Annotated in this window: 50 protein-coding genes and 1 pseudogene (2 of these 51 running past the window's edge); 33 read left to right on the top strand and 18 right to left on the bottom strand. The window is 68.7% G+C overall.

The features are described from left to right. Positions 1-1,179 carry the 5' portion of a DUF349 domain-containing protein gene (locus GH2_RS11840; protein ID WP_066167820.1) on the bottom strand. It extends 177 nt beyond the left edge of the window, so 1,179 of the gene's 1,356 nt are visible here — the first part of the coding sequence; the start codon lies at positions 1,177-1,179; its stop codon lies beyond the left edge, outside the window. Between the two features lie 150 nt (positions 1,180-1,329). Here GH2_RS11840 and GH2_RS11835 point away from each other — a divergent pair, with 150 nt between their 5' ends. From GH2_RS11835 to hflX, 4 genes are read left to right on the top strand one after another with little or no spacing between them, the layout of a single operon-like run. Next, a complete protein-coding gene (locus GH2_RS11835; protein WP_084247457.1) occupies positions 1,330-2,070 on the top strand; it encodes a class III extradiol ring-cleavage dioxygenase family protein in 741 nt (246 codons plus the stop codon). Continuing rightward, positions 2,067-2,972 (top strand): tRNA (adenosine(37)-N6)-dimethylallyltransferase MiaA, encoded by a 906-nt coding sequence (gene miaA, locus GH2_RS11830; protein WP_066168423.1) that lies wholly within the window; start codon positions 2,067-2,069, stop codon positions 2,970-2,972. The genes GH2_RS11835 and miaA overlap by 4 nt, the downstream gene beginning before the upstream one ends. A 26-nt stretch (positions 2,973-2,998) precedes the next feature. After that, positions 2,999-3,898 (top strand): diaminopimelate epimerase, encoded by a 900-nt coding sequence (gene dapF, locus GH2_RS11825; RefSeq protein WP_066167814.1) that lies wholly within the window; start codon positions 2,999-3,001, stop codon positions 3,896-3,898. A 45-nt stretch (positions 3,899-3,943) separates the two neighbouring features. Further along, on the top strand, positions 3,944-5,362 hold the full coding sequence (gene hflX, locus GH2_RS11820) for a GTPase HflX (protein ID WP_066167811.1): 1,419 nt from the start codon (positions 3,944-3,946) through the stop codon (positions 5,360-5,362). A gap of 12 nt (positions 5,363-5,374) precedes the next feature. Here hflX and GH2_RS11815 read toward each other — a convergent pair whose 3' ends face one another. From GH2_RS11815 to GH2_RS11800, 4 genes are read right to left on the bottom strand one after another with little or no spacing between them, the layout of a single operon-like run. Beyond that, a complete protein-coding gene (locus GH2_RS11815; RefSeq protein WP_066167808.1) occupies positions 5,375-5,635 on the bottom strand; it encodes an HPr family phosphocarrier protein in 261 nt (86 codons plus the stop codon). 60 nt (positions 5,636-5,695) lie between these two features. After that, entirely contained in the window at positions 5,696-7,762 is a 2,067-nt protein-coding gene (locus GH2_RS11810; RefSeq protein ID WP_066167804.1) for a PTS fructose transporter subunit IIABC, read from the bottom strand. A 32-nt stretch (positions 7,763-7,794) separates the two neighbouring features. Further along, positions 7,795-8,739, bottom strand: a complete 945-nt coding sequence (locus tag GH2_RS11805) for a 1-phosphofructokinase family hexose kinase (protein ID WP_066167801.1) — start codon at positions 8,737-8,739, stop codon at positions 7,795-7,797. Beyond that, the gene (locus tag GH2_RS11800) at positions 8,736-9,506 is read right to left on the bottom strand and encodes a DeoR/GlpR family DNA-binding transcription regulator (RefSeq protein WP_066167799.1); all 771 of its coding nucleotides are present in this window, start codon (positions 9,504-9,506) and stop codon (positions 8,736-8,738) included. Before GH2_RS11800 ends, GH2_RS11805 begins: the two co-directional genes overlap by 4 nt. A 134-nt stretch (positions 9,507-9,640) precedes the next feature. Between GH2_RS11800 and GH2_RS11795 the strand changes: the two genes are divergently transcribed. Then, on the top strand, positions 9,641-11,353 hold the full coding sequence (locus GH2_RS11795; RefSeq protein ID WP_066167796.1) for a phosphoenolpyruvate--protein phosphotransferase: 1,713 nt from the start codon (positions 9,641-9,643) through the stop codon (positions 11,351-11,353). Positions 11,354-11,368: 15 nt separating this feature from the next. Here the strand turns inward: GH2_RS11795 and lexA are convergent, their stop codons facing one another. Beyond that, entirely contained in the window at positions 11,369-12,028 is a 660-nt protein-coding gene (lexA, locus tag GH2_RS11790; protein ID WP_239588845.1) for a transcriptional repressor LexA, read from the bottom strand. A gap of 183 nt (positions 12,029-12,211) precedes the next feature. Between lexA and GH2_RS21995 the strand changes: the two genes are divergently transcribed. Both GH2_RS21995 and nrdR read left to right on the top strand, forming a co-directional pair. Then, positions 12,212-12,844 carry a LysM peptidoglycan-binding domain-containing protein gene (locus tag GH2_RS21995; RefSeq protein WP_239588805.1) on the top strand — a complete coding sequence of 211 codons (633 nt, stop codon included), beginning with the start codon at positions 12,212-12,214 and terminating at the stop codon, positions 12,842-12,844. Between the two features lie 59 nt (positions 12,845-12,903). Further along, positions 12,904-13,353, top strand: coding sequence for a transcriptional regulator NrdR (gene nrdR, locus GH2_RS11780; RefSeq protein WP_066167790.1), 450 nt, complete (start codon positions 12,904-12,906; stop codon positions 13,351-13,353). A gap of 24 nt (positions 13,354-13,377) precedes the next feature. Here nrdR and hrpA read toward each other — a convergent pair whose 3' ends face one another. Continuing rightward, on the bottom strand, positions 13,378-17,115 hold the full coding sequence (gene hrpA / locus GH2_RS11775) for an ATP-dependent RNA helicase HrpA (protein WP_084247470.1): 3,738 nt from the start codon (positions 17,113-17,115) through the stop codon (positions 13,378-13,380). 87 nt (positions 17,116-17,202) lie between these two features. On the opposite strand from hrpA, the gene GH2_RS11770 reads away from it, so the two are divergent. Next, a complete protein-coding gene (locus GH2_RS11770) occupies positions 17,203-17,625 on the top strand; it encodes an SRPBCC family protein (protein WP_066168414.1) in 423 nt (140 codons plus the stop codon). A 285-nt stretch (positions 17,626-17,910) separates the two neighbouring features. Beyond that, positions 17,911-18,885 carry a hydrogen peroxide-inducible genes activator gene (locus GH2_RS11765; protein ID WP_239588806.1) on the top strand — a complete coding sequence of 325 codons (975 nt, stop codon included), beginning with the start codon at positions 17,911-17,913 and terminating at the stop codon, positions 18,883-18,885. A gap of 1 nt (position 18,886) precedes the next feature. On the opposite strand, the gene GH2_RS11760 is transcribed toward GH2_RS11765, so the two are convergent. Then, on the bottom strand, positions 18,887-21,031 hold the full coding sequence (locus GH2_RS11760; RefSeq protein ID WP_066167781.1) for a DEAD/DEAH box helicase: 2,145 nt from the start codon (positions 21,029-21,031) through the stop codon (positions 18,887-18,889). Beyond that, the gene (locus tag GH2_RS11755; RefSeq protein ID WP_066167778.1) at positions 21,028-22,026 is read right to left on the bottom strand and encodes a proteasome assembly chaperone family protein; all 999 of its coding nucleotides are present in this window, start codon (positions 22,024-22,026) and stop codon (positions 21,028-21,030) included. The genes GH2_RS11760 and GH2_RS11755 overlap by 4 nt, the downstream gene beginning before the upstream one ends. Positions 22,027-22,167: 141 nt before the next feature. Between GH2_RS11755 and GH2_RS11750 the strand changes: the two genes are divergently transcribed. Together GH2_RS11750 and GH2_RS11745 are read left to right on the top strand one after the other, a co-directional pair. After that, positions 22,168-22,791 carry a hypothetical protein gene (locus tag GH2_RS11750; protein ID WP_244885372.1) on the top strand — a complete coding sequence of 208 codons (624 nt, stop codon included), beginning with the start codon at positions 22,168-22,170 and terminating at the stop codon, positions 22,789-22,791. Positions 22,792-22,904: 113 nt separating this feature from the next. Then, positions 22,905-24,017, top strand: a complete 1,113-nt coding sequence (locus tag GH2_RS11745) for a DUF4192 domain-containing protein (protein WP_066167775.1) — start codon at positions 22,905-22,907, stop codon at positions 24,015-24,017. A gap of 8 nt (positions 24,018-24,025) precedes the next feature. On the opposite strand, the gene GH2_RS11740 is transcribed toward GH2_RS11745, so the two are convergent. After that, on the bottom strand, positions 24,026-24,706 hold the full coding sequence (locus GH2_RS11740) for an iron-dependent transcriptional repressor DtxR (protein ID WP_066167771.1): 681 nt from the start codon (positions 24,704-24,706) through the stop codon (positions 24,026-24,028). A gap of 128 nt (positions 24,707-24,834) precedes the next feature. Between GH2_RS11740 and GH2_RS11735 the strand changes: the two genes are divergently transcribed. Together GH2_RS11735 and GH2_RS11730 are read left to right on the top strand one after the other, a co-directional pair. Beyond that, positions 24,835-26,079 carry an acetoin utilization protein AcuC gene (locus tag GH2_RS11735; protein ID WP_066167766.1) on the top strand — a complete coding sequence of 415 codons (1,245 nt, stop codon included), beginning with the start codon at positions 24,835-24,837 and terminating at the stop codon, positions 26,077-26,079. Beyond that, positions 26,072-28,876, top strand: coding sequence for a bifunctional acetate--CoA ligase family protein/GNAT family N-acetyltransferase (locus tag GH2_RS11730; protein ID WP_066167763.1), 2,805 nt, complete (start codon positions 26,072-26,074; stop codon positions 28,874-28,876). The genes GH2_RS11735 and GH2_RS11730 overlap by 8 nt, the downstream gene beginning before the upstream one ends. A gap of 45 nt (positions 28,877-28,921) precedes the next feature. Here the strand turns inward: GH2_RS11730 and GH2_RS11725 are convergent, their stop codons facing one another. Continuing rightward, a complete protein-coding gene (locus GH2_RS11725) occupies positions 28,922-29,920 on the bottom strand; it encodes a sigma-70 family RNA polymerase sigma factor (protein ID WP_066167759.1) in 999 nt (332 codons plus the stop codon). 195 nt (positions 29,921-30,115) lie between these two features. On the opposite strand from GH2_RS11725, the gene GH2_RS11720 reads away from it, so the two are divergent. Genes GH2_RS11720 through GH2_RS11705 form a run of 4 tightly spaced genes read left to right on the top strand, consistent with a single transcriptional unit; the run spans position 30,116 to position 33,955 of the window. Beyond that, a complete protein-coding gene (locus GH2_RS11720; protein ID WP_066167754.1) occupies positions 30,116-31,042 on the top strand; it encodes an ABC transporter substrate-binding protein in 927 nt (308 codons plus the stop codon). A gap of 30 nt (positions 31,043-31,072) precedes the next feature. Beyond that, positions 31,073-32,089 (top strand): iron chelate uptake ABC transporter family permease subunit, encoded by a 1,017-nt coding sequence (locus GH2_RS11715; protein ID WP_244885370.1) that lies wholly within the window; start codon positions 31,073-31,075, stop codon positions 32,087-32,089. Then, on the top strand, positions 32,086-33,147 hold the full coding sequence (locus GH2_RS11710) for a FecCD family ABC transporter permease (RefSeq protein ID WP_066167750.1): 1,062 nt from the start codon (positions 32,086-32,088) through the stop codon (positions 33,145-33,147). The genes GH2_RS11715 and GH2_RS11710 overlap by 4 nt, the downstream gene beginning before the upstream one ends. Positions 33,148-33,157: 10 nt before the next feature. Further along, entirely contained in the window at positions 33,158-33,955 is a 798-nt protein-coding gene (locus GH2_RS11705; protein ID WP_066168405.1) for an ABC transporter ATP-binding protein, read from the top strand. Here GH2_RS11705 and map read toward each other — a convergent pair. Both map and GH2_RS11695 read right to left on the bottom strand, forming a co-directional pair. Beyond that, on the bottom strand, positions 33,949-34,752 hold the full coding sequence (gene map / locus GH2_RS11700; protein ID WP_066167747.1) for a type I methionyl aminopeptidase: 804 nt from the start codon (positions 34,750-34,752) through the stop codon (positions 33,949-33,951). The genes GH2_RS11705 and map overlap by 7 nt on opposite strands. 46 nt (positions 34,753-34,798) lie before the next feature. Next, complete coding sequence (locus tag GH2_RS11695) at positions 34,799-35,278, bottom strand: DUF3099 domain-containing protein (RefSeq protein WP_066167744.1); 480 nt, start codon at positions 35,276-35,278, stop codon at positions 34,799-34,801. A gap of 51 nt (positions 35,279-35,329) precedes the next feature. Here GH2_RS11695 and GH2_RS11690 point away from each other — a divergent pair, with 51 nt between their 5' ends. Beyond that, positions 35,330-35,560 carry a DUF3039 domain-containing protein gene (locus GH2_RS11690; RefSeq protein ID WP_066167741.1) on the top strand — a complete coding sequence of 77 codons (231 nt, stop codon included), beginning with the start codon at positions 35,330-35,332 and terminating at the stop codon, positions 35,558-35,560. A 32-nt stretch (positions 35,561-35,592) separates the two neighbouring features. On the opposite strand, the gene GH2_RS11685 is transcribed toward GH2_RS11690, so the two are convergent. Further along, a complete protein-coding gene (locus tag GH2_RS11685; RefSeq protein ID WP_084247456.1) occupies positions 35,593-36,660 on the bottom strand; it encodes a YihY/virulence factor BrkB family protein in 1,068 nt (355 codons plus the stop codon). 164 nt (positions 36,661-36,824) lie between these two features. Between GH2_RS11685 and GH2_RS11680 the strand changes: the two genes are divergently transcribed. Beyond that, complete coding sequence (locus GH2_RS11680) at positions 36,825-38,567, top strand: DEAD/DEAH box helicase (RefSeq protein WP_066168400.1); 1,743 nt, start codon at positions 36,825-36,827, stop codon at positions 38,565-38,567. Positions 38,568-38,631: 64 nt separating this feature from the next. Here GH2_RS11680 and GH2_RS11675 read toward each other — a convergent pair whose 3' ends face one another. Both GH2_RS11675 and GH2_RS11670 read right to left on the bottom strand, forming a co-directional pair. Further along, positions 38,632-38,817: a DUF7455 domain-containing protein gene (locus GH2_RS11675; protein WP_062392643.1), complete on the bottom strand. Its 186-nt coding sequence runs from the start codon at positions 38,815-38,817 to the stop codon at positions 38,632-38,634. A 116-nt stretch (positions 38,818-38,933) separates the two neighbouring features. Continuing rightward, positions 38,934-39,560 carry a TetR/AcrR family transcriptional regulator gene (locus GH2_RS11670; RefSeq protein WP_066167738.1) on the bottom strand — a complete coding sequence of 209 codons (627 nt, stop codon included), beginning with the start codon at positions 39,558-39,560 and terminating at the stop codon, positions 38,934-38,936. 120 nt (positions 39,561-39,680) lie between these two features. On the opposite strand from GH2_RS11670, the gene GH2_RS11665 reads away from it, so the two are divergent. The 11 genes from GH2_RS11665 (at position 39,681) to GH2_RS11615 (ending at position 53,173) form a co-directional block, all read left to right on the top strand. Beyond that, a complete protein-coding gene (locus GH2_RS11665; protein WP_066167736.1) occupies positions 39,681-40,448 on the top strand; it encodes an SDR family oxidoreductase in 768 nt (255 codons plus the stop codon). Next, positions 40,448-41,248 carry an SDR family oxidoreductase gene (locus tag GH2_RS11660; RefSeq protein WP_066167733.1) on the top strand — a complete coding sequence of 267 codons (801 nt, stop codon included), beginning with the start codon at positions 40,448-40,450 and terminating at the stop codon, positions 41,246-41,248. The genes GH2_RS11665 and GH2_RS11660 overlap by 1 nt, the downstream gene beginning before the upstream one ends. Before the next feature lie 112 nt (positions 41,249-41,360). Next, positions 41,361-42,116, top strand: a complete 756-nt coding sequence (locus GH2_RS11655; protein ID WP_066167732.1) for an SDR family oxidoreductase — start codon at positions 41,361-41,363, stop codon at positions 42,114-42,116. A gap of 63 nt (positions 42,117-42,179) precedes the next feature. Continuing rightward, the gene (locus GH2_RS11650) at positions 42,180-42,632 is read left to right on the top strand and encodes a MaoC family dehydratase (protein WP_066168398.1); all 453 of its coding nucleotides are present in this window, start codon (positions 42,180-42,182) and stop codon (positions 42,630-42,632) included. Further along, entirely contained in the window at positions 42,632-43,657 is a 1,026-nt protein-coding gene (locus GH2_RS11645; protein ID WP_066167730.1) for a phosphotransferase family protein, read from the top strand. Before GH2_RS11650 ends, GH2_RS11645 begins: the two co-directional genes overlap by 1 nt. A 1-nt stretch (position 43,658) precedes the next feature. Further along, positions 43,659-44,879: an acyl-CoA dehydrogenase family protein gene (locus GH2_RS11640; RefSeq protein WP_066167728.1), complete on the top strand. Its 1,221-nt coding sequence runs from the start codon at positions 43,659-43,661 to the stop codon at positions 44,877-44,879. Beyond that, a complete protein-coding gene (locus GH2_RS11635) occupies positions 44,876-46,060 on the top strand; it encodes an acyl-CoA dehydrogenase family protein (protein WP_066167725.1) in 1,185 nt (394 codons plus the stop codon). Before GH2_RS11640 ends, GH2_RS11635 begins: the two co-directional genes overlap by 4 nt. Next, complete coding sequence (locus GH2_RS11630; RefSeq protein WP_066167722.1) at positions 46,057-47,163, top strand: acyl-CoA dehydrogenase family protein; 1,107 nt, start codon at positions 46,057-46,059, stop codon at positions 47,161-47,163. The genes GH2_RS11635 and GH2_RS11630 overlap by 4 nt, the downstream gene beginning before the upstream one ends. A 486-nt stretch (positions 47,164-47,649) precedes the next feature. Continuing rightward, on the top strand, positions 47,650-48,258 hold the full coding sequence (locus GH2_RS11625) for a TetR/AcrR family transcriptional regulator (RefSeq protein ID WP_066167719.1): 609 nt from the start codon (positions 47,650-47,652) through the stop codon (positions 48,256-48,258). Positions 48,259-48,341: 83 nt separating this feature from the next. Next, on the top strand, positions 48,342-50,006 hold the full coding sequence (locus GH2_RS11620) for an AMP-binding protein (protein WP_066167716.1): 1,665 nt from the start codon (positions 48,342-48,344) through the stop codon (positions 50,004-50,006). After that, positions 50,003-53,173: an acetyl-CoA carboxylase family protein gene (locus GH2_RS11615; RefSeq protein WP_066167714.1), complete on the top strand. Its 3,171-nt coding sequence runs from the start codon at positions 50,003-50,005 to the stop codon at positions 53,171-53,173. Before GH2_RS11620 ends, GH2_RS11615 begins: the two co-directional genes overlap by 4 nt. 178 nt (positions 53,174-53,351) lie before the next feature. Here GH2_RS11615 and GH2_RS11610 read toward each other — a convergent pair whose 3' ends face one another. Beyond that, positions 53,352-53,879 (bottom strand): TetR/AcrR family transcriptional regulator, encoded by a 528-nt coding sequence (locus tag GH2_RS11610; protein WP_066167711.1) that lies wholly within the window; start codon positions 53,877-53,879, stop codon positions 53,352-53,354. A gap of 53 nt (positions 53,880-53,932) precedes the next feature. Between GH2_RS11610 and GH2_RS11605 the strand changes: the two genes are divergently transcribed. Both GH2_RS11605 and GH2_RS21295 read left to right on the top strand, forming a co-directional pair. After that, positions 53,933-54,760 carry an SDR family NAD(P)-dependent oxidoreductase gene (locus GH2_RS11605; protein ID WP_066167708.1) on the top strand — a complete coding sequence of 276 codons (828 nt, stop codon included), beginning with the start codon at positions 53,933-53,935 and terminating at the stop codon, positions 54,758-54,760. 97 nt (positions 54,761-54,857) lie between these two features. Beyond that, positions 54,858-55,759: pseudogene (locus GH2_RS21295) on the top strand (IS481 family transposase); the annotation flags it as partial. Between the two features lie 24 nt (positions 55,760-55,783). On the opposite strand, the gene GH2_RS11600 reads toward GH2_RS21295, so the two are convergent. Beyond that, on the bottom strand, positions 55,784-57,445 hold the full coding sequence (locus GH2_RS11600) for a hypothetical protein (RefSeq protein WP_066167705.1): 1,662 nt from the start codon (positions 57,443-57,445) through the stop codon (positions 55,784-55,786). A gap of 54 nt (positions 57,446-57,499) precedes the next feature. Here GH2_RS11600 and GH2_RS11595 point away from each other — a divergent pair, with 54 nt between their 5' ends. After that, positions 57,500-57,671, top strand: the 5' portion of a protein-coding gene (locus GH2_RS11595; protein ID WP_066167702.1) for a hypothetical protein. The gene runs 1,028 nt beyond the window's last position; only the first 172 of its 1,200 coding nucleotides appear in the window; it begins with the start codon at positions 57,500-57,502; its stop codon lies off the right edge, out of view.

Here is a 57,671-nt window from a genome sequence, read left to right as displayed (position 1 = left end):
GGTGCGCGCCCAGTCGGCGTCCTCCTCTTCCCGCAGCCTCTTCTCGAGCGCGCGGACGCGGCCCTCCAGCTTGCTCATCTGCTCGCGCGGAACCTTGCCGATCTCGTCCCACTGTTCGCGGAACGTCCGGAACTCGCGGCGGGCGGCATCGAGATCGTTCGCCGGGTCGATGCTGCGCTCGGCGGCGTCGAGCAGCGCGATCTTGGCCTTCGCATTCTCGGCGAACTCGGCGTCGCGTTCGGAGTGCACGGCGTTGCGCGCCTGAAAGAATACGTCCTGGGCGGCCTTGAACCGCACCCACAGCGCTTCGTCGGAATCCCGCGGCGCGCGGCCTGCGGCCTTCCACTCCGCGAGCAGATCGCGGAACTTTCCCGCGGTGACACCCCAGTCGGTGGAGTCCGACAACGCTTCGGCCTCGGCGATCAACTCCTCCTTGCGCGCCTTGGCCCCTGCCCGTTCGCGGTCCAATTCGGCGAAGTGAGCGCCCCGCCGACGGTTGAAGGCGTCGCGCGCCTTGGAGTATCGGCGCCACAGAGCGTCGTCGGTCTTGCGGTCGATGCCCTTGACTGTCTTCCACTCCTCGAGGATGGCCCGCAGCCGGTCACCGCCCGACTTCCACGAGGTGCTCTCCGAACCGATCTTTTCGGCCTCGGCCGCCAACTCCTCTTTCCGGCCGATCGCCGAGGTGCGGGCGGATTCGCGTTCCTCGCGGACTTCTTGCGCGACGTCGTCGGCGCCCGCGACGATTGCCGTCAGCCGCGCGGAGAGGCTGTCGACGTCGCCGAGTACCTGCGCATCGGGCAGCAGCGCCAGCAGGTGGGCCGCAGACGTCTGCGTCTTCTTCGGATCGCCGGACCGAGCCGTCAGCCGTTCTTCGAGGATCTCCACCTCGGTCGCGAGATCGGCGAACTTGCGGGAGAAGTGGGCAAGGCCCTCCTCGACCGTGCCCGCCTGCCAGGACCCGATCTGCCGTTCGCCGTCTGCGGTCTTGAGCCAGACTGCGCCGTCGGCATCGATGCGGCCGAACGCGTGCGGGTCGCCGATGGGGACGGGGTGAACGGGAACGGCCGGAGTGGGGCCCCCTGCCGCCGGATGGGGGCCGGGTCGCGGGCCCGGTCGCGGGCCGGGCTTGGGTCCGGGCTTGGGAGCGGAAGCGTTCTTCTCGGTCGGATTGGTCATGCCTGTTCCTCTGATCTGTCTTCGCCGCGCGGCACGGCTGCCCATCACTACGTGCTTCATTCAAGCAGGGACGGTGACCGTCATGGGCCGGGCATGCGACATTCACCCCGGGAGATCGGGTTTCGCTCGCCTGCCGGTACCGTCGATGCCGTGCTTGCCGTGGTTGTGATAGTTCCGAGTGCGCCCCTCCTGGTCCCCGAACTGGCTGGTCCCGATGCTGCAGACACCGATGCGGTCCGTGCGGCGGTTCACGCCGCCACCGAGCGGTCCGGTCGCCGCGCGCGCCGGTGGCTGGCGATCGGCGCCGCCGACGTCGGCGGACAGGCCATCGATCCCGGGGGCTACCGCCGCACCGGTGATTTCGGCGCGTACGGCGTTCCAGTGCCGGTCTCGCTCGGCGCGGGCGATGCGGGCCGGACGCCGCTGCCGCTCTCGATGCTGATCGCCGGCTGGGTCAACGGACTCACCGAGCCGCTCAGCGACGTCACGCCGATCGTCGTCGATCCGACGGCGACGCCCGAGCAGTGCCGGGCCGTCGGCGAGACGCTCGCCGCGGACATCGCCGACACCGCGGAACCGGTCGGCGTGCTGGTGGTGGCCGACGGCGCGAACGCGCTGACCGCGTCCGCGCCGGGCGGCGGCGAGCGGGTGACGGCGGTGGCGCTGCAGGAGCGGATCGACGCCGCGCTCGCGCACGCCGACGTGCCGGCGTTGAGGGCGCTGACTGCTGAGGAGTGCACCGCTGACGGCGCCGGGGGCCGCCCGGCGTGGCAGGTGCTGGCCGGCCTGTGCGACGGGACCGACCTGACCTCGACCGTCGACTACGCGGGGGCGCCGTTCGGGGTCGGGTACACGGTCGCGGTGTGGACGCCGACCGGGGCCGGCGCATGACGACGCCGGTCGCGGTCATCGGACCGACGGCGAGCGGCAAATCCGATCTCGCGCTGGACCTCGCCGAACGACTGGGTGGCGAGATCGTCAACGTCGACGCCATGCAGCAGTACCGCGGGATGGACATCGGCACGGCCAAGCTGCCCGTCGCCGAGCGGCGCGGCATCCCGCACCACCGACTCGACGTCCTCGACGTCACCGAGACCGCGACCGTCGCCGGATACCAGGTCGCCGCGACGCGCGACATCGAGGCGCTGCTCGCGGCGGGGCGGACACCGGTGATCGTCGGTGGATCGATGATGTACATCCAGGGCCTGCTCGACGACTGGGAGTTCCCGGCCACCGATCCCGCGGTCCGCGCCCGATACGAGGCGATGCTCGCTGAGATCGGCCCCCTGGCTCTGCATGCGAGGCTGGCGGAGGTCGACGCGGCTGCCGCGGCCACGATCCTGGACTCGGACGGCCGACGGATCGTCCGCGCGCTGGAAGTCGTGGAGATCACCGGACGACCGTTCGCCGCGTCGGCGCCGAGGATCGGGGAGCCGCGCTGGGGCACCCGCATCCTGACGCTGGACCGCGACCGCGAAGAACTCGACGAGCGGATTCGGGTGCGCACCGCCGCCATGTTCGCCTCGGGGCTCGTGGACGAGGTCGTCGCACTGTGTGATCGCGGACTGCGCGACGGACGGACGGCGTCCCGGGCCATCGGTTACGCGCAGGTGCTCGCGTTCCTCGACGGCGAATACGACGTGGCGCAGGCGCAGGAGCGGACCTTCTTCGGAACCCGCCGCTACGTCCGCAGACAGCGATCGTGGTTCCGCCGCGACCCGCGGGCGATCTGGCTCGACGCCGCCGCCGACCGCCTGCTGGACCGTGCGCTCGAGGCGCTCGACGAGAGCTGACCGCACCGCACGCGTAACCTGGCCGGGTGACTACACTTCCGGCGCTGACCTACGTGAAGGGCCACGGCACGCAGAACGACTTCGTCATCCTGCCCGACCCGTACGCCCAGATCGAATTGACCGCCGACCTCACCGCCGCCCTGTGCGACCGCCAGCGCGGCCTCGGCGCCGACGGTGTCCTTCGGGTCGCCACCGCGGGTGCCCTCGTCGCCGAAGGGGTGCTGGAGCGCCTGCCCGACGGCGTCTCCGGCGTGGACTGGTTCATGGACTATCGCAATGCCGACGGCTCGATCGCCGAGATGTGCGGAAACGGCGTCCGCGTGTTCGCCCACTTCTGTCGGAGCGCCGACCTGGTCGACACCGACCGGTTCACCGTCGGTTCACGGGCGGGCGGCCGGCCCGTGACGATCCATCACGCCGACGGTGTGGACGCCGACGTGAGCGTCGACATGGGACAGGTCCGGCGCGGCGGCGAGTCGTCGGTGGACATCGCCGGGACGCGACTGACGGGCGAGGTGATCGACGTCGGCAACCCGCACCTGGCCTGCGTGGTGGACGGACTGACGGCTGCGGGCCTCGCCGAGCTCGACCTCACCGCGACGCCGGAGCTGGACGCCGCCGTGTTTCCGCACGGCGCGAACATCGAGATCGTCACGCCGGTGGTTCCGACCGCCGTCGACGGCGTCGACTTTCACGCCGCGATGCGCGTCTACGAACGCGGCGTCGGCGAGACTCGATCGTGCGGCACCGGACTGGTGGCCGCCGCGGCTGCGGGCCTGTCCCGGGCGGGTCGCAGCGAGGGCGTCGTGGCCCTCTCAGTGCCGGGCGGCGACGTCGTCGTCGGCGTCTCCGACGGCGAGGCGATCCTGCGGGGACCGTCGCGACTGGTGGCGCGCGGCGAGCTCCTCCCGGGGTGGGCGCGGTAATCGGAGTGCGCTTCCGGTGCCGATCGGGGCACAATGGTCAGGCATATGACTGAATTGACCAACGAACCAGTATCCGTATCGTCGATCCCGACCACGGGCGAACTCCAGCTCGACGAGCGAGCATCGCTGCGCCGCGTCGTCGGACTGTCGACCGAACTCCAAGACATCACCGAGGTCGAGAATCGACAGCTCCGCCTGGAACAGGTGGTTCTCGTCGGCGTCTGGACCTCCGGAAGCGCGGCCGCCGCCGACGCCAGCATGGCCGAATTGGCGGCACTCGCCGAGACCGCGGGATCCCAGGTGCTCGACGCGCTGATCCAACGTCGCAGCAAACCCGACCCCGCTACGTACATCGGCTCGGGCAAGGCCGATGAACTGCGGGAGGCGGTGATCGCCAGCGGCGCCGACACGGTGATCTGCGACGGTGAACTGACCCCGGCGCAGCTGACGGCTCTGGAGAAGGTCGTCAAGGTGAAGGTCATCGACCGCACGGCCCTGATCCTCGACATCTTCGCCCAGCACGCCACGTCGCGCGAGGGCAAGGCCCAGGTGGCGCTGGCGCAGATGGAGTACATGCTGCCCCGCCTGCGCGGTTGGGGCGAGTCGATGTCGCGCCAGGCGGGCGGTCGTGCGGGCAGCAACGGCGGCGTAGGTCTGCGCGGACCCGGTGAGACGAAGATCGAGACCGACCGCAGGCGGATCCGCGAGCGGATGGCCAAGATCCGCAAGGAGATCCGCGGCATGAAGACCGCCCGCACGGTGAAACGTGCGGCACGGCGCCGGGGAAGCGTCCCGGGACTGACCGTGGTGGGCTACACCAACGCGGGCAAGTCCAGCCTGGTGAACGCGATGACCGGCGCCGGCGTCCTGGTGCAGGACGCGCTCTTCGCGACACTGGATCCGACGACCCGCCGCGCCGAGCTCGCCGACGGCCACGAAGTGGTCTTCACCGACACCGTCGGCTTCGTGCGGCATCTGCCGACGCAGCTGGTCGAGGCGTTCCGATCCACGCTGGAAGAAGCGGTCGAAGCAGACCTGCTGGTCCACGTGGTGGACGGGTCGGATCCGTTTCCCGGAAACCAGATCTCTGCGGTGCGGCAGGTCCTGGGCGACGTCCTCGCCGAGGAGAAGCTGCCTGCGCCGCCGGAGATGCTGGTCATCAACAAGATCGACGCTGTCGACGGCATCACCATGGCGGCGCTGCGTGCCGAGTACCCGGATGCGCAGTTCGTGTCGGCACGTACGGGGGAGGGCCTCGACGGGCTCTTCGACGCCATCACCGCGTTCTTGGCGCGCGACGACGTGGACGCGGTGCTGCAGGTGCCGTTCGCGCGCGGCGACGTGATCGCCCGACTGCACGAGCAGGCTCACGTGCTGGACACCGAACACAACGCCGAAGGCACCCGCCTTCGAGTGCGGATGCCTTCGGGGTTGGCCGCCCAGCTGGGCGACTTGGCGGTCTGACGCCGGACGGGACTACTCGGCGTCGAGGTCCTTGGCGACCAATGCTGCGATCTGATCCACCGCGGCCTGGTCGTCGCTCTCGACGGTGACCGAGGCGCCCTTCTCGGCGCCCAGCGTCATGATCATCAGCGCGCTGCCGGCGTCGACCGGCTCGCCGCCGTCGACGGCGAGGGTGACCGGGACGCCGAGCGCGGTCGCGGCCTCGGAGATGACGGTGGCCGGGCGGGCGTGCAGTCCGACGGCGGATCCGACGGTGACGATGGTGCTGGGCATGGTGCGCCTTTCGTACAGGGTGCTGGTGTGCTGGTTGATCAGGTTACGTGGTGCCTGTGGTTACGCGGTGCTGGGTTCGAGCTCCCTTGTGCTGGGCTTGAACTGCTTCGCGGTCAGAACGGCGATCGCGGAGACGACCGTACCCGCCACGATAGCGATCAAGAACTTCCACCAGGTGCCGTTCATCGCGAACAGGACGAAGATGCCGCCGTGCGGGGCGCGGAGCTGGACGCTCATCGCCATCGACAGGGCGCCGGTCACGGCGCCGCCCAGCATCATCGACGGGATCACGCGCAGCGGGTCGGCGGCGGCGAACGGGATGGCGCCCTCGGAGATGAAGGATGCGCCGAGGAGCCAGGCGGCCTTGCCGTTCTCGCGTTCCGGTTCGGTGAACGACGACGGGCGCAGCGCGGTGGCGAGCGCCAGGGCCAGCGGCGGCACCATGCCTGCGGCCATGACGGCCGCCATGATCTCCCACTGCGGGACGCCTGCGCCGGCCAGGCCGAGTCCGGCGACACCGAAGGCGTAGGCGGCCTTGTTGACCGGACCGCCCAGGTCGAAGCACATCATCAGGCCGATCACGATGCCGAGGATGATCTTCGAACTGCCGGACATCGAGTTCAGCTGATTCTCGAGTTCGGTGTTGACCCACGACAGCGGGCGGGCCAGGAGAGCGAACATCACGAAGCCGGTGATCAGCGTGGCGACGAGCGGGATGATCACCACCGGTTGCAGTCCGCGCGCCCACTGCGGGAGGGGGAGCCGTGACAACCACAGGGCGACGACGCCCGCGAGCAGACCGCCGACCAGTCCGCCGATGAATCCGGAGCCGACGGCGACGGCGATCAGACCCGCGGTGAAGCCGGGCGCGAGACCGGGGCGGTCCGCGATCGCGTACGCGATGTACCCGGCCAGGACGGCGACCATGAGACCGATCGCCAGGTTGCCGACGGCGAAGCTCAGTGCTCCGAGATACTGCAACAGTCCGCCGGGCGGCAGTTCCCAGAGGCTGTTGTGCAGGGCGTAGTACGTCGCATCGGACGTGCCCTCCTCGACGGTGCTGTTGGCGATCTCGTAGCCGCCGAGCAGGAATCCGAGGGCCATCAGCAGACCGCCCGCAGCCACGAACGGGATCATGTAGCTGACGCCGGTCAGCAGCGCCTGTTTCAGCTGTCCGCCGATGCCGACGCTCGACGCCGCCGACGCGTCGGCCGCAGCGTTGGCGTCGCCGGTGACGGTGGCGGCGTGCGGATCACGGCCGGCCGCCACGGCTTCGGCGATCATCGCGTCGGGCTCGTTGATCGCGCGTTTGACACCCGACGCGACCACTGCCTTGCCGACGAAGCGATCCCGGTTCTTGACACCGACGTCGGTGGCGAAGATGACGGCGTCGGCCTCCGCGATGGTCGTCGGCGAGAACGGGGTGGAGCCGGTGGAGCCCTGGGTCTCCACCTCGAAGTCGACGTCGGCACGCTCGGCCGCGAGCTTCAAGGCGTCGGCGGCCATGTACGTGTGCGCGATGCCGGTCGGACAGGCCGTGATCGCGATGATCTTCGGCTTCGCCGCGGTACCGGCATCAGTCGGGGCGTCGGCGGCGGTGCCTGCCTCGGCTGCCGGTGCCGGTGCCGGTGCCGGGGACGGTGCGGCCGCCGGGGTCGCAGCGGGCGCCTTCTTGTCGGCGGTCACGTCGAGGACCAGGTCGACGATCGACTGGGCGTTCGGCGCGTCGCGCAGGGCCTGCACGAACTCCGGCCGCACCAGTGCGCGCGCCAGCGAGCTCAGCACCTTCATGTGCTCGCTCGCGGCTCCCGCGGGCGCGGCGATCAGGAAGACGATGTCGGCGGGCCCGTCGGGGCCACCGAAGTCCGCCTTACGGGCCAGACGAGCCATCGCGAGCGAGGCGGTGGTCACCGACTCCGCCCGCGCGTGCGGGATGGCGATGCCGCCGGGCAGCCCGGTCGGGGACTTCTTCTCGCGTTCGAGTGCTGCCGCAGCCAACTCGGACGCGTCGGTCGTACGACCGGCCGCCGAGACCAACTCGGCGAGGGTCCCGATGACGGAGTCGGCGTCGGGGCCGGCGTCGCCGTCGAGCAGGACCAGCTCGGGGGTGATGATCGGTTGGGACATGGTGGTGCCTTCGGGTCGGGGCGGGTGGGCGATCAGGAGATGCGGGTGACGGTGACGCCGGCCTCATCGAGGAGGTCGGGGGTCGGCGGTGTCGTTCCGGGCAGCGAGGCCGCCGCGGAACCGTGCGCGACAGCGCTGCGCAGCAGGCTCTCGGCGGATGCGTTGCGAACATGGGCGATCAGGTAGCCGGCCAGCGAGGAATCACCCGCGCCGACGGTGCTGCGGACGGTGACGGCGGGCGCCGTCGCGAACCAGGTGCCGTCGGCCGTGGTCAGCAGCGCACCGGCGCCGCCGAGGGTGGTGAGGACGGAGCCGCCGGTCTCGGTGGCGAGAGTGCGTGCGGCCGCGGCCGTCGCGCCTGGATCGCCCGCGGCGGCGGCGGACTCCATGGCGTCCGCGTCGCCGCCGACGATCTCGGCGAGTTCGTGCGCGTTCGGCTTCAGCAGAGCTGCGGGGGTCTGAGCGACGGCCAGGAGCGGGGCGCCCGAGGTGTCGACGGCGATACGACACCGGCCACCGAGTTCCCGGACCAGGTCGGCGTACCAGTCGTCGGGCAGGCCCGGCGGCAGCGACCCGCACAGGGCCAGCCAGTCGGCGGTCTCGGCGCGCGCCACGATGAGGCTCCGCAGCTGCGCTGCGGCCGCCTCGTTGAGCGCGGCGCCGGACTCGTTGATCTTCGTCGTGGTCCCGTCGGCCTCGGTGATGGTGATATTGGTACGGACCAGGTCGTCGACGGAGACCGCCTGGTTCGGCAACGCGACGGCGTGCAGGGTCTCGAGGAACGGATCATCGCGCCGAGCGGGCAGCAGCGCGACGGTCTGCTCGCCTGCCGCGTGGACGACGCGGGCGACGTTGACGCCTTTGCCGCCAGGCTGGTCGACGACCCGCGACGCACGGTGAACGGCGCCGCGGTCGAGCGTCCCGGGCAGCTCGATGGTCCGGTCGGTGCTGGGATTGGCGGTGACAGTTGCGATCATGCGATCACCACCTCGATCTGGTGGTCGCGCAGTTCGTCGGCGAAGGCGGCGTCGATGCCGTCGTCGGTGACGAGGACGTCGATGTCTGCCAGGGTTCCGAAGCTCACGAGTTCCTCTCGATTGATCTTGAACGAGTCGGCGAGCACCACGGTGGTGGTGCAGGCGGCGATCATGGCGCGTTTGGTGGCGGCTTCGTCCGAGTCGGGCGTCGACAGGCCGTGTGCGATGGACAGCGCGTTGGTGCCGAGGAAGCCGACCGAGGCGCGGACCCGCGACAGCATGGCGATGGCCTCGGCGCCGACCGCGGCACCGGTCTTGGGGCGGAGCCGGCCGCCGGTGAGGAGCACCGTCGACCCGGGGAGATCGGCGACGATGCCACCGATCTGGACGCTGTTGGTGATGTAGGTCAGGCGCGTGTCGCCGTGAATGGCGAGCGCGAGTTGAAGCGTGGTGGTGCCCGCGTCGATGAGGACGGAGCCGCCGTCGGCGGGCAGGAGCGCGGCGCCGGCCGCCCCGATGGCCGCCTTCTCTGCGCGGCGCGTCTCTTCGCGGACGATCAGGTCGGGCTCGTCGATCACCGCTGCCACGTCCTGCCGGACGGCCCCGCCGTGGACGCGCACCAGGTGGCCGTTGCGCTGCAGGATCACCAGGTCGCGGCGGACCGTCTCGCCGGTCACCGCGAAGCGGGCCGCGAGGTCGGTCACCGAGACGCGGCCACGGGTCCGGACCTCGTTCGCGATGGCGGACTGGCGTTCCTCCGCGTACATCGGGCCTCCTCGTGGGCGAGAGTGTTCATCCGACCGAAACCCGGATGTTGTTTTAGTTGGAATTGATTTGATCTCTATCTGTGTTTACATGGGTCCGTGTTGACGAGTCAAGAGGTTCTTGTAATCTGTCTCACATGATCCAGGTGACTTCCGACTTGCAGCCCGACAATCCGTTCGCAGCGCAGACCCTCGTCTCTGGCACCCCCGTCGTCGGGGGACTCGCCTACGGACCGGTGATCCGTCCCGGGAGGCGTCCGAGCTTCGATGGCATCGATGCCACGCCGATCGCGGAGGACCTTCGCGAAGCGGAGATGGAACGTTTCACGGCCGCGGCCGCGACGGTTGGCGATCGACTGGCGGACCGGGCGTCGCACAGCACCGGCGTCGCCGCCGAAGTCCTCACGGCCACAGCCGGACTCGCGCGCGACCGCGGGTGGGCGTCGGCCGCAGGCAAGTCGATCAAGGACGGGGTTCCGGCACCGCTGGCCGCCATCGCCGCGACGGACCAGTTCGTCGAGATGTTCACCAAACTCGGCGGTCTGATGGCCGAGCGCGTGACGGACCTCAAGGACGTTCGCGACCGCGTGGTGGCCGAGCTTCTCGGTCTGCCGGAACCGGGCATCCCGAACCCCGACGTGCCGTCGATTCTGTTGGCCGACGACCTGGCGCCCGCCGACACGGCCGGACTCGATCCGGCGCGGGTCATCGGTCTGGGCATGCGCCTGGGCGGCCCCAGCAGCCACACGGCGATCATCGCTCGTCAGCTGGCGATCCCGTGCGTCGTCGCGGCCGCCGATCTCGATGCGATCCCCGACGGTTCACTCGGCTACGTCGACGGTGACCGGGGCATTGTCGGCTCGGAGCCGGATGCGGACGCGATCGCCGCCGCGGTGGACGAGGCTCGGGCGAAGGCGGCTGAGATCGCCGCCTGGCAGGGGCCGGGGCGGACGAGCGACGGACACGAGGTCTTGATTCTGGCGAATGTCGCGGACGGCGTCTCGGCGCGGGAGGGCGCCAAGGCTCCGGTGCAGGGAGTCGGTCTGTTCCGTACTGAACTCGCGTTCCTCGATCGGGCCACCGAGCCGACGATCGACGAGCAGGTGTCACTGTACCGCGAGGTGATCGATGCGTTCCCCGGGCAGAAGGTCGTGATCCGCACCCTGGACGCGGGCTCGGACAAGCCGCTGAAGTTCGTCACCCATCCCGACGAGGCGAACCCGGCGATGGGCGTGCGGGGCAATCGGATCGCGCAGACCTTCCCGGACGTCCGGAACCATCAGCTCGACGCGCTCGCGGAGGCTGCGCAGGGCGAGAACCGGGCGACGCCGTGGGTGATGGCGCCGATGATCGCCACCGTGGACGAGGCCCGCGAGTTCGCCGGCGAGATTCGCCGCCGCGGACTGATTCCGGGCGTCATGGTCGAGGTTCCGTCGGCGGCGATCATGGCGGACGCGATCCTCGCGGAGGTCGACTTCGTCTCTATCGGAACCAACGACCTCACGCAGTACACGATGGCCGCGGACCGCATGTCGCCCGAACTCGCGACCTTGACCGATCCGTGGCAACCCGCGGTGCTCGCGCTCATCGAACGCGTGGGCCAGGCGGGGCAGCGACAGGGCAAGCAAGTCGGCGTGTGCGGCGAGGCCGCCGCCGATCCGCTGCTCGCCTGCGTGCTCGTCGGTCTCGGCGTCACATCGCTCTCGTCGGCGCCCGCCGCCTCGGCGGCGGTCGGTCTGCGCCTGAGCGGGGTGACTCTCGACCAGTGTCGTGCCGCGGGCGCCGCAGCGGTCGCCGCGTCCGATCCGGCGGCCGCGCGGGAGGCCGCCCGCGCGGCACTGGAGGGGTAGCGCCTCCGGGCGAACTCAGATTCGCCGCATCACGGTGACGACCTTGCCCAGTATGGCGGCGTCGTCACCGGGGATGGGGTCGAAGTGCTCGTTGTGCGGCATGAGCCACACGTGGCCGTCCGTCCGCTTGAACGTCTTCACAGTGGCTTCGCCGTCGATCATGGCCGCGACGATGTCGCCGTTGTCGGCAACGTTCTGCTGCCGTACCACCACCCAGTCTCCGTCGCAGATCGCGGCGTCGACCATCGACTCGCCGACCACGCGCAGCATGAACAGCGATCCTTCGCCCACCAATTCGCGTGGCATGGGGAAGACTTCCTCGACCGCCTGTTCGGCGAGAATCGGTCCGCCGGCGGCGATCCGGCCGAGGACCGGCACGAACGTCGGGGTCGGCAGGGCGTCTCCGTCGACGCCGGTACCGCCTGCAGGCGGCGTGCGCTGCTCGTCGCGCACATTCACCGCGCGCGGCCGATGCGGATCGCGCTTCAGGAGCCCGCGTCGTTCCAGCGTCCGCAACTGATGTGCGACGGACGAGGTTGAGGTGAGTCCGACCGCCTCGCCGATCTCGCGGATGCTCGGCGGGTAGCCGCGCTCGCGGACCGACTTGCGGATGACGTCGAGCACGTCGCGCTGGCGCTGGGTGAGCGACGCCTCGAGCGTGGCAGTCGAGAGCATCGGATCGGGCGTGTCAGTCACCGGTGTGGCCTTTCGTCAACTGTGTTCGATCGATGACTCGAGGCTAGTTGAGTAGATCACAAAACTCAAACAATTGTTCGATGCGTGTCGGCGTTTGTCGGACCCGTGGTGTTAACTGTCGAACAAGAGTTCTTCGAACATCCGATCGAACGGAGACGAGCGATGAGTATCACCGCCACCGCACCAGGAATCACCGATGCCGGGCGGGTCCGCCGCAGCGCGGATGCCCGCCCGAGTGTGCCCGGGTATCCGTCCAGAATGGCCATGACCTGCGACCTTCCGGTCGTCGACCGCGATCGTGTCGAGCGGTCAGACGGCCGGCCGGTTCGGGATGTGTGCCGACCGACCGGACGCTCGGAGAGCGGGCGTGGTGCGCGGCGCGTGGCCGACCGGCCGGACCGCCGCCGTTCGACCGTCATCCGTTCGGACGACCAGAACATCCGGGAGCGGTCGGTCCGGCCGCAGTCCGTCCAGCATCGGACCGTCCCGGATCAGTTCCCCCGATCGTTCGAACATCGGTGGGTGGGCGCACTGGTCGTCGGTGGCCTGCTGGCCGCCATGGTGTGGGTGGTGATGATCGTGGGCGTCGGCGAGCGGGAGACCGCGTCAGCGCAGACTCCGGCGGCGACGTCGGTGGTCTACGTCCGCGCGGGGGAGTCGCTCACCGCGCTCGCTCACCGGATCGCGCCGGAGTTGCCGGCAGCCGGTGTCATCGCTCAGGTCAGGAAGTTGAACGGTCTGGAAACCTCGGGTCTGACCATCGGCCAGGCGTTGATCGTGCCGGACTATCGGTAGCACCGGCTTCACGACTCCTCACGTCAGGAGGGTGAGTGCGCGCCAGGTATTCTCGTTCCATGCGCTGCCCGTTCTGCAAGAACGACGACACCCGAGTGGTCGATTCCCGAGTCACCGACGACGGCCAGGCGATTCGTCGCCGGCGGTCCTGCAATGAGTGCGGTCGGCGATTCAGCACGGTGGAGTCCGCGGTGCTGTCCGTGGTCAAGCGCACCGGGATCACCGAGCCGTTCAGCCGCGAGAAGGTGATGAAAGGCGTGCGTCGGGCGTGCCAGGGCAGGCACGTCGACGAAGACGCCTTGGCGATGCTCGCCTCGAAGGTCGAAGACACCGTCCGCTCCTCGGGATCCGCGGAGATCCCGAGCAACGAAGTGGCGTTGGCGATCCTGGGCCCGTTGCGCGACCTCGACGAGGTCGCGTACCTGCGTTTCGCCTCGGTGTATCGCTCCTTCGAGTCGGCGGACGACTTTCAGCGCGAGATCGACGAGCTCCGCCGCGATCGCCGCTGACCGCGGCGCCCTCGGCGACGCTCGTCAGAACTTGTCGATGGCCTTGACGATGCGCTGCTCGGACACCGATCCGCTGGTGCCCAACTGTTGGGCGAACAGACTCACGCGCAGTTCCTCCAGCCGCCACTGCACCATCTCCGCGAGCGCGGCGTGCCGTGCTTCCGGCAGCTGTGCTTCCCGGCGGTTCCAGGCCGCGACCACCCGATCGATCGATGCCAACGCCTCGTTGTCGCGTCGGCCCGCCGAGGCCAACCCCTCCAACCGCATGCGGGCCGCCGTCAGATAGCGCGGCAACGACTGCAGGTGCTGCAGCGGGGTCATGCCGATGAATCCGTCGAAGATCAGATTGGACGTCTGATCGGCGACGTCATCGGCGGCAAGGGTTCCGCTGTGCGCGTCGATCGCCCGTCGGACCGGTGCATACTCTGCGAGCGCGGCGACCGCGGCGTCGAAGTACTCCGGGGCTCGGGAACGGACGACGGGGGCGACGCGCGCAGACAGGTCGGCGAAATCGGTCGGCGACCGCAACTGCGCCACGGTCTTCTCCGCGGCCAGCACGTCGGTGATGGCGCGTGCCGTGCAGTCCGCCAACAGAGCGTCGACGTCTCGGTACGGATTCTGGCTCAGCGACAGCTTGGCCGCCGGCGGCAACGAGGTCGCGAGCCGTCGACTCGGGGGCGCAATGGACTGGCGCAGGAGTGCTGCGGCAGCCGATCGGATCCCCGCGTCGCGTTCGGCCGTCGACGCGGCGACGGCGACCCGGACACCCTTTCCCGGCACCACGGCCAGTGTCGGATACCGGGTGATCTGCTGCTGCGCGACCGTTGCCGTCTCCGCGTCGGCGAGGGTGCCGATTCCGTCGGCGGACCAGGTGTGGTGGACGGGGGTCGAGTCGGCGGGAGAGCCATCACCCTCGAGGTCCGTTCGAATCGCCGACAGATGGTCGCCGCGGGCGATGATCGCACCCTTCGCATCGGTGACGGCGAAGTGCATGCGCAGGTGTGTCGCCACCGTGTCGGGACGGAAGTCACGCGCGGTGAGCGTGACGCCCGAGATCGCCGACAGCTCCCGCGCCAGACCGGTCAGCAGCGGCTCAGCGCGCGCTGTCAAGCGGGTCAGCGCCAGGTCGGCGTACCGCGATGCGGGTGACATGGACTTGCGCAGTCCCTTCGGCAGCGACTTGATCAATGCGGTCGCCAACTCCTCGCGCATGCCGGGGACCAGCCAGTCGAAGCCGCTGTCTCGAATGTGTTTGAGCAGTGGCCGCGGCACGATGACGGTGACACCGTCGTCCGGGGCGCCGGGCTCGAAATGGTAGCGCAGTTCCAGTCGGGTCTCGCCCTGCTGCCAGGCGGCCGGGAAGTCGGCGGCCGACGGGGTGTCGTCGGCGAGAAACTCGTCGGGCCGGAGGTTCAACAGGGTGGGGTCGGTGCGCCCGGCCTTCTTCCACCACGAGTCGAAGTGCCGAGTGGAGACGACGTTCGCGGGCACGCGGGCCGCATAGAACTCGAACAGGTCGTCGTCGGAGATCCGCAGATTGCGTCGCCGCGCGCGCTGCTCGGTCTCTTCGGCTTCCCGGATCAGGTCGGCGTTGTGCTTGGTGAACGCGTGTCGGTTGCGCCAGCGTCCGGCGACGAGTGCCTCCTGAATGAAGATCTCCCGCGCCGTCTTGGGATCGATCGGTCCATAGTTGACGCGGCGCTGCGCCACCAGCGGCACCCCGTACAGGCTGACCTTCTCGTGGGCCATGACCGCGCCGCGTCGGGTGGACCAGTGCGGCTCCGAGTACGTCCGAGTGACCAGATCTCCGGCGATCTCCTCGACCCACAGCGGATCGACCGACGCGACCGTGTGGGCGAACAGGCGGGAGGTCTCCACGAGTTCGGAGGTGACGACGAACGCCGGGGGTTTGTTGGCGAGGAACGAGCCCGGGAAGATCGAGAACTTGGTGCCGCGGGTGCCGAGGAACTCCCGGGTGTCGCCGATCTTCGCACCGACATTGGTGAGCAGGCCGGTCAGGACGCTGCGATGCACGGCGGCCGCGTCGACCTCGGTGGACGGCGTCTGCCAGCGCAGGTCCCGCACGGTGCGCGTCAGTTGCCGGTGCAGATCCGTCCACTCGCGAATACGCAGATAGTGCAGGAACTCCCGCTCGCACAGTCGGCGGAACTGATTGCCGGACAGCTCGTCTCGCTTCTCGGCGAGGTACTGCCACAGCTTCACCTGGCCGAGGAACTCCGATCCGGGAACCGCGTGCCTGCGGTGCGCCGCGGTCGCGGCCTCCCGCTTGTCGGTCGGGAACTCCCGGACGTCGGGGAGCGCCAGCGCGGCGGCGATCACCAGCATGTGGTCCAGGCAGCCGTTGTCGTGGCCTGCCACGAGCATGCGGCCCAGGCGCGGGTCCACCGGGAGCCGTGCCAATTCTCTGCCGACCTTGGTGAGGCGCGCGGTCGCGGAATCGGTGTCGGTGACGGCGCCCAACTCCGACAGCAGGGTCATCCCGTCGCGGATGGCGCGTTGGTCCGGCGGCTGCACGAACGGGAAGTCGGTCACGTCGCCCAGGCGGAGCGACAGCATCGACAGAATCACCGCGGCGAGGTTGCTCCGAAGGATCTCGGGGTCGGTGTACTCCGGCCGGGCGTCGAAGTCGTCCTCGGAGTACAGCCGAATGCAGATGCCGGGCGCCACACGACCGCAGCGGCCGGCCCGCTGGCGTGCGCTGGCCTGCGACACGCGTTCGATCGGCAGCCGGGTCACCTTGGTGCGGGTGGAGTAGCGCGAGATGCGGGCGGTCCCCGAGTCGATCACGTAACGGATGCCCGGCACCGTCAACGAGGTCTCCGCGACGTTGGTGGCCAGGACGATCCGGCGTCCGTTCGATGGTGCGAAGACACGCTGCTGTTCGGCCACTGACAGGCGTGCGAACAGGGGAACGATGTCGGCGTCGGAGCGGCGTCGGAGTGCGTCCGCGGTATCGCGGATGTCCCGTTCGGTCGGCAGGAACACCAGGATGTCGCCGCGGCCCTGCGACCACAATTCGCCGACAGCGGCGTCGATCGCAGCGATCTGATCGAGGTCGTCGTGATCGGAGTCGTCGGTCTCTCGTGGCCGGTAGCGGATCTCGACGGGGTAGGTGCGTCCGGAGACCTCGAGGATCGGGACGGTCGCGTCGGCCTGCGCGAAGTGTTTGGCGAAGCGGTCGGGCTCGATGGTGGCCGAGGTGATGATGACCTTCAGGTCGGGCCGGCGGGGAAGCAGCCGCTTGAGATAGCCGAGCAGGAAGTCGATGTTCAGGCTGCGCTCGTGGGCCTCGTCGATGATGATCGCGTCGTAGCCGCGGAGCGAGGGATCGCGTCCGATCTCGCGCAGCAGGATGCCGTCGGTCATCACCTTGATGCGGGTGTCGGCGCCGGCCTTGTCGGAGAACCGGACCTGATATCCGACAGCGTCGCCGATCTCGGTGCCGAGCTCGTCGGCGATGCGCTTGGCGACAGACGTCGCCGCGATGCGGCGCGGCTGTGTGTGTCCGATCGCGGTCCGGCCGAGTTCGAGGCAGATCTTCGGCAGCTGCGTGGTCTTGCCCGATCCGGTCTCACCGGCGATCACCACGACCTGGTGCTCGGCGATGGCGGCCGCGATCTCGTCGCGGCAGGCGCTGACGGGAAGTTCTGGCGGGTAGGAGATGGTGAGGGTCGAGCTCGGCCCGCCAGGGGATGTCGGCACAGCGGGGCCCGGCCCGGCCGTGGAGATCGGTTCAGACATGGTGACAGCGATTCTACTTCTGCGAGAGAATGCACCGATGACCCTCCACCTCACCACGGTTCTGGAACCCGTCGGCCCGGCCACCGCATCGTCGCGGCGCCGCGCGCGGCGATCTTCGACCTCATCGCCGATCCTGCGAGGCAGCCGGAGTGGGACGCCAACGACAACCTGGCGAGCGCCGACCCGGGACAACGGGTTCGCGCCATCGGCGACGTCTTCACCATGCGGCTCACCAGATCGGGCGCGGTGCGCGAGAACCGCGTCGTCGAGTTCGACGAGGGGCGGCTGATCGCCTGGAACCCCGCCGAGGTCGGCGGCACACCGCCCGGTCACCTGTGGCGCTGGCAGCTGTCCGACGTCGACGGCGGCACGCGCGTCGTCCACACCTACGACTGGACCGCGTTGACCGATCCGCATCGAGTCGTGCGAGCGCGGTCGACGACCGCCGACAAGCTGGCCGCGTCGATCGATCGGTTGGCCGCACTCGTGGAAACGGACGCGCGTCGTTAAATCGATTGCCGAGCGTGGACGGCACGCGTAGCGTTCGAGATGAGACAAGGGAAGGAGGTGGTCCGAGGATGATTTCATTCAGGACACAGGAGGTGGCCGCCGTCTGACTGACAGATTCTGTCAGGCGACGGTCGCCCCACCTGAAGTAGCGGCAGGCCCCGGGATCGGTGACGTTCACCGTTCGGGGCCTGTTCGCGTTCCTCTGGGCTGCAGAGTCTGTGCGGCTCGTCCTCTGCGGGAGCCTGCCACTTCATTGTCCCCGAACGATAATGAAAAGTAAACCCGATGTCACGGGGTATATTGATAGGTGTGAATGATCAAAGCTATCAACCGCCGATCACTGCGTTGCGCGCCTTCGTCGCGGTCGCCAAGCATCTTCACTTCGGTTCCGCAGCGGCCGAGCTCGGCGTCAGTCAGCCCTCGTTGTCGCAGGCCCTGGCCGGCCTCGAGGCCGGACTCGGACTGAAACTCGTCGAACGCACCACCCGGCGCGTGATGTTGACGGCGGAAGGGCGTCGACTGCTCGGCTCGGCGATCGCGGCGTGCGACGCCGTCGACGACTTCCTGCTCGACGCCGCGGGTGATCTCGACCCGCTGTCGGGCACCATGCGTCTGGGGCTGATCCCGACCATCGCGCCGTACATTCTCCCGCGGGTGCTCCGAGGCCTCGGCGACCATCGGCCGGGCCTGGACCTGCTCGTCGTCGAGGACCAGACCGAACGGCTCCTCGGGCAATTGAGGGAAGGGGCGCTCGATGCCGCGATTCTGGCGCTGCCCGCGAGCGCGCCCGGCATCGGGGAGATTCCGATGTACACCGAAGACTTCGTTCTCGCTCTCCCGCAAGGACATCCGCTCGCCGACAAGAAGCGGCTCTCGCCCAAGCTCCTCAACGACCTGCCGCTGCTGCTGCTCGACGAGGGGCACTGTCTGCGCGATCAGGCGCTCGAGGTCTGTCAGCTGGCCGGGGTGTCGCCGGATGTCCGACAGACGCGCGCGGCATCGCTGACGACGGCCGTCCAGTGCGTGGAAGGCGGCCTCGGCGTGACCCTGATCCCGCAGACCGCGGTCGCCGTCGAGACGGCATCGGGGGAGTTGGCGACGGCGCAGTTCGCTCGCCCCCGGCCCGGGCGTCGGATCGGGCTGGTCTATCGCGAGTCGTCGGGGCGCGGCGACGCCTATCGCGAACTGGCGGCCGAGATCGCCGAACTGGTCGAGAAGAGCGGCGCCGTCGAGTTGACCGGTCAGATCGTCGTCGACTGACTCACGCGTCCTGCGTGGTCAGCGCCTCCCACTCGTCGATGAGGCTGGAGTCCACGCCGCGGATGAGATCGCCGAGTTCGTCGGTGATGTCCTCGATCTCGTCGGTCACCGCAGACATGGGGAGTCCGCTGTTCAGGGCGCGGTAACAGTCGGTCAGGTACCGCAGCGCGACGCCCTCGCTCCGCGCGAGTCCGAGATCGGAGATCAGTTCGGCGAACGTCATCGACCGCTCGCGCATGTAGCGCAGCACCGACTTCGGCGACGGCGGTGTGTTCGCCAGCCAGGGATGACCGCGACGGTACGTCTCGTACGCGAAGCCGATCTCCTCGGCCAGGGGCTGGGGCCAGGTGATCTCCTCGAGGCGCTCCATGCGTTCCTCGTACTCGATCCCGTCGGCCTTCATCTCGGCGATCGCGGCATCGCGCGCCTGTTTGCGCTGAGCGATCAGGATCTGGCGCGGATCGTCGAGCGTGCACTCCAGAATCGAGATGACGTCGAGGGCGTAGGTGCTCGACTCGGTGTCGAGCAGATCGAACGCCGCGACCGCGAACGCCGACAGGGGATTGGTCAGCGCGAAGTTCTCCGGCAGGTCGATCGACAGTTCGACGTGCTTGCCGTCGGCGGCCGGCGTGTCGAGCTTCGTCACGATACCGGTCTCCCGGAGGTCGCGGTACAGCGCGATGGTGTGCTTGATGTGCCGCAACTGTCGCGAGCGCGGCTCGTGGTTGGTCTCCAGCAGGTGTCGTAGGGCGGCGAAGCAGTCGCCCGGACGTTCCAGGACCTCCATCAGCATCGACGTGGTCATCCGGAAGTGCGACTTGAGTTCTTCGTCCGGTGCGTCGATCAGCGTGGTGAATGTCTGCTCGCCCCAGCTGACGAACCCCTCGGGTGGCTTTCGGCGAACCAGTTTGCGCAGCTTCTTCGGATCGTCGCCCGCCTTGCTGACGGCGCGCGCGTTCTCGACGTCGTGCTCGGGCGCCTGGGCGACCACGTAGCCGACGGTGTCGTAGCCTGCGCGTCCCGCGCGACCTGCGATCTGGTGGAACTCACGGGCACGAAGGCGGCGCACCCGATGGCCGTCGTACTTGGTCAGGCCCGCGAACAGCACGGTTCGGATCGGCACGTTGATGCCGACGCCGAGGGTGTCGGTGCCTGCCACCACTTTGAGCAGTCCGGCCTGCGCCAGCCGTTCGACCAGCCGCCGGTAGCGGGGGAGCATGCCCGCGTGGTGGACGCCGATCCCGGATCGCAACAGCTTCGACAGGGTGCCGCCGAAGCCGGTGCGGAACGTGAAGTCGCCGATCGCCTCGGCGATCGCCGCCTTCTCCTCCTTGGTGCAGATCTTCACCGACAGCAGCGCCTGTGCGCGCTCCACCGCCGCCTGCTGGGTGAAGTGCACGACGTACACCGGCGCCTGGCCCGCGTCGATGAGCTCGCCGATCGTCTCGTGGATGGGCGTCATCGCGTAGCGGTGCTCCAGCGGGACCGGACGCTGTGCGCCGGTCACCGGCACCGTGGTGCGGCCGGTCCGCCGGGTGAGGTCGTCGACGAAGAAGTCGACGCTGCCCAGCGTCGCGGACATCAGCAGGAATTGCGGTTGCGTGTCGGCGGCCGTGGTCGGGTCGGCGGCGGGGAGTTCGATGAGCGGGACCTGCCAGGCCCAGCCGCGGTCGGACTCGCCGTAGTAGTGGAACTCGTCGGCGACCAGCACGCCGACATCGGACGTCGAGCCGTCGCGGAGCGCGATGTTGGCGACGATCTCGGCGGTCGCGCAGACGATCGGCGCGTCGGCGTTCACGGAGGCGTCACCGGTCAGGAGTCCGACGTTCTCCGCGCCGAACTGACTGCAGAGGTCGAAGAACTTCTCGCTGACCAGGGCCTTGATCGGGGCGGTGTAGTACGACCGTTTGCCGCGGCACAGCGCGAAGTAGATCGCGCCCGAGGCCACGAGCGACTTTCCGGACCCGGTCGGGGTCGCCAGGATGACATTGCTGCCGGAGACCAGTTCGAGGAGTGCCTCCTCCTGATGCGGATAGAGGTCGATCCCACGCGACGCCCACCACGTCGTGAAGTTCTCGAAGGCGAGGTCTTCGTCGGTGGTGGGCGTCAGTGGAGCGAGATCGTCAGTCTCCTCGAGTGCACTCAGTGCAGATCACGTCCTTGATCGTCGTCGGTGTCGTCCGGCGCGGACTCGCGTCCGCCGAGATCGCCGAGGTCGGCGGCGTGCTCGGCGAGGAACTTCTCGAACTCAGCGCCCAGCTCGTCGCCGGACGGGACGTCCTGATCGGCGGCCAGCAGGGAGGCTTGGTCGTTCTTGGCGCGCATGTACGCGTCGTACTGATTCTCCAACGAGTGCACCACCGAGGCCACCTCGGCGTTCGACTCCACCTCGCCGTCGATCTGCGCGCGCACCTGCTCGGCAGCGTTCTCCAGGGCTGCGGTCGGCAGTTCCAGTCCCGTCACCTGCGACATCGCCTGCAGCAGTGCCGCCGCGGCGCCCGGGTAGTTGGACTGCGACAGATAGTGCGGCACGTGCGCCGACAGCCCTGCGGTCCGGTAGCCGGCTTCGCCGAGGCGCAGTTCCAGGAGCATCGATGCGCTCGCGGGCAGCTTCATCGGGTTGCCCCAGCGGTTGAGTTCGCCGAGCGACTCCGCATCGTTGCCGTGGGCGGTGATCGACGCCGGGCGGGTGTGCGGAACCGCCATCGGGATGGAGTTCAGTCCGACGACCTGTGACACGCCGAACCGCTCGGCGAGTGCGGTGATCGCGGTGGTGAACTGCTCCCAGCGCAGGTCCGGCTCGGGGCCGTCCAGCAGCAGGAACGGCACACCGGCGTTGTCGCGAACCGCGTGCACGGTCAGCTTGTGCATGTCGATACCGTCGAACGACTCGCCGCTGAACGAGATCATCGGACGACGCGACCGGTAATCGATCAACTCGTCTGCGTTGAACGTCGCGACCAGCTCGGCCTCGAGGGCTTCGCGGAGGTGCGTCGCCGCCAGCGCCACCGCGTGGCCGGCGTCGGCATAGCCCTCCAAAGCGTGCACCAGCACCGGACCGTCGCCGTCTTCGCTGTGAACGGCAGGGGCCGGGAATTCGAGATCGTAGAGCTCGCGGGGGTTCGGGGACCGCTCGTCCATGCTCTCTCCCTTCACTGTGACTTCCTATTGTCCCGCATGGGACTCCTCGGCTACAACACGGACTCGCGGCGGGTCATTCCCGCAGCCGATCACGAGAGATGGCACAGTGGAGACGTGCGTGTTGGTGCAGGAGTGAAGAGTGTGGCGACTGTGGCTGCGGTCGTCCTGGCCGTGACCGCGTGTTCGGTGTCGGGCCAACCAGTGCGGACGCCGGATCTGTCCGGCCGGGCCGCGCCGGCCGACGCGTTTCCGTACGGCCCGGGACTACCGGTGCAGGCCCCAGGGGTGGTGTCCGACATCACCTTTCGGCCGTTGAGCAAACCGAACGACCCCGCGGACTGCACACCGGTGGCGGTGGATGCAGCGACGGCGCAGGTGCGCGTCGGCCCGGGCGGACCCGCAGGCGGAACTCTGACGGCGATGGTCGTGCGCGCCGCAGACAGCTTCGACGACTTCGTCGCCCAGGCTGCTCGGTGCGGACAGTTCGCTCTCGGCGGAACGGTCGGCACCACGGTGTCGACGACCGTCGCCGACGACGGGGTGTCCGGCGGCGGTGTGCAGCTCGAGCGGCATCTGGTGATGGGTCCGCGCACCGAGACGTCGACTCCGCCGACCACGGCGGTCACCGAGTTCGTCGCCCAGCGCGGCGACATCCGCGTCTACGTTCAGAACCGGCGCAGCGGTCTCGACGCCCTCGGTGGGGACGAACTCGCAGCGACTCGCGCGCTGTTCGACGCGGCTCGCGCCAGCGCTTTTCCGCGCTGACCGTCCCGGTCGCCGCGCATCGTCGCAGGCGAGATTGTGGATGAACCCGATCGTTATCCACATCGGGCGCAGACGTCTTCCCCGGGAGCACACGCCGGTCGACGGTAGTGGGCATGACCAACTCACTCAGCATCCCCGCAGGCGGCCACACCGAAGGCCGACAGAATCCCGACACGCTCCTCGCCGCCGTGCCGGGGCTTCTCGGCTTCGTCCCGGAACGGTCCATCGTCTTCCTCGCGTTCCGCGACCACCGGGTGGTGGCCGCGACCATGCGCCACGACCTCGAGCTCACTCGCGGCGGACTGCCGACCGTCGGCATGAAGCAACTCTTCGACCGACTCGGTGCGCTCGCGGCGTCGTACGAGGTGATCGGCACGGTCGCGGTGATCATCGACGACCGTTTTCCGCCCGACGACCCGCGCTGGCGCAAGATCGCCGCAGCGGTCAATCGCGCGTTCCGGCCCGCAGGCGGGTTGTCCGCCGCGTTCGCGATGCCCGAGGCGGTGGCCGACGCGCGGTGGCACACCGTGTGGCGGCCCGGCCCCACCGCGAATCCTCGGCCGCCCTTCGTCCGCGGGGTGCTCGACACGGGCGTCCTGAGCGATCCGAACACCTCGGCGACCGCGTTGGAGCGCGCGGTGAGCTCCGGGCGCCGGATCCTGGCGCGCCGGTCCGAGATGGAGACGATGCTGGATCCGGAGGCGCACTGCTCCGAACCCGAGTGCTGCGCGGAGTCGCCCGTGCCGTATCACCACGCACCCGACGACGCCGATGCGCGCGGGCTGGAACTGACGCTCGCCGTCGTCGACCGCTTCGACGCCGGAGACACCGACCTCACGTGCCATGAACTGAATCGAATCGCCGCCGCCCTGGTGTCGGTGCATGTGCGCGACGCGCTGCTCGGACTGTCGTTGACCGGACTGCGGCCGGCGGCCGAGGATCTGTGGCGGACGCTGACGCGTCGACTGCGGGGACCGGCGCGAGCGGCGGCGGCCACCCTCCTCGGCCACTTGCATTACATGGCCGGGGAGGGCGCGTACGCCGGTGTCGCGTTCCAAGCGGCCCACGAGGCCGATCCCGACTACAACTTGGCCAATCTGCTCGACACCGCGCTGCTCAACGGCATGCGCCCCCGAGACCTCGGAGGCCTCGCCGAACTGGCCTTCGAGGTCTCCGAGCGGCTCGGTGCGCAACTGCCGCCCGCCGTCTACGAGGCGGCGGGGTGATCAGCAGTTCAGTTCGGGAGCACGAAGATCGCGTGCGAGATCTCCGACGACAGGGTGAGCCCGTCGTGGCCCGGGGTGGAGATGATGACGGCGCGCGGTGCGACGTTCACCGAGATGCGTGCATTCGGGACCACGCCCGCCTGCCGCAGTTCCGAGATCAACTCGGGGTCGGACTGGGCGTGCTCGGACATCCGCGCGACGACGACGGTGCTGTCGCCCTGCGGCAGATCCACCAGGCGGATCGCCTTGTCCTCGGCCGCAGTCAGATCGATGCCCAGCAGGTCCAGTCCCGGGATGGGGTTGCCGTACGGGGAAGTGGTCGGGTTGTCGAGGACCTCGACGATCCGACGCTCCACGTTCTCGCTCATGACGTGCTCCCACCGGCACGCCTCGTCGTGCACCTGATCCCAGGGCAACCCGATGACGTCCACGAGCAGTCGTTCGGCGAGACGGTGCTTGCGCATCACGGAGACGGCCAGATCGCGGCCCTTCTCAGTGAGTTCGAGATGACGGTCGCCTGCTACGCGCAGCAGACCGTCGCGTTCCATGCGTGCCACCGTCTGTGAGACGGTCGGCCCGCTCTGTTCCAAGCGCTCGGCGATGCGAGCGCGCAGCGGAATGATCCCCTCCTCTTCAAGGTCGTAGATCGTCCGCAGATACATCTCTGTGGTGTCGACAAGATCGTTCACGGAAGCCAGTGTCCTTTCGCCGACTCTCAGGTTACCTGGAATCGGTCCAACTCGGGGGAGGCGATGTCGTGCCTCACCGGCGTGAAACCGTTAGCGTGACAGGAAATAACGGGAGATGAGGCGGGACGATGAGCGCGGCGATCATCTGGAGTGATCACTTCATGGACTACAAGTGGGCTTACACCCACCCCATGAGTCCGGTGCGACTGGCGCTGACCATGTCGTTGGCCCGGAGTTTCGGCGTCCTCGACGACGTCGACACGGCCGAACCACTGCCGGTGGACGACGCGGTGCTGACCACCGTCCACTCGCAGGGCTACGTGGATGCGGTCAGGGCCGTGAGCCACGGTGCCGCCTCGATGAACGCCCCGGTGCTCGAACGGCTCTTCGGGCTGGGCAGTGCGGACAATCCGATCTTCGAGGGCATGCACGAGGCGGGGTCGATGCTGGTCGGCGGCTCGCTCGCGGCGGCGCAGGCCATCGCGAGCGGCGCCGTGCGTCGTGCGGTCAACATCGGCGGCGGCATGCATCATGCGATGAAGGGCCACGCGGCGGGTTTCTGCATCTACAACGACTGCGCGATCGCGATCGAGTGGCTCCTCGAGAACGGTTACGACCGCATCGCCTACGTCGACGTCGACGCTCACCACGGGGACGGGGTCCAGGCGCAGTTCATCGGCGACCCGCGGGTGCTCACCGTGTCGCTGCACCAGCACCCCGCGACGCTGTGGCCGGGGACGGGCTGGGCCACGGAGGTCGGGGAGGGCGACGCTGCGGGAAGCGCGGTGAACGTCGGGCTGATGCCCGGGCTCGCCGACAACCTGTGGCTGCGCGCCTTCCACGCGATCGTCCCGTCGATGATCGACGACTTCAAACCGCAGATCCTGGTGACGCAGATCGGTGTGGACAGCCACCGCGACGATCCGCTGACCGACCTCGCGCTCACCGTCGACGGTCACGCTGCGGCGATTCGGGCCCTGCGGGGACTCGCCGACAAATACTGCGAGGGCCGTTGGCTGGCGGTCGGCGGCGGGGGATACGGGGTCGTCAACGTGGTGCCGCGGAGCTGGACCCACCTGATCGCTGCCGCACTGGACCGAGACATCGATCCCGCCACGCCGATCGGCGCCGACTGGTTGGCCGGGGCGCAAGACCTGTCCGCGTCCGTGCACCCCGACTACCGCAGGCCCCCGGAGGCCACCATGGGCGACGGCGGAGTCACCGACTTCGTGCCCTGGGACGGCGACAGCGGCGCCGAACCGCCACCGGGCGTGTCGGAGGCAGTGCAGCGGCAGACCGACAAAGCCATCATCGCCACTCGACGTGCCGTCTTCCCGCTGCACGGCCTGGACCCGGAGGACCCCCGTGACTGAGAACCCCACAGCCGACAGCACCCCGGCGGCGAATCCGACCGCGGAGAGCACGTCGACCGAGCCCGCCCTCCCGCGCGAGTACCCGCGGCAGTGGAGTGCCGACGTCCTCGCCTCCGACGGAGGCGTGGTCCACATCCGGCCGATCCTGCCCGCCGATGCGGACCTGCTGGTCGCCTTCCACAACGGGCTCAGCGAGCGCACCCGCTACATGCGGTACTTCGGTCCCACTCCGACGCTGCCGCCGCGCGAGGTGGTGCGGATGACCACCGTCGACTACCGCAACCGCGTGGCGCTGCTGGCCTTCCTCGGTGACGAGGTGATCGCGATGGGCCTCTACGAGGGGCTCGCCGCAGACGGTAAGCCGCACTCGGCGGAGGTCGCGTTCGTGGTCGCCGACGACCACCAGGGACGGGGACTGGGTCCGGTCCTGCTGGAGCATCTCGCCGGAGCCGCCGCCGAGAACCACTTCACGCGGTTCGAGGCCGAGGTGCTCTCGGAGAATCCGAACATGGTCGCAGTGTTCCGCGACGCCGGCTACCAGATCAGTCGCGCCTTCGACGGCAGCACCGTGCACGTCGAGTTCCTGATCGATCCGACCGAGGCCCTGACTTCGGTGCGCAACGCGCGCGAACGCGCCTCCGAGGCGCGGAGCGTCGCGAATCTGCTGCGTCCGCAGTCGGTCGCCGTGATCGGCGCGTCCACCGACTCGAAGAAGGTCGGCAACGTGCTCCTCGCGAACATCCTGGCTGCCGGATTCACCGGACCGGTGTTTCCCGTCAACGGCCCCGTCGTCGATGCCCCGGAACCCGACCACGCTGCCACGAACCGCACCCGGACCCCGCACGCCAAACAGCGCGTCGCACCGCCGTCGGTCCGGGGCATCCGTGCGTATTCGACAGTCCGGGACATCCCCGATCCGGTCGATCTCGCGGTGATCGCCGTGCCTGCCGCACGGATCGATCAAGTGCTCGACGACTGTCTCGCCAAGGGGGTGCGGACGCTGGTCATCGTGTCGGCGGGCTTCGGTGAGCGGGGAAGCGCGGGACTGGAGAACGAGAAACGACTGGCCGAGCAAGTGCGGCAGCACGGCATGCGCCTGGTGGGCCCGAATGCTCTCGGCGTGGTGAACAATCACCGCGAGATCGCGCTCAACGCCTCGCTGGCGCCGCGGATCCCGGGCGCCGGACGCGTCGGGTTCTTCTGCCAGTCCGGCGCCCTCGGCATCGCGATCCTCGACACCGCGGCGCATCGGCAGATCGGCCTCTCGACGTTCGTCTCGGCCGGTAACCGCGCCGACGTGTCCGGCAACGACGTGCTCCAGTACTGGGACACCGACGACGACACCGATGTCGTGCTGCTGTATCTGGAGAGCTTCGGCAACCCGCGCAAGTTCGGCCGCATCGCCCGGCGGGTGGCGACGAAGAAGCCGATCGTGGCGATCAAATCGGGCAGCGGAGCCATGTCGCCGGTCCACGCGCAGCGCACCGGGCCGGTCCGGGACGATCGGGTGGCGCAGATGGTCCTGGAGCAGGCCGGGGTGATCCAGGTCGAGACCATCGCCGAACTCTTCGACTGTGCGACGGTGCTGGCCTATCAACAGTTGCCCGCCGGTCCGCGCACGGCGATCGTGGGCAACTCGTCGGTGATCGCCTCGCTGGCGGGCAACACCGCGCGCACCTCGGGACTCGACGTGGTCTCGTCGGTCGATCTGGGTCCCGCGGTGACCCACGAGGAGTTGACTGCCGCCGTCGCGGCGGCGATGGGCGACGACACGATCGACGCGGTGATCGTGGTCTTCGTCCCACCGGTCGCCGTCGACTCGTCCGACTATGCGCTGGGTCTGATGGAGGCGACGCGGCCCGCGGACGGCGGCGACGTCCCCGTGAAGCCGGTCGTCACGACCTTCCTCGCTGTCGAAGGTGTGCCGGAGGGGCTGTCCCGGACCGGCGCCGACGGTCTGCCGATTCGCGGCTCCATCCCGTCGTACCCGACGCCGGAGCGTGCGGCGAGTGCTCTCGCGCAGGCGTGGCGCTACGCGAAGTGGCGCACGCGTCCGGCCCTGCAGCCCGCGGCCATCGCGAATGCGCAGCCGGAGGACGCGCGCAGTTTCGTCCGCGAGGCGATGTCCGACGGCGCCGACCGGACGTTGACGGCGGGCGAGGGCGCGTACGTGCTGGCGCAGTACGGCATCGACGTGGTGCCGTTCCGCGACGTCTCCTCGATGCACGAGGCATCGGCCGCCGCGCGGGAGTTGGGCTTCCCGGTCGTGGTGAAGTCGACCTCGCCGGGCTGGGTGGGTCGAGTGGATCGGGAGGGCGCGCGTCTGGACCTCTCCGACGCGACCGCGGTGATCACTGCCTTCAACGAGCTGCAGGCGCTGACCGGCAGTTCTGCACTCCAAGTGCAGCGGATGGCGGCGAAGGGGGTCGGCCTGTGCATCGGGGTCACCGACAGCCCGTCGTTCGGTCCGTTGATCTCGTTCGGGCTGTCCGGGCGCTTGTTCGAGGCTCTCGGTGACCGCAGCTATCGGTCGATTCCGCTCACCGAGCACGATGCGCGGGAACTGGTCGACGAACCGAGCGTGCAGGTTCTGCTCGCCGAGGACGGCACCGATCCGGCCCGGCTGGTGGATCTGCTGCAGCGGGTCTCGGCGTTGATCGACGACGTTCCGGAGATCCGGGAACTGTACCTGGATCCGATCCTGACGTCGCCGGACGGGATCGCGGTCCTGGGTTCGCAGATAAAAGTGGGCCCGGTGCCCACTCTCGCGGACACCGGGCCCCGGCGACTGGGCTGACGTCGAGGGGGATCGGTCAGCCCAGTCGCCTGGTCTTCGGCGGGGTCAGCTGGCGTAGGCGCGCAGCTTGTCGGCGCGCTCGCCCTGCCGGAGCTTGCTCATCACTTCGCGCTCGATCTGGCGGACGCGCTCGCGCGACAGCCCGAAGGCGCGGCCGATCTGGTCGAGCGTGCGCGGCTGACCGTCGTCCAGTCCGAAGCGCATGGTGATGACCTGCATCTCGCGCTCGTCGAGCGTCGCGAGCACCTTGCGGATGTCCGAGTGCAGCAGGTTGGCGATGACGACGGTCTCGGCCGAGGTGGCCTCGGCGTCCTCGATGAAGTCGCCGAGCGGCGCCTCCTCGTCGTTGCCGACCGGCATGTCCAGGCTCACCGGGTCGCGGCTGTGATCCATCAGATCGGCGATCTTGGCCGCGGGGATGCCGGACTCGAGGGCCAGCTCCTCGTCGGTCGCCTCACGGCCGAGCTGCTGGTGCAGTTCGCGGCGGATGCGAGCGATCTTGTTCACCTGCTCCACCAGATGGACGGGGAGGCGGATGGTGCGGCTCTGGTCGGCCATGCCGCGGCTGATCGCCTGCCGGATCCACCAGGTGGCGTAGGTGGAGAACTTGAAGCCCTTCGTGTAGTCGAACTTCTCGACCGCGCGGATCAGACCGAGGTTGCCTTCCTGGATGAGATCGAGCAAGGGCATGCCGCGGCCGGTGTAGCGCTTCGCGAGCGACACCACCAGGCGGAGGTTGGCTTCGAGGAGGTGTGCTCGCGCCTGCTCACCTTGCCGTACCAGGATCGCGTAGTCGCGCTTCTTGGCGGGCGACAGGCGCTTCTTGGTGGCGAGGAGATGCTTGGCGTAGAGACCGGCCTCGATGGCCTTGGACAGGTCTACCTCTTGCTCTGCGTTCAACAGCGCGGTGCGGCCGATCCCGTTGAGATAGACGCGGACGAGGTCGGCGGACGGCGACTGAGCATCAAGATCCTGCTCGGTCAGAGCCGGGCGAGTGCGGGTGGAGCGAGCTTCGGACGGGCGGGCAATCGTCGAGTGAGCCATGCGACCTCCTGGAGATGCGATTCATCGTGCGTTCACCAGGTCCAACGCCCGCAGTTCCAGAAAGGTTCCCGCCGTTGCTGAGAAGTTACTTAGGATACCGGAATCGCGGGCAGGGTGACCTCGACGCGGTGTGATCAGAGTCGCACTAGTAGGGTAGCCTTCGCTGACTCACTAGTTGCATGCGAAAGGTTCCACATGCGCCCGTTCTCAACTCGTCGACTGCTCGTCGCCACGTCCTCGCTGGCCGCGGCGGTCGTGCTCGCCGTCGCCGGCTGTTCCACCGACGCCTCGTCGGACTCCAGTTCGTCGCAGGTGCACAGTGTGGAGCACGCCCGCGGAAGCACGGAGGTTCCCGACGACCCGCAGCGCGTGGTGGTGCTGGAACCGGTGGAACTCGACACCGCGGTCGCCCTCGGCGTCACGCCGGTCGGCGCCGCCGTCGCCAGCAACGTCAAGGGCGTTCCCGAGTACCTCGGGGTGGACGGCGTCACGCCGGTCGGCACGGTGCCGGAGCCGGATCTGGAAGCCATCGCAGCGCTGACGCCCGACCTGATCCTGGGCACCGAATCGCGACACTCGAAGCTGTACGACCAACTGTCGGCGATCGCGCCCACCGTGTTCATGAAGACTCAGGCCGATCCGTGGCAGGAGAACGTGCTGCTGATCGGTGAGGCGATGAACCGCAAGGACAAGGCGCAAGAACTCGTCGACGGATTCAACGACCGATGCGCGAGCATCCGCGACAAGTTCGACGTCGAGGGCAAGACCGCGAACCTGATCCGTCCGCGCGACGAGACCACGCTCAGCGTGTACGGCCCGACGTCGTTCGCAGGCAGTGCGCTGACGTGCGTCGGCCTGACACTGCCGGACCAGGAGTGGAAGGACGGTCTGCAGGCGGACATCTCCCCGGAGAACATCCTCCGGGCCAAGGCCGACTACGTCTTCGTCACCACCTCCGACGTCGACGATCGATCGACGATCCCCGCCGCGATCACGGCAAACAGCAAGGACTTCCCGTCGGTGACGCTCGTCGACACCAGCTACTGGGTGTCCGGCGTCGGACCGAAGGGCGGCTCGCTGGTGCTCGACGACATCGAGCACTTCCTCGATACACAGCAGTGACGGATACACAGCAGTGACGGATACACAGCGGTGACGGGGGTCGCCGTCGACCGGTCCAGCCGCGTCGCGATCGGTGTCTGCGGTCTGATCGCCGCATTGATCGTGGCGGTCGGCCTCTCGCTGATGGTTGGCTCCAACCCGGTGTCCGCGTCGTCGGTGTTCGACGTGGTCACCGGCGGCGGGACGTCGGAGGCGCAGTACGTGGTCGGCCTCCGCGTGCCGCGGACCGTGGCAGGTGTCCTGGTCGGGGTCGCGCTCGGCGCCGCTGGCGCACTGATCCAGGCGTTCACCCGGAACCCGTTGGCCGATCCCGGCATCCTCGGCGTCAACGCCGGCGCCGCGTTCGCGGTTGCGCTCGGCGTGGCCTTCCTCGGTCTGCAGAGCATCGGACAGTTCGTGTGGTTGGCCTTCGTCGGCGCACTGGTGGTGACCGTCGGGGTCTACCTGATCGGCACGGCGGGCCGCGGCGGCGCCGACCCGATCCGATTGACGCTCGCCGGCGTCGCCCTCGGTGCGGTGTTCGCCGGCGTGACCACCGGACTCACGCTCAGCGACCCGGATGCCTTCGACCACATGCGGTCGTGGAACGCCGGGTCGCTCCTGGAACGCGGGTTCGACGTCGTGGTTCCGGCGATTCCGTTCATCGCCGCCGGGCTCGTGGTCGCGGTGTTTCTGACGCCCGGCCTCAACGCGGTCGCGCTCGGCGAGGACGTCGCGCGGGCCCAGGGCGCCAACGTCGGCGCGATCCGCACCGGCACCATCGTCGCGGTGACGCTGCTGGCCGGGACCGCGACCGCGATCGCGGGCCCGATCTCGTTCATCGGGCTGATGGTGCCGCACGTGGCTCGGTGGGCGTTCGGCGTCGACCAGCGCGCGGTGCTCGCCGGATCCGTGGCCCTGGCGCCGGTGATCGTCCTGGTGTCCGACGTGGTGGGCCGCCTGCTGATCGCACCCGCCGAGATCCCGGTCGGGATCGTCACCGCGTTCGTCGGTGCGCCGGTCCTGATCGTCCTGGCCCGTCGCCGGAAAGCGAGCACCCTGGCATGACGACCCTGAAACCACGGCCGGTCGACGTGGGCTACCACCGCACCGTGCTCTCCGCGGGCGGGTACAGCGTCGCGCTCCGCCGCCGCAGCGTGGTCGTCGCGGTCGCGTTGATGGCGGTGATTCTGGTCTGCGGAGTCGCCGCGTTGGCGTTCGGGTCGTATCACGTCAGTCCGACCACGATCGTGCAGGTGCTGCTGGGCGGCGGCGAGCGAGTGGACCGGACGGTGGTGCTGGCGTGGCGGGTGCCCCGGGCGCTGGCGGCCGTGCTGCTCGGCGGCTTCCTCGCCGTCGCGGGCGCGGTGTTCCAAACGGTGACGCGCAATCCGTTGGCGAGCCCCGACATCCTGGGCCTGGCGAACGGTGCGTTCACCGGCATGCTGCTGACCGTGGTCGTCTTCTCCGCGGGCTGGTCGGTGGTGACGCTCGGTGCGGTGCTCGGCGGACTCGCGACCGCTGTCGTCATCTGGGCTCTCGCGCGGCACGACGGCTTCCAGGGCTTCCGACTGATCGTGATCGGCATCGGCGTCTCCGCGATGCTGGCGTCGCTGAACACCTGGATGCTGTTGGAGACCGAGCTGGAGACCGCCATGTTCGCATCGGCGTGGGGTGCGGGCACTCTCAACGGCGTCACCGCGCAACCCGTGGTGATCGCGGCGATCTGCGGCGTGCCGTTGCTGGCGGCGCTGGCTCTGCTGACGCCTCGACTGCGCCAACTCGATCTCGGCGACGACGTCGCACTCGCGACCGGTGTCCGTCCGGCCCGGGACCGGACCATCGCGCTCGGCTGTGCGGTCGGGCTGGTCTCCATCGCGACGGCGGTCGTCGGACCGGTGGCCTTCGTCGCGCTGGCGGCCCCGCAGATCGCGCGCAGGCTCGCCCGCACCCCGTACCTGCCGCTGACCGTCTCCGCACTGACGGGCGGCCTGCTGCTTCTGGTCGCCGACCTGATCGCCCAGCACGTGCTGCCGGTCACGCTGCCCGCCGGTGTGGTCACCGTGTCGGTGGGCGGCATCTATCTCGTCGTCATGCTCATTCAGGAGGTTCGTCGTCGTGCCTGACCACATCGTCATGTCGAAGTCGCGACTGAGGGCCGACGGTGTCACCCTCGGCTACGACTCGACGCCGATCATCGCTGATCTCACGACCGCGATCCCGGACGGTTCGTTCACCGTGATCATCGGTCCCAATGCCTGCGGCAAGTCCACACTCCTGCGCGGATTGTCGCGTCTGCTGGCGCCGACCGAGGGAAGCGTGGTGCTCGACGGCAAGGAGATCACCGCGAGGTCGGCGAAGGACGTCGCCAGGCGCCTCGGCCTGCTGCCGCAGTCGGCGATCGCTCCGGACGGCATCACCGTCGCCGATCTGGTCGCCCGTGGCCGATACGTCCACCAGGGCCTGCTGCGCCAATGGTCTCCCGACGACGAGGCGGCCGTCGGCGAGGCGCTCGACGCCACCGGTACGCGCGCGCTGGCGCCCCGGCGCGTCGACGAGCTCTCCGGCGGTCAGCGGCAGCGGGTCTGGGTGGCGATGGTCCTGGCCCAGCAGACGGATCTGTTACTGCTCGACGAGCCGACCACGTTCCTGGACATCGCGCACCAGGTGGAGTTGATGGAACTGTTCGCCGCGTTGAACCGTCGCGGTCGAACGATCGTCGCGGTCCTGCACGACCTCAATCAGGCGGCGCGGTACGCCGACCACATCATCGCCATGCGCGACGGTCGGATCGTCGCGCACGGTGCGCCGGCCGACGTCGTCACCAGCTCACGCGTCGAGGAGATCTACGATCTGCCGAACGTTGTGATCGAGGATCCGATCTCCGGCGGTCCGCTGGTGGTTCCCCGCGGAGCGTCCGTCGGCGCTCAGTGACCCGGGGCGTCCCGACCGTCGGTCAGGATCACCGGCCCGTCCTCGGTGATCGCGATGGTGTGCTCGGAGTGCGCGGTGTTGCTGCCGTCGGCGGAGCGGATGGTCCAGCCGTCGGGGTCGTAGACGATCTCCTCGGTGCCGATCGCCCACCACGGTTCGACGGCGATCACCAGTCCCGGCGGCAACTCCATTCCGTGGCCGCGCCGACCGAGGTTGGGCACGTGCGGATCCTCGTGCATCGTGCGTCCCAGGCCGTGGCCGCCGAATCCGGTGTTGACCCGATAGCCGTCGGCGGCGGCCACGGCGCCGATCGCCGCGCCGATGTCGCCGAGCGTGCCGCCCGGCAGTGCGGCGGCGATGCCCTCGTCCAACGCGCGTCGAGTGGAGTCGATGAGGCGGGCGTCGGGATCCTCGGGTCGAGAGGCGACGTCGTCGTCGAAGCCGACCTGCACGGTGGTCGCCGCGTCGGCCACCCAACCGTCGATCGAGACCGCGAAATCCAGCGTGAGGACGTCGCCCTCGGCGAGGACGTGCGGATGCGGCAGACCGTGGAGGACGCCGTCGTTGACCGACAGGCAGACCACGTTGCGGAACGGACCGTCGCCGAACGACGGCGAATAGTCCCAGTAGCAGCTCTGCGCACCGCGGTCGGCGATCATGTCGCGGGCGCGATGCTCCAGATCCATCACGTCGACGCCGGGCTGCGCTCTTCTCGACAGATCGGCGAGCACCGCGGCGACGAACCGTCCGGTGACGGCGATCTTCTCGATCTCGGCGGGTGTCTTGAGTTCGATCATGGGTCCGGTTCCTCGTCGTCGACGGGCGAATGAGCGGCTCAGCGCGTCACGCAGCCCCATCGGTCGGCTTCCCCTCGTCATCTGGATGGTCGTCCTCGGCAGCCTCCTCCTCAACGCCGTCCTCCTCGACGCCGTCCTCGTCCGCGTCGATGACGGGATGATCGGAATCGTTGTCGAAGGTGGTCGTGCTCGGTGGGGTGGGGTCGACGGTGAGGGACGGCTGCACCGGATGGGCGCTGCCATAGTGGTAGAGAGGCACCTCGCCGTGCTTGCGCGGCTCCCGGTCGTTGGCCTTCAGGACGGCGATCCACGGGATCGGGATCGAGACCAGGATGATCGCGACGGCGATCCAGCCGTTCTGGGTGATGCCGTACACGATCGAGGCGATGATCAGCGCCGGAATGCGAATGCTCATCATGATGAAGTAGCGGCGCTTGCGGGCTTTGAAGACGGCGTCACGGTCGGGTTCGGCGCTGGTGATCAGAAAGTTCTCGGCGTCCCTGTCGTGTCGTCGTCGCTCATCCATATCGTCAATTCTGTCACGCTGGGTGGTCGTCGACTCTGTCACAATGGCTGTATGGCTACTCAGACGATCGAACGTCCGGACATCGACGAACGGACCGAGCAGGACGACGACACTCCCAAGGTCTTCCACTACGTGAAGAAGGACAAGATGGCCGAGAGCGCCGTCATGGGAACGCATGTCGTCGCGTTGTGCGGCGAGGTGTTCCCGGTGACCAAGGCGGCCAAGCCCGGCTCCCCGGTGTGCGAGAAGTGCAAGAAGATCTACGAGAAGCTCAAGAAGTGACTTTGCTCGAGAAGTGACCGCGCTGGGCGGAGTCAGCGGCGCGGGTCGTCGTCGTTCGACGATCCGTGGCCGTTCAGCGCGCGGTTCCGCAGGGTGTCGGTGAGTTCGATGGTCTGCGTGGAGACCCAGTTGCGGACGACGCCGCCTCCGCCCCGCGACGGCCACAACTCCTCGACGGCGGCGTTGAACTCGGCGCCCAGGACGATCGCGAAGCCGAGGAAGTACGTGAACAGCAGGAAGGCGATCGGGGTCGCCAACGCGCCGTAGGTGTAGCCGGTGTTGGTCAACGCCGTCAGGTAGAACCGCAGCACATAGGTGGCGAACCAGAAGAAGACGCCCGCGAGCAGCGCCCCCGGCATCAGCCGGTGCCAGGGCAGCGGGTAGGGCAGCGCGAAGCGGTACAGGGCCACGAGTGCACCGATCAGCAGGATTCCGACGAACGGAAAATAGCCCCAGTCCACGAGATCGGAGATGGCGGGATCCCAGGCGTCGGGGAGGACCCGGTGCAGGTAGGTGGGACCCAACGCGACCAGCGGCAGGATCAGCACGCACGCGATCAGGAAGAATAGGTAGATGATCAGCGCGAAGATCCGCTGCCAGACGGGATTGCGGATCTGGTGCTGGCCGTGCGCGTGGACGATCGACGAGACGAAGCACGACATGGCCGACGACCCGGCCCACAGCGAGAGCACGAAGCCCAGCGAGATGACGGCGACCCGCCCCCGGCCCAGCACGTTCTCGACGGTCGGAGCGATCAGATCGTCGACGACGTTGGGGGTGAAGGCGCGCTCGGAGAACGAGATGATGCGGTCGGTGATGATGTCGACCGTGTCCGGACCGAACCAGCCGCCGATGTAGCCGAGGCTGCCGAGGACTCCCAGCAGGAGCGGCGGCAGCGACAGGGCCTGCCAGAACGCGGCCTGCGCGGCCCAGCCGATGATCGAGTCGTCCCACGCCTTGACGGTGGTGCGCCACGCGACACGCGGAATTCCGCGGGCCACCGATCGAAGGCTCGGCCTGCGCTTGGGCAGGCCGTCCCCGTCATGGTCCGCGACGTCGTCGGTCTCGATCTCGTCGTCAGTTGCGATGTCTACCAGCATGGCGGACCGCGCCCCGAGACGACGCGCGGGGCCGCTGTGCGGCGTGGCGCAGGGGTAGACTCGGGGAGGTTTTTTCTTTCCGAGGGTGCAGGAGCACGGTGACCAGCACGCAGATCGATAATGGGGTGGGGACGGTCGACGACCGCAGTTCGAACGAGGGGGATCTGATCGACGACGCCACCGCGCAACGCGTCGGTTCCGGCGCGCCGTTGCGCGCGTGGCAGCGCCGCGCACTGACCAAATACCTGACCCGCAGGCCCACCGACTTCCTTGCGGTGGCGACGCCGGGTGCAGGCAAGACGACGTTCGGTCTGCGCGTGGCCACGGAACTGCTGGCCGATCGGACGGTGGAGCGCATCACCGTCGTCGCGCCGACCGAGCACCTCAAGCATCAGTGGGCGCAGGCCGCCGCGCGGATCGGCATCGCGCTCGACTCCAACTTCTCCAACTCGACCGGGGCGACGAGTTCGGACTTCGACGGCGTCGTGCTCACCTACGCCCAGGTGGCGGCGCATCCGGCACGCCATCGCGTGCGCACCGAGAACTACCGCACGCTGGTGATTCTCGACGAGATCCATCACGGTGGCGACGCGAAGTCGTGGGGCGACGGCATCCGGGAGGCGTTCAGCGACGCCACTCGACGGCTGTCGCTGACCGGTACGCCGTTCCGGTCCGATGACTCGCCGATCCCGTTCGTCACCTATGAGCCGGAGCCGGGCGGTGGGCAGCGCTCCAAGGCCGACCACTCGTACGGGTACGCCGACGCCCTGCGCGACGGCGTCGTGCGCCCGGTGGTGTTCCTGGCGTATTCGGGGCAGGCGAGTTGGCGGACCAGCGCGGGGGAGGAGTTCACGGCGCGACTGGGCGAGCCGCTGTCGGCCGAGCAGACCTCGCGGGCGTGGCGCACCGCGCTCGACCCGCATGGTGACTGGATTCCGGCCGTGCTGAGCGCCGCACACCGGCGCCTCTTGAAATTGCGCGACTCGGGCGTGCCCGACGCCGGCGGCCTGGTGATCGCCACCGACCAGCAGACCGCTCGCGACTATGCCGAACTGCTGACGGCGATGACCGGCAAGAAGCCGAGCCTCATCCTGTCCGACGACCCGAAGTCGTCAGCGCGGATCGCGGAGTTCTCCGCGAGCGACGACGAGTGGATGGTCGCGGTGCGCATGGTGTCCGAGGGCGTCGACGTGCCCCGCCTGTCGGTCGGGGTGTACGCCACCAATGCGTCGACCCCGCTGTACTTCGCGCAGGCGATCGGCCGTTTTGTGCGGTCGCGGCGCCCCGGCGAGACGGCGAGCGTGTTCGTGCCGTCGGTGCCGGTGCTGCTGGACCTCGCCAGCAAGCTCGAAGCCCAGCGCGACCATGTGCTCGGTAAACCGCACCGCGAGTCCGACGGCCTCGACGACGGTCTGCTCGCCGACGCCAACAAGCAGAAGGACGAGCCGGGCGAGGAAGAGAAGGCCTTCGAGTCGCTGCACGCCGACGCCGAACTCGACCAGGTCATCTACGACGGCGCCTCGTTCGGTACGACGACGTTCGTCGGGTCCGAGGAGGAGTCGGACTACCTGGGCCTGCCCGGACTGCTGGACGCCGATCAGGTCAGAACGCTGCTCCAGCAGCGTCAGGCCGATCAGGTCACGCGCCGCACTGCCGCGTCGAAGGCGCGCCCCGCCGACGACGAGCAGGCCCACGCCGCGCCGAACGCGGCGGAGCGACAGACCGGCGAGAATCTGCACGCGCTGCGCAAGGAACTGAACACCCTGGTCGCGCTGCACCATCACCGGACGGGCAAGCCGCACGGTCAGGTCCACAACGAGCTGCGCACTCGGCTCGGCGGACCGCCGACCGCGATGGCGACGGCCGAACAGCTCCAGATGCGAATCAAAGCCCTGCGGACCTGGTGAGGTCCACAGGGCTCTGCGGGGCGCGGCGACTACGGATGCCGCGACGGTGTCCGGGTCGGAGGGGTCAGCCGATCACGGCGCCGATCTCGGCGAGGCGCGCCTCGTGGTCGTTGTAGTGGTGGCGGCAGAAGAGAAGCTCTCCACCTGCCGGGAGTGTTGCACGCACCTGCGCGGCAGCGCTGCAGCGGTCGCACCGATCAGCGGCGGTCAGCGGTGTCCGTTCGGGTGCGGTCGTGGCGGTGTTGCTCATGTCGTCCTCCGTCCCATAGCCGGCGAACCGCGAATCGGTTCGTCGTCCTTCACTCTGTCAGACGTATACCGGCCCCGAAATGTTCCCGCGCCGATGCGGTGTGTCGCAAATCAATTTCATTCGGTCGGCCGAACGGCCGCCCCGACGACGCGTAAGGCGACCTTCGCATAGAAGTCGCCGATCTGAGCTGCGCTCAGCGGCCCGTCCTCGGAGTACCACCGGGAGATGTCGATGCCCATCGACAGCAGCGTGTTGGTGGTGGTGCGGGGGTCGTCGACATCGAACTCGCCGGAGTCTGCTCCCGCGTCGACGATGGCGCGAATGCGGCGGGTGATCTCCCTCCGCAGCAGTCCGACGGCGCGGCGGTGGTCGGGTTCCAGGGCGCCGAGTTCGTAATTCACGATGCGGGCACTGGTGTGGCCTGCTGCGTGACGCGTCGCGAAGGCGTGCATCACGGCGGCCAGCCGGGCGGTGGGGGAGTCGGCCGGATCGTCGGCGCCGTCGAGAACGGTGATGATGTCCTCGTGACCGGTCTGGCAGAGCTGGAAGAGCAGCTCCTCCTTGGAGCGATAGTGCACGTACACCGCGGCCGGACTCATTCCGGCGGCGCTCGCGATGTCGCGCGTCGTCGTCCCGTGGAATCCGCGGTCGGCGAACGCCTGTGCCGCCGCGGCGAGCAGCCGCCTCCGGGTCGCGGCCGACCGCGCGGCCGCCTGGCCGGTCGGATCCTGTTCTCGGGCCACGTGACTACTTTCTCATTCGCTCCGGTGGGTTGACGTACGTCTCAACTTCGTGCAATCTGGAGCCTAACAGCTAAGCAAGCGCTTAGTCATTGTCTACGTTAGCTCATCCGAGGAGATTCCGTGGTAGAGATCGATCCGCAGCGATTCAAGGGCCAGACCGCCATCGTGACCGGCGCCAGCCGAGGAATCGGCTTGGCCATCGCCGAGCGACTCGTCGCCGAGGGTGCCAAGGTCACCATCACCGCGCGCAAGCAGGAGGCGCTCGACGCCGCCGTCGAGCAGCTCGGCGGCAAGGACGTCGCGCTGGCGGTCGCCGGACGTGCCGACGATCCCGACCACCAGGCCGACACGATCGCCAAGACCGTCGACGCCTTCGGCAGCGTGGACCTGCTCGTCAACAACACCGGCATCAACCCGACCTACGGTCCGCTCATGGAGATGGACCCGGAGGCCGCGCGGAAGATCATGGACGTCAACGTGGTGTCCGCATTGCGCTGGACGCAGGCCGTGCAGGCGGCGTGGCAGGGCGAGCACGGCGGCGCGATCGTCAACGTCGCGTCGGTCGCGGGACTGCGACCGGCACCCGGAATCGCGTTCTACGGGGTCTCGAAGGCCGCCGTCATCCACCTGACCCAGGAGTTGGCCTGGGAACTCGGACCGAAGACGCGCGTCAACGCCGTCGCTCCGGCCGTGGTGAAGACGCGCTTCGCGACCGCCCTGTACGAGGGACGCGAAGAGGAGGTCTCGGCCGCGTACGCGCTCAAGCGGCTCGGCGAGCCCGACGACATCGGTTCGGTCGTGGCCTTCCTGCTCTCGAAGGACGCCGGCTGGATGACCGGGCAGACGCTCGTCGTCGACGGCGGCGTGCTGCTGGGCGGCGGTGTCTGATGACTGCGTTCGATCCAGCGGGTAAGACGATCGTCGTCACCGGGGCGGGCAACGGCATCGGGGCGGGGCTCGCCGCCGCGATGGCGGCCCGCGCCGCCAAGGTGGTCGTCGCCGACCTCGACGAGGCGGGCGTGGAGCGCACGGTCGCCGCCATCGTCGATGCGGGCGGCACCGCGCACGCAGCGCCCGGCGACGCAGCCTCGCAGGAGGGCGTCGATGCGCTGATCGCGACGGCGAAGGCCGCCTACGGGCCCATCGACGCATGGTTCGCGAACGCCGGCGTGGACCGTGGCCGCGGACTCGACGCCGACGACGCCGACTGGGACCTGTCGTGGAACGTCAACGTGCTGGCCCACGTGCATGCGGCCCGACGCCTGGTGCCGGAGTGGATCGAGCGCGGCGGCGGCCGCTTCGTCGTCACGGCATCGGCGGCGGGGCTGCTCACCATGCTCGGTGCACCGGCCTACTCGGTTACCAAACACGGCGCCGTCGCGTTCGCCGAATGGTTGTCCGTCACCTACCGGCACCGCGGTGTCGTGGTGCAGGCCATCTGCCCGCAGGGCGTGCAGACGCGGATGCTGCAGAACTCCGGACCGCTGGAAGAACTCCTCAGTCACGACGTCGCTCTCACGGTCGACGACATCGCCGTCGCCGTCGAGAAGGCGCTCGAGGGCGACGAGTTCCTGATCCTCCCGCACGCCGAGGTCGCAGGCTACTACCAGGTCCGCGCGGAGAAGACCGATCGTTGGCTCGCAGGCATGAACAAACTGCAGCAACGGCTGGACGCTGCGTCCGACTGAACAGCAGAATGCCGGACGGCCTGCGACGCCGCAGCGACCGTCCTACCGTCAATGCCTAGTGGCAGGTGTCACTGGCGAACCCATCAAGAATCGTTGAAGGAGAAATACCCCTATGAGCACTCAGCGCGTTGCGATCGTGACCGGAGCAGCCCGAGGCATCGGCGCCCAGGTGGCGCATCGGCTGGCCGACGACGGCCACGCCGTCGCGGTCTTCGACCTCGATGAGGCGGCCTGCCAGGTGGTCGCCGACGAGATCAACGCCGCGGGCGGCAAGGCGATCGGCGTGGGCGTCGACGTCTCCGATGAGGTGAAGGTCGAGGCCGGAGTCAGCCGCGTCGCCGCCGAGCTCGGCGCGCCGACCATCCTCATCAACAACGCGGGCATCATCCGCGACAACCTGATCTTCAAGATGACCGTCGCCGACTGGGACGCCGTCATGGCCGTTCACCTGCGCGGCGCCTTCCTGATGTCGCGCGAGGTGCAGCAGTACCAGACCAAGGAGGGCTGGGGTCGCATCGTGAACCTGTCGAGCACCTCGGCGCTCGGCAACCGCGGCCAGGCCAACTACTCGGCGGCCAAGGCGGGCATGCAGGGGCTCACCAAGACCCTCGCTCTGGAGCTGGGTCGCTACGGCGTCACCGCGAATGCGATCGCACCCGGATTCATCGCCACCGACATGACGGCGGCGACCGCCGAGCGCATGGGTGTGACCTTCGAGGACTTCAAGGCGGCCGTCGCCAAGGAGACCCCGGTCCGTCGGGTGGGCGAGCCCGCCGACATCGCGCACGCCGCGAGCTTCTTCGCCAGCGAGGGTGCGGGCTTCGTCTCCGGACAGATCCTGTACGTCGCCGGCGGTCCCAAGGACTGACAGCGACCACGGCTCGACCTCCCCACGGCGGAACACGAACGAAGGCACGGAAAAATGAGTGAGATCAAGCAGTTCAACGGCGCAGACGAGCTGATCGCGGCGGTCGGCACCCACCTCGGGTACTCGGAGTGGTTCGAGGTGACCCAGGAGAAGGTGAACCTCTTCGCCGAGGCGACGGGCGACCACCAGTGGATCCACGTGGACCCGGAGCGCGCGAAAGAGGGCCCCTTCGGTGGGACCATCGCGCACGGGTACCTCACACTGTCGCTGATCCCTGTGCTGCGGCAGTCGGCGTGGCGGCCCGGTGTGCTGAAGATGGGCATCAACTACGGTGCCAACAAGGTCCGCTTTCCGGCGCCGGTCCCCGTGGGATCTAAGGTCCGGGCCGGATTCGACCTGGTCGAGGTGAGCGAGGGCGCCGCAGGTCACCAGGTGATCGAGAAGGTGACGATCGAAGCGGAGGGCGGTCAGAAGCCCGTCTGCATCGCCGAGACCGTCACCGTCCTGGTGTACTGATGACCGCCGAGCCCACCGCGCGTCAGCATCCGGGACTCGACCTCGACGTTCTGACGCCCTGGTTCGTCGAGAACGTCGGGGCGGTCTCCGGACAGTTGAACGCGGAACTGATCGCGGGCGGCAAGTCCAACCTGACGTACCGCCTCTACGACGACCAGCAGCGGTGGATCCTGCGTCGTCCGCCGGTCGGCAAACTGCTCGCCACCGCTCACGACATGGGCCGCGAGTACACGATGATGTCGGCCCTCGCGTCGACCGACGTGCCGGTCCCGGTGATGTACGCCCTCGGTGACGCCGAGCTGCTCGGAGCGCCCTTCTACGTGATGGAGGCCGTTGACGGCACCCCGTACCGGAAGGCCTCCGAGCTGGCGGAGCTCGGTCCGGAGCGCACCCGAGCGATCTCCGAACGTCTGGTGGACACCCTGGCGGTGTTGCATCAGGTGGAGCCGGCGCAGGTCGGCCTCGGCGACTTCGGACACCCGGAGGGCTTCCTCGCTCGCCAAGTGGCGCGGTGGCGTAAACAGTTCGACGCCGCGCACACCCGTGATCTGCCTGCGATGGAGCGGCTCCACGCGCTCCTGGCCGAGCAGGTTCCGCCCGATGCGGCGCCTGGGATCGTCCACGGCGACTACCGGCTCGACAACGTCCTGGTCGACGACAGCGATCAGCCGCGCGCGGTCCTGGACTGGGAACTGTCGACGATCGGCGACTCGCTCACCGACCTCGCTCTGATGAGCGTGTATCACCGCATGGGCGCGGCGGGCGGCGGCGTCACCGACGTCGCCGTTGCTCCCGGATTCCTCTCCGACGAGGAGGTCGTCGCGCGCTATGCGGCGGCGTCGGGACGCGATCTGACGAACTTCGGGTTCTACGTCGCTTACAGCTGCTTCAAACTGGCGGGGATCGTCGAAGGCATCCACTACCGCTTCACCAACGGTCAGACGGTCGGCGACGGGTTCGCCGACGTCGGTGCGACCGTGGAACCGCTTCTGCAAGCAGGCCTTGCAGCTCTCAAGGAGAACTGAGATGGAATTCGAGTTCGACACCAAGACGCTGGAACTCCAGGAGAACCTGCTGGAGTTCATGGACCAGTACGTCTACCCGGCCGAAGCCGTGTTCGACGAGCAACTCGCGGCCCTCGACAACCGCTGGGACTGGGATTCCACCCCGGTGATCGGCGAACTGCGCGCGGAGGCGCGTCGCCGCGGACTGTGGAATCTGTTCCTGCCGGGGGAGCACGGTGCGGGGCTGACCAACCTGCAGTACGCACCGCTCGCCGAGATCACCGGCCGCAGCGGGCACCTGGCGCCCGCCGCGCTCAACTGCTCAGCACCCGACACCGGCAACATGGAGGTCCTCGCCGCGTTCGCGAACGCCGAGCAGCAGGCCGCCTGGTTGACGCCGCTGCTCAACGGCGAGATCCGCTCGGCGTTCGCGATGACTGAACCCGATGTCGCGAGCTCGGATGCGACCAACATCGAGCTGTCGATCGTGCGTGACGGCGACGACTACGTCATCAACGGCCGCAAATGGTGGATCACCGGTGCGATGAGCCCCAATGCGAAGATCTTCATCGTCATGGGCAAGACCGATCCCTCGCTGGAACGGCACCGTCAGCAGTCGATGATCCTGGTGGAGCGCGACACTCCGGGGCTCGAGGTGGTCCGCGGGATGCACGTCTTCGGCTACGACGACCGCGAGCACGGCGGACATGCGGAACTGCGGTTCACCGACGTTCGCGTGCCCGCGACCAACCTGATCGGCAATGAGGGCGACGGGTTCGCCATCGCGCAGGGGCGGTTGGGACCGGGCCGTATTCACCACTGTATGCGCTCGATCGGGATCGCTGAACGCGCATTGGAGCTGATGTGCGCGCGGGCCGCGAGCCGCGTCGCCTTCGGCAAACCGCTGGCCGAGCAGGGCGTCATCCGCGACTGGATCGCCGAATCGCGGGTGCGGATCGAGCAGTTGCGACTGCTGGTGCTCAAGACCGCGTGGCTGATGGACACCAAGGGCAACCGCGGAGCGCACACCGAGATCCAGGCGATCAAGATCGCGACCCCCGCCACCGTCGAATGGATCGTCGACAAGGCCATCCAGACACACGGTGCGGGCGGCCTGTCCCAGGACTTCCCGCTGGCCCAGTTCCAGGCGGGCATCCGCACCCTGCGCTTCGCCGACGGTCCCGACGAAGTGCACAAGAACTCTCTCGCGCGCGCCGAACTGCGCAGGCAGGGAGACCGGTGAGCCCGGAGGCGAGCGAGCTCGTCCGGCGGGTCGCGGAGTTCCTGTCCGCGCACGATCCCGCGACCACCGATCCTGCGGACTTCCTGCGGGCCCGGTTCGACGCCGGACTCGCCTGGGTCGCCTACCCGGTCGGCCGCGGCGGGCTGGGCCTGTCCCGGTCGTTGCAGCCCGAGGTGGATCGGCTCTTCGCTGCGGCGGGCGCGCCCGACAACCGCAGCGAGGTCAACGGCATCGGTCTGGGCATGGCCGCGCCGACGATTCTCCGCTACGGCACGCCGGAGCAGCTCGACCGCTACCTCCGCCCGCTGTGGACGGGCGAGGAGATCTGGTGCCAGTTGTTCAGCGAACCGGGGGCCGGTTCGGACCTCGCCGCCGTCGCCACCCGTGCGGTGCGCGACGGAGACGACTGGGTGGTGAACGGTCAGAAGGTCTGGACGTCGGGCGCGCACAATGCGCGCATGGCCATCCTGGTCGCCCGGACCGACGGCGACGTTCCGAAGCATCGCGGGCTCACCTACTTCCTGTGCGATATGACCGACCCCGGCGTCGACGTGCGACCACTGCGACAGATCACCGGTGAGGCCGAGTTCAACGAGGTCTTCCTCACCGACGTCCGCATCCCGGACACCCAGCGTCTCGGTGCCGTGGGACAGGGGTGGGAGGTCGCGAACGCCACGTTGAACAACGAACGCGTCGCCATCGGAGGCAGGGCCGCGCGGCGTGAAGAGGGCATGATCGGCGTCGTCGCGAAGACCTGGCGCGAGCATCCTGAGCTGCGGACTCCCGATCTGCACGGCGACTTGATCAAACTGTGGGTCGATTCCGAGGTGGCTCGCCTGACCGGTGTTCGTCTCGGGCAGAAGCTCGCGTCCGGACAGCCGGGACCGGAGGGCGCTGCGATGAAGCTGTCGTTCGCGCGGATCAACCAGCAGCTCTCGGGTCTGGAACTGCAGCTGCTCGGCGCCGACGGCCTGCGCTACTCGGATTGGACGATGGTGCGTCCCGAACGCGTCGACTTCTTCGGCCGTGATGCGGGCTACCGCTATCTGCGGGCCAAGGGCAACTCCATCGAGGGCGGCACCTCGGAGATCCTCCGAAACATCGTCGCCGAACGCGTGCTGGGGCTGCCTCCCGAACACCGTGTCGACAAGGACATCCCATGGAAGGACGTGCCCCGATGAGCGGAGCCGATGTCGCGACGGACTACGTTCCGGCGCTGCTGACCGACGAGGTCGAAGAGGACTTGCGCGCTGCGGTCCGCGATCTGCTGTCGCACCGGACCGACCATGCGACGATCATCGGCGGGTACGACGGCGCACCGCAGCCCGACCTCTGGCCGGAGATGGCGCAGCTCGGGCTCGCCGGTCTGTTGATCGCCGAGGAGCACGGCGGCGCCGGAGCCACCCCGGCGGTGGCCGCGGTGGTGCTGGAGGAGTTGGGTGCGCTGCCCGCGCGGACCCCCATGCTCACCAGCGCCATCATCGCCGCCACGACCTTGACGGTCGCCGCCGACACCGAATACCTGCCGGGACTGGCCGACGGCAGCGTGGTCGCCGCCGTCGCGGTGCCGTTCTCTACGAGTTCGTACGACGCATGTGCGACGGTCGGCGGCGACGGTGATCGACTGTCCGGACGCGTGGTGAGCGTCGCAGGCACCGAGTCGGCGACGATCTACCTGGTTCCGGGCGCCGACGGGGCGCTGTACGTCGTCGATGCGACCGACGTCGTCGTCACCGCGACGCCCTCGCTCGACATGACGCGGCCGGTCGCCGACGTCGTCCTGGAGAACGCTCCCGGACGCCGGGTGACCGACGATGCGGCAGGTGCGCTCCGGGCCGGCCTGACCGCGGGTGCGGCGCTGCTGGCCTCCGAGCAGGCGGGCATCGCCCGCTGGTGCGTCACCGAGACGGTGGGGTACCTCCAGCAGCGGCGGCAGTTCGGCCGGATCGTCGGCGGCTTTCAGGCGGTGAAGCACCGGCTCGCCGACCTGTACGCGGACGCCGAGCAGGCGTCGGCGATCGCGCGTGCGGCGGCAGTGACACTCGCCGACCGCGGTGTGGACGCCGATGAGTCGGCGTTGACCACGGCCGTCGCGGCGGCGTACTGCGGCGATCTCGCGGTCCGCGCCGCCGAGGAGGCCGTCCAACTGCACGGCGGCATCGGCATGACCTGGGAGCATCCCGCACATCTCTATCTGAAACGGGCCAAGGCAGATCAGATCGCACTCGGGACACCGGGACGCCATCGCGCGGCGCTCGCCGATCTCGCCGACCTCCCCGCGTGAACCGACCGACTCACCGATACCGATCACGAAGACAAGCTGGAGCCGCCCATGTCGTTCAACCTCGCCGTCATCCTCCAGGAGTCCGCTGCGGCGACCCCGCATGCTCCGCTGCTGTACCAGGGTGACGCGACGCTCACGTCTGCGGAGGTCGCGACTCCCGACTGCTGATCACCTCGGCGGTCTCGCTGGCAGGCGCTCAGGCGGGGCCGAGCTCGATCTGTACACCCACCCCGAGGTCGGTCGAGATCGTCCCGGAACTGCCGAAGGGTGCGACGGGCGAGATTCTTAAGCGAGTAGCAGCGGTTGGTCGTGAAGGAGTAGCCCCAGCGATTGTCGGGCCAGGTAGAGCCTCGTTTTCGTGTTGCGGAAACGGGGCTCTGCTTTCGCTTCCCACCATTGACGTTGACGTCAATGTAAAGCACAATGAGTGAGCCTGATCACCGACCATGAATTGAGGAGATCGATGACGCGAGACGCCGGGCCGCAGTGAGCACCGCGCAGGATCGTGCCAGGGCGACCCGCAAGAGCGCCGGGGCGCTCCGCCGCACCCAATTGCTCACCGCCGCCGCCGAATGCTTCGACGAGTTCGGCTACGCCGCCGTGACCGTCGAGATGATCGCCGATCGCGCCCAGACGTCGCGGCCCACCTTCTACGCGTACTTCAAGTCGAAGGACGAGGTCTTCCTGGCGCTGGTCGAATCAGTCTCCAGGGAATTGGACGTCACCCAGAGCCTGACCGGACTCGAGGACGCGACCCCGCGGGAGATCCTCGCCGCCACCACGCGGGCCTACCTGGACGCGCTCTTCTCGTTGGGCGGCATCGTCAGCCTCATCGACGTGACCGCCTCCGTCGATGCGGGGGTCGCCGCGATCTGGACCACCGCCGCGGACCGACGCATCCGGGCGTACGCCCGCTACCTCAACGACCTGCCCGCCGGCACCATCGATCCGGCCTTCGAACCGGAGCGCCTCGTCCGCGTCCTCGGCGACGCCCTGCACCACGGCGCCAAGCGGTGGGCGAACGGCTCCGATGCGGAGCGCGAACGCTTCATCGTCGATCTCATCGCCGCCACCGAGCGTCTCCTCGGTCTATGAACCACACCAGACCGCACAATCTCACAGCGCAGAATCCCACAGCGCAGAAATCCAGAACGCCGAGTCAAGGAGTCAATGCAGCCATGCTGTCAGCGCCGCACACCGCAGCCGATCGCCTCGCCGCCCGAGAGGCCGCGCTCGCGCGGATCAGAGCCCGACAGTCGGAGAGCTGGCCGGACGACGTCGCGCGCGAGTTCGAGTACCCGGCAGGCGCGGCGACGATGGTCGACCACCTCCGACACTGGGCTGCGGTGCGGCCGGATTCCATCGCGATCACCTTCGCCGGTCGCGACCTCACGTACGCCGAGTACGACGAGGCGTCCGATCGGTTCGCCGGCTGGCTCGAGAGCGTCGGGGTGGCGTCGGGCGACCGCGTCGGCGTCCACCTGCCGAACTGCCCGGAGTTTCCCATCGCGATGCTCGGCATCCTCAAACTCGGCGCCGTGCACGTCCCGGTGAACCCGATCTTCAAGGCGTTCGAATTGCAGCACGAACTCGCCGACGCGCAGGTCAGTGTCCTGCTGACCGCCCCAGACCAACGCGACCTCGTCGACTCGGTGCTCGCGCAGACCGTCGTCCGCGTCGTCGCGACGACCGCCGACTGGGACGACATCATGGCAGCGCCCCGCGCGCAGCCACGACCGGCCGATCCCGACGCGCTCGCCGCGCTCAACTACACCGGCGGCACCACCGGCATGCCGAAGGGCTGCGAGCACACGCAGCGCCACATGGCGTACACGGCGGCCACCGCGACGCTCGCCACCGGTACCGGCCTCGGCGACCCGAGTTCGGTGTCGATGAACTTCCTCCCGATCTTCTGGATCGCGGGCGAGGACTTCGGCATCATCGCGCCGCTCCTCAACGGCCAGCGCGTGGTGCTCCTGAGCCGCTGGGACGCGGCCGCCGTCGTCGACCAGATCGAGCGGTACGCGGTGACCGGTCTGGTCGCGACCGTCGACAACTATCTCGAGATCCTCGACCTGCCCGACCTGGATCCGGCGGCGCTGCGTTCGTTGACGTCGACGCTCGCCGTCTCGTTCGTGACCCGCCTCGATCCGGACATCCGGGCGCGGTGGCGTGCGAGCGTCGGCTCGGTGTTGCGCGAGGCGTCGTACGGAATGACCGAGACGCACACCGCCGACACGTTCACGCTCGGCTTCCAGGACGACGACCGCGATCTGCACGCCGACCCGGTCTTCTGCGGGCTCCCGGTACCCGGCACCGACATCCTGATCGTCGACGACGACGGGGTACCCGTGCCGCTCGGCGAGACGGGGCAGATCATCCTTCGGAGCCCGTCGATCCTCACCCGGTACCTCGACAACCCGCAGGCCACCGCCGACACGATCCGCGACGGCTGGCTGCACACCGGCGATGTCGGCAAGCTCGACGAATGGGGCGCCCTGCATTATCTGGCGCGAACGAAGGAGATGATCAAGATCAACGGGATGAGCGTGTTCCCGTCAGAGGTCGAGGCGCTGATGCGTCATCACGACGGGATCGAGGCGATCTCGGTGGTGCCGCGGCCCGACCCGGATCGCGGGCAGGTCCCGGTGGCGTTCGTGGTGACCGCGTCCGACGGCCCCGACGAGACCGAGCTCGTTGCCTGGGCGCGAGAGCACATCGCCACCTACAAGGTGCCCGAAGTGATCCTCGTGGACGCGCTGCCGATGACGGCGACCGGCAAGATCCGGAAGGGTGACCTCCTGGAGCGTGCCGCCGCGGCGACGTCGGGCGGTGCGGCATGAAGCTTCTGATCGCCAACCGCGGCGAGATCGCACTCCGCATCATCCGGACTGCGCGCGAGACGGGCGTGGCCACCGTCGCCGTCTACGCACCCGACGACGCCGACACCCCGCACGTCGCGGCCGCCGACGAGGCCGTTGCGCTGACCGGCACCGGAGCGGCGGCCTACCTGGACATCGACGCCGTGCTCATCGCCGCCCGCGACACCGGCGCGGACACCGTCCACCCCGGCTACGGATTCCTTGCCGAGAACGCCGAGTTCGCCGAGGCCTGTGCGGCGGCGGGCGTGACGTTCGTCGGACCGTCACCTTCCGTGCTGCGGCAGTTCGGTGACAAGCAGTCGGCACGCACGGCCGCCGTCGCCGCGGGGCTGGACGTCCTCGCCGGGACCGACGGCGCCGCCGACCTGGCACAGATCCGAGAGTTCGCCGCACGGACGTCGGTCGGCGTGATGCTCAAAGCGCTCGCGGGCGGCGGCGGTCGGGGAATGCGACCGGTGGCACCTGGTGACGACCTCGACGCGGCGTTCCGTTCGGCGACCGCGGAGGCCGAACTCGGGTTCGGTGACGGCCGCCTGTTCGCCGAGGAACTGCTGCGCGGCGCCCGCCACATCGAAGTTCAGGTGATCGGCGACGGCACTCGGGCGGTGGCGCTCGGCGACCGGGACTGCAGCGTGCAGCGGCGCAGGCAGAAGCTGATCGAGATCGCGCCTGCGCCGGGTCTGCCGGAGGCACTCCGCGCCCGACTCCACCACGACGCGGCGCGGCTGTGCGCCGAAGCCGGCTATGCGGGCCTCGCGACGGTCGAGTTCCTCGTCGACGTCGCCGCCGACCGTGCGGTGTTCCTGGAGGTGAATCCGCGAATCCAGGTGGAGCACACGGTGACCGAGGAGGTCACTGGCGTGGATCTGGTCGCGGTGGGGCTGGCGATCGCGGCTGGGGCGGCGCTCGACGACTGCGGGCTGCCCGCCGCTGCGCTCGCGGCGGCGCCGACGCCTGCCGGGGTGGCGGTGCAGGCGCGAGTGAACCTCGAGACCATGAGCAGTGATGGGACGGCGTTGCCGACCGCGGGCGTGCTCGAGGCCTTCAGTCCGCCGACCGGTCCCGGCGTTCGCGTCGACACGTTCGGCGTCCCGGGCCTGGAGACCTCACTGCGGTACGACTCACTGCTGGCCAAGGTGATCGTCCGCGCCGCGAACCTCGACTCGGCGCTCGTGAAGGCCGACCGGGCACTCGGGGAGTTCGTCATCGAGGGACCGGCGACCAACATCGCGTTCCTGCGGGCCGTCCTGACCGACGACGAGTTCGTTCACGGGGGAGTCGACACCGGCTATCTGGACCGTCGGCTCGCTGATCTGCTGCCGTCCGACGATGACGGCGGTTCCGCGGCGCTCCATCGCGACGTGCTGACGGGCGAGATCACCGCAACGGCGCCGCTCACCGCGACCGTCGTGGAGATCGCGCCGGCGGGCGCCGCGGTGGCGGCGGGGGAGCCGCTCGTGGTGCTCGAGGCCATGAAGATGCAGCATGAGGTGCTCGCCGAGACCGCCGTGCACATCGTGTCGACGACGACCTCGCCCGGACGCACCGTGTCCGCGGGTGCCGTGCTCCTCGTCTATCGGGAGGCCGAGGCCGGGGAGGTCGACACGACGACGGCCGTCGACGACATCGATCGCCGTCGCGCCGACCTCGACGAGGTGGTCGACCGGCATCGGATGACTCACGACGAGGCCAGACCGGACGCGGTCGCCAAACGCAGTCGGCTCGGGCGGCGCACCGCCAGGGAGAACATCACCGATCTCGTCGACGCCGACAGCTTCATCGAATACGGAGCCCTCGCGATCGCGGCGCAGAAGGCGCGACGATCAGAGGCCGACCTCATCGCCAACACCCCGGCCGACGGACTGGTCGGCGGCGTCGCCACGATCGGCGCCGAGGTGTTCGGTCGCGATCGCGCCGCAACGGTCGTCATGTCGTACGACTACACCGTTCTCGCAGGCACCCAGGGCTGGCGCAACCACGCCAAGACCGACCGAATGCTCGACATCGCGCTCCGCCGAGACCTGCCGGTCGTCTTCTTCACCGAGGGCGGCGGCGGGCGACCCGGCGACACCGATATGGACATCGTCGCAGGTCTGGATGTGCCGACGTTCCGTTCCATGGCGGCGATCCGCGACCGCGCGCCGTCGATCGCCGTCGTGTCGGGACGCTGCTTTGCCGGCAACGCGGCACTCGCCGGCGCCTGCGATCTGATCGTCGCGACGCCCGACGCCAACATCGGCATGGGCGGTCCGGCGATGATCTCCGGCGGCGGCCTCGGCGAGTTTCCGCCGGAGGCGATCGGGCCGGTCGAGGTGCAGCGCCGCAACGGTGTGATCGACCTCGTGGCCGACGACGAAGCACACGCGGTCCGCCTGGTGCAGCAGTTGCTCGGATACTTCCGCGGCGCGACCGGGGAGTGGACCGCGCCGGACCCGCGTCGGGCCCGCCACGCGGTGCCGGAGAACCGCCTCCGCGCCTACGATGTGCACGAGGCGATCACCGCTGTCGCCGACGTCGACTCGGTGCTGGAACTGCGCCCCGAGTACGCGCCCGGCATCGTCACGGGCTTCCTGCGCGTCGAGGGCCGCCCGTTCGGGTTCGTCGCGAACAGCAGCCTCCACCTCGGCGGCGCCATCGAAGCGTCGGGTGCAGACAAACTCGCGGAGTTTCTCGAACTGTGTCAACTTCGCGGACTGCCGATCGTCTCGTTCTGTGACACTCCGGGCTTCATGGTGGGACCGGAATCGGAGGAGCAGGCGTCGGTCCGACGCTTCTCTCGACTGTTCTCGGTCGGCGCGCGTCTCACGGTTCCGCTCGGCGCCGTCATTCTCCGCAAGGGATACGGCTTGGGCGCCATGGCGATGACCGGCGGCAGTTATCACGCTCCGCAGTTCACCGTCGCCTGGCCGACCGGTGAGATCGGTGGCATGGGCCTCGAGGGCGCGGTCCGGTTGGGCTACAGCAAGGAGTTGGCGGCGGCCCCGACCGACGACGCGCGCGCAGAGCTCTACGACCAGCTGGTGGCCACCGCGTACGCCCGCGGTCGCGGATTGAGTGCAGCGGGCACCTTCGAGCTCGACGACGTCATCGATCCGGCCGACACCCGGCGGTGGATCGCGACCTTGTGATCGGACTCCACGTTGGTCGAGTGCTGCCTGCAAGCGGAGCGAGCACGCAGTTATCGAGACCGTCGTGAGTTCCGCCGGCACCAGGGGGCTCAGATGGCTGAGCTTGCAGGTGTGACCGACCTGAGGAGTGACGGCCACCGGTAATCAATCGTCTAGGTGTACTGACCGGACATGTTGATCAACCGGGCCGGTGTAGGTGTCGAACGGTTTCGATGTGGTCTGCCAACTCATCGTCGGTTAGGGGAGGCAGTCGGAGAAACCATCGGAACAGGAGGGGGGATAGCAGAAGCTCCGTAGCTCGCTCGGGATTGTCGAAGCCGTCAGCAGCAACCACTCGGGCGAACTGCTGCTGCTGAGGCTGAAGAAGGGCAGTGTGGAACTGACGTGCGACCACCTCGTCGCTCTGGACTGCGGCCGCCAGCATCCGCAGCAGTGAGGCTCGCGGTTCTGCCGCGAGTTCGGCACTGGTCGCCTTCAGCGCTTCGAAGAGTTCAGGGTGGCTGCCGACGGGTTCGGACACAGCAGATTCCGCTGCCAAGGCGTCAAACAGGAGTGCATGGATCGATGGCCATGTGCGGTAGAGCGTTTGCTTGCCGACGCCGGCTTGGGCTGCAATGCCTTCCATGGTGAGGGCATTCGGGCCGCCGCGCTCGGCGAGGTGCAGGACGGCGGCGAAGACGCGCGCGGCGGTGGTGGGACGGGCCATGCCACCAGTATAGAAACGAGACGCACCGTTCCGTTTCGTGCTTGAATGGGCTAATGACAACAACGAAGACCTGGCTCATCACCGGCGCGAGCAGCGGCCTTGGCCTTGCGTTGACCCAGCGGGTGTTGGCTGCAGGTGATCGCGTTGTGGCCACGAGCCGCCTGGGCGCGCTGTCTGTGCAGCACCCGTCTCTGACGGTGATGCGGCTCGACCCAGCCGACCGGGATGACTGCTGGCGAGCCATCCAAGAAACTCACGAGGACGCGGGCCGTCTCGACGTCCTGGTGAACAACGCGGGCTACGGCCTCGTCGGTGCTACCGAGGAGGTCAGCGAGGAGAATGCGAGGACCATCCTTGACGTTGATCTTCTCGGCCCCTTGTGGCTCACACAGGCTGCGCTTCCGCTGATGCGCGTCCAAGGCACCGGTCACATCGTGCAGATCTCGTCGACCGGTGGAGTCGGTGCCATGCCCCTGCTCGGGCTTTACAACGCCGCGAAGTGGGGCCTCGAGGGGTTCACCGAGTCCTTGGCAGGCGAGGTCAGCTCGATGGGTGTGCGAGTCACCCTCGTCGAGATCGGTGCCATGGATACCCAGTGGGCGACCTCAAGGATGCAGTTCAGTGCACCAATTCCCGCGTATGACGCGCTGCGCGAACGACTATTCGGAACCACCGTCGTGCCCTGGCCAAGCGATCCTGGGGCCACGGGCGGCGGATCGTCGCCGGAGGCCATCGCCGAGGGGATCCTTGCCCACGTCACCGCACCAGAAGGGCCCTTGCGGCTGGTCCTCGGCGAGGGATCCGCCGACCAGATCCGCATGGTCCTCGATCAACGCCGGCAGGACTATGCACGTCAGCCGGGATTCCAGGTCGAGGACTGACCGGCGCCAAACAGTCGACTGCGCCCATCGACTGGGCTCAGTCGTTCAGGTCGACCCTCGGCGGTGGACCGCTCAGCGTTTCCAGCCACGTCATGAATTGTCCGGAAGGCAGGGATGGCCGATCAGCGAAGTCGCCGCCCGTTTCCAGATGTCCTGGCCGACCGTGAGCGCTGGGTCGACCGCTACCGGGCCGGCGAGTCCACGCAGGATCGGTCGTCACGCCCAAGAACGTCGCCGAACAAGACCCCGAAGGCGGTGATGAAGAGGTGCGTGAGCTTGCGAACGCGACTGCGGGAAGGGCCCGTTCAGCTCGCTTCCCGACTCGACATCGCACCGTCCACCGTGCATCGCATCCTCACGACAGCGCGCCTGAACCGGTTGTCCTACGTCGATCGCGCGACCGGTGAGCCGGTCAGACGGTACGAGTACCTTCACCCCGGGTCGCTCGTGCACTTGGACGTGAAGAAGGTCGGCAACATCCCCGACGGCGGCGGCTGGCGCTACGTCGGCCGCCGCCAGGGCGAGAAGAATCGCGCCGTCACCCCGGGCAAGCCACGTAATCAGTACGGCGGTCCGAAGCTCGGGTACGCGTTCGTGCACACCGTCATCGACGACCACTCGCGTGTCGCGTACACAGAAGTTCATGATGACGAGACGGCCATCACCGCCGCCGTCCTTCACCGGGCGGTGGAGTGGTTCGCCGACCGTAGCGTCACCGTCGAGCGCGTGTTGTCGGACAACGGCGGCGCGTACCGCACACACCTGTGGCGCGATACCTGCGAGGCCTTGTCGATCACACCGAAGCGGACGCGCCCGTACCGTCCTCAGACCAACGGCAAGGTTGAGCGCTTCCACCGCACCATCGCTGATGGGTGGGCCGACGCCCGCTGTTACTGCAGCGAGCAGGAACGGCGCGATGCCCTCGGCGATTGGCTTCACCAGTGCAGCCAGCACGGTCCGCACACGGCCTGCGACAACCAGCCGCCGTTCTCACGTTTGATCAACGTCCCCGAGTCAGTACATCTAGGCGACGAAGGTGCCGTCCGCCAGGTAGGTCCCTCGGCTGTCGCTCATCGTCGGGAACGTCACTTGGATCTGCAGGACGGGTGCGGAGTCGCGGTCGGCGCCGGAGAGCTGTCGCTTGGTGATCTCAAATTTCGCAGACGCGGTGTCGGCGGGCTCTGCACCGACCCGGGCGGCATTCGCCCGAACGATGGCGTCCAGGCGCACCAGGGTGATCTGCGACAGGGCGAAGAACTCGTCGCGCTCGTAATTCGGCGGGTCCGTGTCGGTGGTGACCTGCGGAAAGTGTCCGGAGCTCACTGTCACGTGCGAACTCGCCCCGCGCTTGGCAGCGGGATAGGCGGTCAGGTCGATGGCTGTCGAACTGTCTCCGATGGCGAGGCTTTGAATGCGTGATTCGTTCGGCTCGACGTCGACCAGCGGGAGGAGCGCGGCGGTCTGCGCCAGCAGGGTCGCCGTGTCCTCGGCATCGAAGATGGGGGCGACGGTGCCGTCCAGCTTCGCGTCGAAGTCGCCCGCCTTGATCCGCACCGTGATGAGCGGCTCGTCGTCGGGCGACTCCTTGGTGATCTCGACGCGATCCTGGCCGGACTGCTCGGCCCCGGCAGTCGTGGTGATCTCGTCGTACGCCTGCACGACGATCGCGGGATCGACCGTCGCGATGGGGAAGGAGTTGCGGATGCGCGCAGAACTGTCGGAGCTGGTTCCAAGGGTGATCTCAACCTCGTCGACGTCGAAGTCGCCGTCGTCGTTCTGGTCGGCACGGTAGACGTTCCGCTGCGACGTCGCTCTGTCGAGGACGTCCAGCCGCATCGTGGAGCCGCGGAACTCGATGTCGAGAACGTATCCGGTGCTGCCGGGCGCGTCCTTCTCCGCCAGCGCCGCCAAGCCCTTGAACGCGTCGAGGCCGAACCGGCCGATCGCGCTGTCGACGGTGGGCGTCGGTGACCCGGTCCCGGCGTCGGAGGGGCCGTCGCTCGCCGGGCTCACCTGTGAGAAGACGTCGCCGATGGCCGACGTGCTCGGTAGGACGGCAGCGGTAGCCCCACCGCTGAGGGCGACCGCCACGCAGAAGCAGGCGGTGACCCATCGCGGAGCCACCACGCCGTCGCGGGGGACGGTGAACACCTGCTGCGCTGGGATGTCGTCGGGGATCGATCTGGCCAGCTTGGCGCCGTACTGCTGCAGTTCGTGGGTCATGCGAACGGCGCCCGGCAGGCCCCGTACTTCACGCACGGTCGCTCGCGGGCGATCCTGCACGGCCGCCGCGAGCAGTTCAGGCGACGCATCGGTCCTGGTCGAGGTGACGTACGACGACGACGGGTGCTGCTCGTCGACGACGGTCATCCCGAACCGTGTTGTGCGGTCGGTGCCGTGGAGGTCGGTCTCCACCGAATGGACCGCGGCATGTCGTGGCGACGCACCGGATTCGAAGAAGGGGCCGCCTTCGGCGAGGTCGGGATATGTCGATCGGACCCAGTCTGCACCCCGCAAGCGGCGCGAGCCGGTCACCAGTGCCGCACCGGCCAGAATCAGTCCGGCGATCTGGATTGGCAGTGCGGAGTTGTCGGCGGTGACGGACAGTCCGGTGAACGACACGACGCCCGTGACGACCCCGATCGCGGTGGCCCTCGGGGAGAACCGACGGGTGACCAGGGGCATCGTCAGAGGCTAACACGATGTACGCGCGGCCGACGATGTAGTTATATCGAAGACATGAGGGAACCTGATGGGCGACAGGCCACTTCGACTGCAGCGGGGCGGCCGCCGGTCGTCAGCACCTCCGGCGACGACCTCGACGACCTCCGGTACGGCGCGTATGTCACCGTCGGCCGGGACCAGGCCGCGCCGATCGCCGCGGGCGCCGGTGCTGCGGCGGTTCTCGGGC

Source organism: Gordonia hydrophobica NBRC 16057 (assembly GCF_001592365.1).
Taxonomy (GTDB): Bacteria; Actinomycetota; Actinomycetes; order Mycobacteriales; family Mycobacteriaceae; genus Gordonia; species Gordonia hydrophobica.
The sequence above is the reverse complement of the archived record's forward strand: the minus strand, read 5'-3'. Positions and strand labels throughout refer to the sequence as shown.

Bases quoted from the DNA above. Each gene is read 5' to 3' on its own strand.
- miaA (WP_066168423.1), top strand. From the start codon at position 2,067: ATGACGACGCCGGTCGCGGTCATCGGACCGACGGCGAGCGGCAAATCC.
- hflX (WP_066167811.1), top strand. From the start codon at position 3,944: ATGACTGAATTGACCAACGAACCAGTATCCGTATCGTCGATCCCGACC.
- GH2_RS11815 (WP_066167808.1), bottom strand. From the start codon at position 5,635: ATGCCCAGCACCATCGTCACCGTCGGATCCGCCGTCGGACTGCACGCC.
- GH2_RS11810 (WP_066167804.1), bottom strand. From the start codon at position 7,762: ATGTCCCAACCGATCATCACCCCCGAGCTGGTCCTGCTCGACGGCGAC.
- GH2_RS11805 (WP_066167801.1), bottom strand. From the start codon at position 8,739: ATGATCGCAACTGTCACCGCCAATCCCAGCACCGACCGGACCATCGAG.
- GH2_RS11800 (WP_066167799.1), bottom strand. From the start codon at position 9,506: ATGTACGCGGAGGAACGCCAGTCCGCCATCGCGAACGAGGTCCGGACC.
- GH2_RS11795 (WP_066167796.1), top strand. From the start codon at position 9,641: ATGATCCAGGTGACTTCCGACTTGCAGCCCGACAATCCGTTCGCAGCG.
- lexA (WP_239588845.1), bottom strand. From the start codon at position 12,028: ATGCTCTCGACTGCCACGCTCGAGGCGTCGCTCACCCAGCGCCAGCGC.
- GH2_RS21995 (WP_239588805.1), top strand. From the start codon at position 12,212: ATGAGTATCACCGCCACCGCACCAGGAATCACCGATGCCGGGCGGGTC.
- nrdR (WP_066167790.1), top strand. From the start codon at position 12,904: ATGCGCTGCCCGTTCTGCAAGAACGACGACACCCGAGTGGTCGATTCC.
- hrpA (WP_084247470.1), bottom strand. From the start codon at position 17,115: ATGTCTGAACCGATCTCCACGGCCGGGCCGGGCCCCGCTGTGCCGACA.
- GH2_RS11765 (WP_239588806.1), top strand. From the start codon at position 17,911: ATGTCACGGGGTATATTGATAGGTGTGAATGATCAAAGCTATCAACCG.
- GH2_RS11755 (WP_066167778.1), bottom strand. From the start codon at position 22,026: ATGGACGAGCGGTCCCCGAACCCCCGCGAGCTCTACGATCTCGAATTC.
- GH2_RS11745 (WP_066167775.1), top strand. From the start codon at position 22,905: ATGACCAACTCACTCAGCATCCCCGCAGGCGGCCACACCGAAGGCCGA.
- GH2_RS11735 (WP_066167766.1), top strand. From the start codon at position 24,835: ATGAGCGCGGCGATCATCTGGAGTGATCACTTCATGGACTACAAGTGG.
- GH2_RS11725 (WP_066167759.1), bottom strand. From the start codon at position 29,920: ATGGCTCACTCGACGATTGCCCGCCCGTCCGAAGCTCGCTCCACCCGC.
- GH2_RS11720 (WP_066167754.1), top strand. From the start codon at position 30,116: ATGCGCCCGTTCTCAACTCGTCGACTGCTCGTCGCCACGTCCTCGCTG.
- GH2_RS11710 (WP_066167750.1), top strand. From the start codon at position 32,086: ATGACGACCCTGAAACCACGGCCGGTCGACGTGGGCTACCACCGCACC.
- GH2_RS11705 (WP_066168405.1), top strand. From the start codon at position 33,158: ATGTCGAAGTCGCGACTGAGGGCCGACGGTGTCACCCTCGGCTACGAC.
- map (WP_066167747.1), bottom strand. From the start codon at position 34,752: ATGATCGAACTCAAGACACCCGCCGAGATCGAGAAGATCGCCGTCACC.
- GH2_RS11695 (WP_066167744.1), bottom strand. From the start codon at position 35,278: ATGGATGAGCGACGACGACACGACAGGGACGCCGAGAACTTTCTGATC.
- GH2_RS11690 (WP_066167741.1), top strand. From the start codon at position 35,330: ATGGCTACTCAGACGATCGAACGTCCGGACATCGACGAACGGACCGAG.
- GH2_RS11685 (WP_084247456.1), bottom strand. From the start codon at position 36,660: ATGCTGGTAGACATCGCAACTGACGACGAGATCGAGACCGACGACGTC.
- GH2_RS11675 (WP_062392643.1), bottom strand. From the start codon at position 38,817: ATGAGCAACACCGCCACGACCGCACCCGAACGGACACCGCTGACCGCC.
- GH2_RS11660 (WP_066167733.1), top strand. From the start codon at position 40,448: ATGACTGCGTTCGATCCAGCGGGTAAGACGATCGTCGTCACCGGGGCG.
- GH2_RS11655 (WP_066167732.1), top strand. From the start codon at position 41,361: ATGAGCACTCAGCGCGTTGCGATCGTGACCGGAGCAGCCCGAGGCATC.
- GH2_RS11645 (WP_066167730.1), top strand. From the start codon at position 42,632: ATGACCGCCGAGCCCACCGCGCGTCAGCATCCGGGACTCGACCTCGAC.
- GH2_RS11640 (WP_066167728.1), top strand. From the start codon at position 43,659: ATGGAATTCGAGTTCGACACCAAGACGCTGGAACTCCAGGAGAACCTG.
- GH2_RS11630 (WP_066167722.1), top strand. From the start codon at position 46,057: ATGAGCGGAGCCGATGTCGCGACGGACTACGTTCCGGCGCTGCTGACC.
- GH2_RS11620 (WP_066167716.1), top strand. From the start codon at position 48,342: ATGCTGTCAGCGCCGCACACCGCAGCCGATCGCCTCGCCGCCCGAGAG.
- GH2_RS11615 (WP_066167714.1), top strand. From the start codon at position 50,003: ATGAAGCTTCTGATCGCCAACCGCGGCGAGATCGCACTCCGCATCATC.
- GH2_RS11610 (WP_066167711.1), bottom strand. From the start codon at position 53,879: ATGGCCCGTCCCACCACCGCCGCGCGCGTCTTCGCCGCCGTCCTGCAC.
- GH2_RS11605 (WP_066167708.1), top strand. From the start codon at position 53,933: ATGACAACAACGAAGACCTGGCTCATCACCGGCGCGAGCAGCGGCCTT.
- GH2_RS11600 (WP_066167705.1), bottom strand. From the start codon at position 57,445: ATGCCCCTGGTCACCCGTCGGTTCTCCCCGAGGGCCACCGCGATCGGG.